Source organism: Aureimonas ureilytica DSM 18598 = NBRC 106430 (assembly GCF_000382705.1).
GTDB lineage: Bacteria > Pseudomonadota > Alphaproteobacteria > Rhizobiales > Rhizobiaceae > Aureimonas > Aureimonas ureilytica.
In genome coordinates this window covers 228,889-284,600 of record NZ_ARQE01000005.1, presented here as the reverse complement: position 1 = coordinate 284,600, position 55,712 = coordinate 228,889, and the positions used below count along the sequence as shown (strand labels likewise).

The following is a 55,712-nucleotide window of genomic DNA, read 5'->3' as shown; positions in this document are numbered from 1 at the left end:
GACCGCGACGAAGCGATCGACGACGGCGACGCGCTGCCGGTCTGGTACGAGATGGAGCAGCTCGGCGCGCAGGCGATCACGGCGCTGCTCCAGCGCGAGCATCCGCAGATCATCGCCTACGCGATCCAGCGCCTCAAGGCCGAGATCGCCGCGCAGGTCGTGGCGAGCCTCGAGGGGCCGCTGCGCAACGACGTGGTGCGCCGCATGCTCTCGGCCAAGCCGCCGAGCGAGCAGATGGCGCGCATGATCGAGCACCGCTTCCGCGAGTCCTTCGTGGCCAGCGGCAACGGCGCCGAGCGCAAGCAGCGCCACGCCACGCTCGCCGAGATCGTCAACCGCATGGAAAAGCGGCAGACCGACGATCTCCTGGAAGCGATCGAGACGAGCGAGCCGGAAGAAGCCAAGGAACTGCGCAAGCTGCTCTTCGCCTTCGAGGACATTCCGGGCCTGCCGAAGAAGTCGCGTCTCCTCCTGTTCGATGCGATCCCGACCGAAACCGTCACGCAGGCCCTGTCCGGCACGGACGAGACGATGCGCGAGGCGGTCCTGGCCGCGCTCGGCGCGCGCGCCCGCCGCATGGTCGAGGCCGAGCTCGGCCGCAACGAGGCCGTGGCGGCGAGTGCCGTTCACGACGCCCGGCGCTCCATCGCGGCCGCCGCCCTTCGCCTGTCGGCCGAAGGACGGCTCGACCTTACCGAAAAGGGCGAATAACGACCGGCGAGGCCGGGCGCGGACCATGAGGGTCCGCGCCCGGCCTCGCTTCATGCGCGATCGGGAGCGGACGGACCATGGCGGACGGTGCGGACAAAGAGTCCCAAACAGAAGAACCGACAGAGAAGAAAATCCGCGACACGGTGGAGAAGGGCAACCTTCCCGTCTCGCGCGAGGCGCCCATCCTCGCCTCGCTTCTCGCCGCCATCTGCGTCGTCGTCTTCCAGGCGCGCAACAATGCCGCGCAACTTTTCAGCGACCTGAAGGTTACCTTCGAGAACCCGACGCAATGGTCGCTCGGAAACGGTTACGATGCCCTGCGCTTTCTCCACGCCACGACGCTCCAGGCGGCGCATTTCATCTTGCCCGCCACCGGCCTCTTCATCGTGGCCGGCGTTCTCGCGTCGCTGCTTCAGAACCCGCCTCAGATCAACCTTGAGCGAATTCGTCCCAAGGCCTCCAATATTTCGCTAACCCAAGGCTGGGGAAGGCTCTTCGGTAAGCGCGGGTTCACCGAGTTCGCTAAGGCCCTCTTCAAGTTCTTCGGCGTAACGATCATCGTCGGATGGATACTTTCCGAGGAATTGCCCCTCTTGGTGACGACGATGTTCTCAGACCCGCTGCAGCTCCCGGAAACCATTCTCGGCCTCTCGATGCGGCTCCTCGCCGCCGTGTCGGTCGCGACGATCCTCCTGGTGGCCGCCGACCTCCTCTTCTCCCGCATCCTGTGGCGGCGCGACCTGCGCATGTCCAAGCAGGAAATCAAGGACGAGATGAAGCAGTCGGAAGGCGACCCGATGGTCAAGGCGCGCCAGCGCCAGATCGCCCGCGAGCGCACCAAGCGCCGCATGATGGCCTCCGTTCCCAAGGCGACCGTGGTGATCGCCAACCCGACCCACTACGCGATCGCACTGCGCTATGTGCGCGAGGAAGGCGGCGCGCCGCTGGTCGTGGCCAAGGGCGTCGATGCCATGGCCTTGAAAATTCGCGAGATTGCCGAGACGCATGACATTCCCGTGGTGGAGGACAAGCTCTTGGCAAGGTCGATGTACGATCATGTGGAAGTCGATCAGATGATTCCCCCGCAGTTCTTCAAGGCGGTCGCGGAAGTCATCTACTATCTCCACGAGCGTTCAGGCACGCGGATGGAAATTGGGGTCGCCTAACGCTCCGCGGCATTGCTTCGTCGCCCGGACCGCCACGTTCTTCTTCCGAGTAAAGGTTCTCCATGGGCGCCCAAGTCATGCTTAACGTTCGCAACAAGCACGCAGCGGATCGGGAACGTCTGGTGGCGAACGGCATCCGGGAGGTCGTGGCGGAGTTGCGGCTGGTGGAGGCGATCGACTATGTCGCGTTTCTGCGCATGGAGGCCTACGGCAACATCGCCGATATCGTGGATTCCTCCACGCAGCTCTTTCTCCAGCCCGGCGCGCTGCGCTTTGCGGACGGGGGCGAAATCCATCTGACCTGGGGCACCCCGCCTGCGATCGATCTCGACATGGAACTGCGCCTGCCCGAGGTCAGCGTGCATTTCCGTCTGAGCCTGTCGGCCACGCGCTCCAACGTCCACATCAACTACATCGCCTTCGCCGAGCCCGATCTCGAGCCGGGCATCAACACCCAGCGGCTTGCCAAGGCGATCGAGGCCGCGCGGCTGCGCGTCGAGCCTCGGGTCTGATCCCCCTTCCTCTTCGGCTTCATCTATCCAGGCCCCGCCCATGGCGGGGCCTTTTCATTTGGCCGGAAGTATTAATCCCTGTTAACCATGGTTAACGCTTGATTAACAAAAGGTTTTTGTTCCGTTAGCCAGTTTCGGACAAGTGGCTTTCCTTAAAACGCGGTTACGAGACCAGTCTCGAGGATCTACCGCGCAATGAGCGATTTATATCTCTTCGGCCTTTCCTCCACCCGCGCCGACTGGCTGTCGCAGCGCCAGGCCGTGGTCGCCGAAAACGTCGCCAACGCCAACACGCCGGGCTACCGCGCCAAGGACGTTTCGGCCTTCTCGACGGTTCTGGAAACCACGAAGCTGGACCTTGCCGCCTCCAGCGCGAACCATCTCGTCGCCTCGGCCGGCCGCGAGTTCGGCGTGGACGCCGCCCGCCAGACGCCCTGGGACGTCACCCATTCGGGCAACTCCGTGAGCCTCGAGCAGGAAATGCTGAAGGCGGGCGAAATCTCGCGCGACTACGCGCTCGACACGTCCATCGCCAAGGCCTTCCACCGCATGTACCTCTCCACGCTGAAGGGCTGACGACCGATGACCGACGCGATCTCCTCCGCCCTTCGCATCGCCGCCAGCGGCCTCGAGGCCCAATCGACGCGCCTGCGCGTCGTGTCCGAAAACGTCGCGAACGCGCGCTCGACCGGCGAAACGCCGGGCTCGGACCCCTATCGCCGCAAGACCGTGACCTTCGCGTCCGAAATCGACCGGATGACGGGCGCCGAGATCGTCCACGTCAAGGAAATCGGCCTCGACCGCGCGCAGTTCAAGTCGGAATACGACCCCGGCAATCCGGCGGCCGACGCCGACGGCTACGTCAAGATGCCCAATGTCAGCCCGCTCGTCGAAATGGCCGACATGCGCGAGGCGAACCGCTCCTACGAGGCCAATCTCCAGGTCATCAAGCAGGCGCGCGAGCTGATCAATCTCACCATCGATCTCATGCGAGGCTGAACGCCATGATTTCCGCCCTCACCAACGCGGCCACACGCGTCGACAGTTTCCGCCTGGACAAGGTCGCCACCGCCGGAGCCGGCGAGACCGCCAGCGCCGGCCAGGGCTTCGCCGCCGCCATGGCCGACATGGCCCGCGAGGCCAACCAGACCATGAAGGGCGCCGAGGCGACCTCCATCCAGGGCGTCAACGGCAAGGCCTCGACCCAGGCCGTCGTGGACGCGGTGATGGGCGCCGAGCGCACCCTTCAGACGGCCATCGCGATCCGCGACAAGGTCGTCTCCGCCTATCTCGAACTTTCCCGCATGTCGATCTAACGAAAGTAAAAGCCCATGCGCGCCCTTGCGATCGCCGCGACCGGCATGAACGCCCAGCAGACCAATGTCGAAGTGATCGCGAACAATATCGCGAACATCAACACGACCGGCTTCAAGCGCGCCCGCGCCGAGTTCACCGACCTTCTCTATCAGGTCGAGCGGGCGCAGGGCATCCCGGCGCGCGGCGGCGAGAACACGATCCCCGAGGGCGTGCAGATCGGCCTCGGCGTGCGCACGGCCGCCGTGCGCACCGTCCACATCCAGGGCGCTTTGGAGCAGACCGGCAACGATCTCGACCTCGCGATCAACGGCCAGGGCTATTTCCAGATCCAGGGCCCGGGCGGCGAGACGCTCTACACGCGCGACGGCGCCTTCAACAAGAGCGCCACCGGCCAGATCGTGACGCTCGACGGCTTCACGGTCGATCCCGGCCTCACCATCCCGCAGAACGCCACGCAGGTCTCGATCAACGAGGCCGGCCAGGTCTATGCCAAGGTGGACGGCGAGGATCAGCTCATCGGCCAGCTCAGCCTCGTCAACTTCGCCAACGAGCCGGGCCTCGCCGCGCAGGGCAACAACCTGTTCCGCGAGACCGCCGCTTCCGGCGCGCCGATCGCCGGCGTGCCGGGCGATCCGGGCTACGGCGTCATCAAGCAGGCCTATCTGGAAAACTCCAACGTGGATCCGGTCAAGGAAATCTCCGAGCTGATCTCGGCGCAGCGCGCCTACGAGATGAACTCCAAGGTCATTCAGGCGGCGGACGAAATGGCCGGCGTCGTGTCGAAGGGTCTTCGCTAAGCCATGGTCGCAGCCTCGCTACTCCGCCGACTTTCCCTCGCGGCTTCGCTGGGCGCGGGGCTCGCCATCACCGTTTCGTCGCCCGTCCGGGCGGCGGACCTCAACCTGCCGGTGCCGACCTCGGTCATCTATCCCGGACAGAGCGTTCTCGACAAAGGCGTCATGCCCATGCGCTTCACCGTGCCGGGCGAGCAGCTCTCGGCCTATGTCGTGGAGGAGGGGATGCTGCGCAACCGGCTCGCCCGGCGCACGCTCCTGCCCAACCAGCCGATCCTCCTGTCCGACCTGAAGTCGCCCGACACGGTGACGGCGGGCGTGCCGACCAAGCTCGTCTACCGCGAAACCGGCCTCCTCATCACAGGCATGGGCACGCCGCTCCAGTCCGCGGGCGCCGGCCAGGCGGTGCGCGTGCGCAACACCGACAGCGGCGTCACCATTTCCGGCGTCGCCATGGAAGACGGCACGATCGAGGTGTCCGCCCAATGAGACACGCCCTCCGCCTCGCGCTTCTCGCCACGATCGCCTCCTTCGGCTTCACCTCCGCCTTCGCCGCCGATTACGGCGGGGCCGGCTACAGCCAGGCCGGGATCGGCGCGCGCGAGAACTTCAACATGGTGCTCCCGCGCGTGCGCCCCTCGGGCGGCGTGCGCATCAAGGACATCACCACGATCAAGGGCGTGCGCGACAACCAGCTCGTCGGCTACGGTCTGGTGATCGGCCTTCAGGGCACGGGCGACAGCTTGCGCAACTCGCCCTTCACCGAGCAGTCGCTCCAGTCCATGCTGGATCGCATGGGCGTCAACGTGCGCTCGGCCAATCCGCGCACGCGCAACGTGGCGGCCGTCGTCGTCACGGCCGACCTGCCGGCCTTCTCGGGCATCGGCTCGCGCATCGACATCAACGTCTCCTCGCTCGGCGACGCCTCCTCGCTGATGGGCGGCACGCTCGTCATGACACCGCTTTACGGCCCCGACGGCGAGATCTACGCGGTCGGCCAGGGCGCGCTCGCCGTCAGCGGCTTCTCCTCGGAAGGCACCAACGAGAGCCTGACGCAGGGCACGCCGACCACCGGCCGCATCGCCGGCGGCGCCCTCATCGAGCGCGAAGTGCCGCGCGCCAATGTCGACACGCCGACCATCACGATGGAACTGCGCAATCCCGACTACCGCACGGCGATCCGGGTGGTGGACGCGATCAACGCCTTTGCGGTCGGCGCCTATGGCAAGCCGGTGGCGCGCGAGCAGGACTTCCGCAACATCACGCTGACGCGCCCGACCAAGCTCTCCTCCACCCGCTTCATCGCCGATCTCGGCGATCTCCAGATCGCGCCCGACCAGGCCGCGCGCGTGGTGATCGACGAGCGCACCGGAACCGTGGTGATCGGACAGGACGTGAAGATCTCGACCGTCGCGGTGACGCATGGCAGCCTGACGGTGCGCATCACCGACACGCCCAACGTCTCGCAGCCCGCGCCCTTCTCCAACGGCCAGACCGTCGTGACGAAGGACACGAATGTCAGCGCCGAGCAGGGCGGCGGCAATCTCGCCATCGTCCAGGGCGCCAATCTCGACGCCGTGGTGCGCGGGCTCAATCGCCTCGGCCTCAAGCCGACCGGCATCATCGCCATTCTCCAGGCCATCAAGACCTCGGGCGCCCTCCAGGCCGACCTCGTGGTTCAGTGAGACCCGCCATGACCCTTTCGCCGATCTCCCGCCGCTCCTCGCTGTCCACCGCGCTTCTCGCCGGCGCCGTGCTCCTGGCCGGCCTCTCGGGGGTCCGAGCCGAATCCGCCAAGGAACCGGCCGCGCCGCCCCCGACCACCAACAAGCTGCGCGTCATCGGCTCCGACGGCACGGAGCAGTCGGTTCCCGTGCAGGCGACGACCGACGTCCAGCGCTACTGCTCCAACATCGCCGATCCCGCGCTCGACGCGCGCAACGCGCTGCAGCTCGCCAAGGTCAAGGAAGCGGAGGACCAGCTTTCGGCCCGCATCCAGGAACTCGACGCCAAGCGCAAGGAAGTCGAGACCTGGCTTTCGGAGCGCAAGGCCTTCATCGAATCGACCTCCGAGACGATGATCAACATCTATTCGGGCATGAAGGCGGACGCCGCCGCCGGTCAGCTCGCCGGCATGGAGCGCCCGGTCGCCGCCTCGCTTCTCACCCGGCTGAAGCCGCGTCAGGCGAGCGCGATCCTCGCCGAGATGCCCGCGCCGGTGGCCGCCGAGCTCGCCAACATCATCACCGAGAAGACCGACCGCGCGGCCCAGGCCAGCGCCGCGGGCGCGCCCGCCGCCGACGAAGGACAGAAGTCGTGAGAATCCTCGCCTGCCTTCTCGCCACCGGCGTTCTCGCCGGCTGCACCACGACCCGCGAAGACCTGATGAAGGAGCCCGTGCTGACCCCGGTCGGCACCGGCCTGCACCAGTTCCCGCCCGTGGTTCAGCCCCAGGCCGCCTATTCGCCCGAGCCGCCGCGCCACGTGAACTCGCTCTGGACCGGCCGCAACGCCGATTTCTTCCGCGACACGCGCGCGCTCAACGTCGGCGACATCGTCACGGTCAAGATCAAGATCGACGACAAGGCGACGCTCGACAACAACACCAAGCGCTCGCGCGATTCGGGTGTCAGCGTCGGCGCCGATCTCAAGGGATCGTTCGGCTCCTGGGGGCTGCCGACCGTCGGCACGACCCTCGGCCTGAAGAACGGCACCAAGGCCACCGGCAAGGGCACCGTGGACCGCAAGGAAGAGATCAACGTCTCCGTCGCCGCCGTGGTGACGCAGGTCCTGCCCAACGGCAATCTCTACATTGCCGGCCAGCAGGAAGTGCGCGTCAATTTCGAGGTTCGCGTTCTGTCGATCGCCGGCATCATCCGCCCGGGCGACATCTTGCCCAACAACACGATCTCCTACGAGAAGATCGCCGAAGCGCGCATCTCCTACGGCGGCCGGGGTCGCCTGTCGGAAGTGCAGCAGCCGGGCTGGGGCCAGCAGATCCTCGACAACGCGCTTCCCTACTGAGGCGCGCCGAGGCGGCCGCCCAGGCCTCCCACCTCCTTACCTTCGCATCCCAGCGGGCCGGCACTTGCCGGCCCGTTTTTGCGTTTCGATCCTCCGCAAGGCTCGGGCCAGCACGATTTCTTAACACTTCCTTGCCGGCCACGATCCGCGCGCCCGTCGACAGCGTCGGGCCTCGTGTGGCTGCCGCGAGAGGGAAGGCCCCTCGAGCGGCCCTGCGGCAGGAATTTTGAGAAGTCCTTCCCCCGGAGCGGCCGATGACCGACCTGACCCCCGAAGCGCTCGCCATTCTCGCGGGCGGCGACCAGCAAGCCAAAAAGGGCGGGCGGATGCAGACGATCGCCGTTGTGGCGGGTCTGACGCTCCTGGCGGCCGGCGGCGGCGCCGCGCTCGGCTTTCTTCTGAAACCCGCGCCCGCGCCGGCGCCCGCCGCCGAAACCCCTGCCGCTGCCCCGCACGCCGAGGCGAAGGGCGCGGAGGGTCATTCCGGCAAGGCCGAGACCGGCGCCGAAGGCTCGCTCGCCAACAAGGAAAGCGCCGGCGAGCCGGTGAAGGAATCCTTCGTCGAGATCCCCGCGATCCTCACCGATCTCTCCGCGCCCGTCGGCGCGCAGCTTCGCCTCGAAATGGGCCTCGTCCTGCGCCCGGGCGACGAGAAGGTGGACGAGGCGGTTCTCACGACGCAGATCCAGGCCGATACGCTGGTCTTCCTGCGCACGCTGGAACTCGCGCAGATCGAGGGCTCGCGCGGCCTTCTGCACCTGAAGGAAGACCTTCTGGAGCGCGCCCGCCTTCGCTCGCCCGCCGTGGTCGACGTCGCCGTCCGTTCGCTGGTGGTGAAGTGAGACCGGCGCTTCCCGCGGCGGCGCTTCTGGCGGCGCTGCTTCTGGCCGTGCCCGCTCACGCGCAGGACGCGGTGGCCAACGCCGCCAATGATCTCGCCTCGCTGATTCCGGCCGGCGACGGCGCGGTCTCGGGCCGCATCGTCCAGCTCTTCGGCATCGTCACGGTCCTCTCGGTGGCGCCGGGCCTTCTCGTCATGGTGACGGCCTTCACCCGCGTCGTGATCGCGCTCTCGATCCTGCGGTCCGGTCTCGGTCTCCAGACGACGCCCGCCAATCTCATCATCATCTCGCTGTCGCTCTTCATCACCTTCTTCGTGATGATGCCGACTTTCGACCAGAGCTGGCGCGACGGGCTTCAGCCCCTCATGAAGGGCGAGATCACCGAACAGGAAGCGCTGCCGCGAATCGCCGAGCCCTTCCGCGAATTCATGCTGGATCAGGTGCGCAGCCAGGATCTGGCGCTGTTTTCCGATTTCAGCCAGTCCGCCAACCGCGACCGCCTGCCGGAAGTGCAGCAGGGCGCGGGCGAGGGGCAGGAGGTCGATTTCCGCGTCCTCGTTCCCGCCTTCATGATCTCCGAGCTGCGCCGGGGCTTCGAGATCGGCTTCCTGATCGTCCTGCCGTTCCTCGTGATCGACCTGATCGTCGCCACCCTCACCATGTCCATGGGCATGATGATGCTTCCGCCGACCGTGATTTCCCTGCCGTTCAAGATCCTGTTCTTCGTGTTGATCGACGGCTGGAACATGCTGACGGGGAGCCTGGTGCGCTCGTTCATGTAGCGAAGCTGTACTGAAACTGATTTCACGCGAGACGTGCAAAACTTTGGCCGTTCCGGCTCTCCGTTTTACCGAGTTTTAAAACTCGCCCCCTAGTTTCGAGCCCATAGAAGGTTGATCGCCCAGTTACCCCAAGGGGCCGCGATCATAGGCATGATGCCGGACTTCTATGCCGGCTCGATCCGGTCTGTCCCAACGATTTGATTTATCGGGACATCCTCATGACCTCCGTGAACACGAACGCCGCAGCTCTTACCGCTCTGCGCACGCTTCAGAACACCAACAGCCAGCTGGAATCCGTCCAGAGCCGCATCTCGACGGGCCTGAAGATCGGCGAAGCCAAGGACAACGCGGCTTACTGGTCGATCGCCACGACGCTGAAGTCGGACAACAAGTCCCTTTCGACCGTCAAGGACGCTCTCAGCCTCGGCTCCGCCACCGTCGACACGGCTTACCAGGGCCTCAACAAGGCCAAGGACGTTCTCGACGAGATCAAGTCCAAGCTGACCGCCGCCACGCAGGACGGCGTCGACCGCTCCAAGATCCAGTCGGAAATCACCGAGCTTCAGAAGCAGCTGACCTCGATCGCTTCGTCCTCGACCTTCTCGGGCGAGAACTGGCTTTCGGTCGACTCCTCGGTCGCCTCCTACAACGCGACGAAGTCGGTCGTCTCGTCCTTCTCGCGCGACGCTTCGGGCGCGGTTTCGATCGGCTCGATCGACGTCAACATCACGAACGTCAAGCTGTTCGACAAGAGCGGTTCGGCCGATGGTATCCTGGACGGCAAGTCCACGCTGAAGAAGGCGGACGGCACCACCCTGATGGCCGGCGGCCTTCCGGGCGGCACCCCCCCGGTCACGACGGCGCTGAGCTTCGGCAACACGCCGGCTCTGGCGAGTGCCGGCGGTTCCGCTGGCGTCGCTTCGATCAACCTCGGCACGCTCGACATGACCGGCGTGACGCAGGGCGACAAGCTCAGCTTCACGCTCAACGTCAACGGAACGTCCAACCTCGTCCGGCTGGACACGACGGGCCTCACCGCCGCGAACTTCGCTTCGAAGCTTCAGGGCGCTGTCAACCTCGCCCTCACGGGCTCGGCTTCGACCGCCGCCCCCGCGACCGTGAAGGTCGGCGGAAACGTGGCCGGCACGTCGGGCGCCGTGACCATCGAAACCAGCGCGGTTGGCACCTCGGCCACGATTTCGGCCAGCGCCGTGACGCGGACGGACGGCGACGGCGTGACCACGAGCGTCGGCGGCCTGCTGACGGGCGGCTCGCTGCCGGCTCCGAAGTTCGGCACGGAATACGAGGCTTCCGCCTCGATGCAGGGCACGACCGCTACCGCGTTCGCGACCCCGGCCGCTTCCGGCAGCCCGACGGTTGTGGCTGTCACTCTTGGCACCTATGCGAACAACGCGGTGACCATCACCGATGCTACCGACAAGGTTGAGTTCAGCCTGAACTTCAACGGCGTGCCGAAGACGATCACCGCCGACGGTTTCAGCGCCGGTACCCTGGCGAAGGCTGACCTCATCCTAAAGCTCCAGGATAAGATCGACCAGCAGTTCGCCGGCACCTTCTCGCAGACGAATGGACGTGCCTACCAGGCCGGCGACATCGTCGTGTCCAATACCTCCGGTGACACCATCGACATCAAGACCAAGGCTGGGATCGTCGGCTCGCAGGAGTCGCTGCAGCTCGGCACGGTCACCAAGACCAATGGCTTCGCGGCTTCTGGCGGCAACGCCATCGCGGCCAGCTCGACGAGCGTCGTGAAGGGTACGGGTACGGGTGCGGGTATCGTCGCGGGCGATACGTTCTCGATGGATGTGCAGTACGGCTCGACCGTGAAGCGGATCACCCACACGTTCCAGACGGTCGACTTCCTCGCAGGTGGTCTCGTTGCCAACTGGGCGACCAAGGGCCAGCCGACGGCAACCGAGTTCGCGGCCTTCCTCCAGGCGAAGATCGACGCCAACACGACCGGCTTCGGCCTCTCCCAGTTCAACGGGACCGGCGCGACCTATAATCAGGGCGACATCAAGGTCGTCACGGACGGTGCGGGCCACTTCAGCGTCGAGACCAAGAAGAAGGGTGCCGACATGGCTGTCGGTATCAGCAACGTCCAGGCCACCATCAACGGAACGGCTTCTGTTGCCGGTACCGCGAGCGCTACCAGCCGCTTGGGCTTCGCCGAGAACTCGACGTCCAATTACTACGCCTCTGGCGTGAAGACGGCCAGCACCACGGGTGGTGTGGTCGGTTACGGTAGTGCGACGGCTCCGACGCAGTCCATCGGCACCTTCGACAACACCGGTATCAAGAACAACGACCGCATCTCGCTGACGATCAACAACGGCGGGACGCAGAAGACGATCACGATCTCGACCGACGGCATGACGGGCGATACCTCGACCGCCGGTAAGCTGGCCGATGCCGCAATCTTCAAGACCCGCGTGCAGTCCGCCCTGAACGACAGCGTGACAGGCTTCGGCGGCGCGGTGTTGTTCGATGTCGACACCGGCAGCTCCCCGACCTACGCCATGACGCTGAAGACCGTCGCCACGGGCTCCCAGGCCTATCTGGCGATCTCGAACGTTCAGGCGCAGGACGGCAGCGGTACCGACACGGCGTTCGCCGGCCTCACCGCCGGTGCCGTCAGCGGCACGGGAACGCCCTCGTCCACAACGTCCACCGCGGTTCTCACGAGCACGGCGAACTTCGCCGGCCCGCAGACGATCGGTGCGAACGATGTCATCTCGTTCAACGTCGTCGTGGACAACGTGTCCAAGGCGGTCACGATCGACCGGGCTCGCGTCGATGCGGCTCTGCCGGGTCAGAACGGCGTGATCGGCAGCGTGACGGACTACGCGGCAGTGCTGACCAGCGCCTTCACGGCGGCCGGCGTCCAGGCTTCGGTATCGACGACGGGACCGAGCGGTGCTCTGGTCATCACCCGCACCGCAGCTCCGGCTTCCGGCTCGCTGCTGGTGACCGGCCTGACCGCTGCGAACGGTGGCAACACGATGTCGGTCGACAAGATCGACGTCTCGGACGCCGCGCTGACCACGGCCGGCGTGACCAGTGCCAACCGCAAGGACGTCTTCGCGGCCTACATCTCGCTGGTCAACGACGCGATCAACAAGGTCACGACGGCTGCCGCTTCGCTGGGTTCGGTCGCCTCGCGCATCGACATGCAGAAGAACTTCGTGAACACGCTGATGGACACGATCGAGAAGGGCGTCGGCAACCTCGTGGACGCCGACATGACCGAAGAGTCGACCAAGCTGCAGGCTCTGCAGGTCAAGTCGCAGCTCGGCGTTCAGTCGCTCTCGATCGCCAACCAGTCCGCTCAGAGCGTCCTCTCGCTCTTCCGCGGCTGATCCAGCGATCGAAGACGGATCGGCGGGAAACCCCCGCCGGTTCACGCCTACTTCAAAGGCACCCCTCGCACCTTGCGGTCCGGGGGGTGTTTTCGTTTCGCAACAGCAACGGCGCGAATTGGGGTCGTTGCTGGAGGGGAGGGGCCAGGGTGGCCCTGAACCTTGCCGGTTGGTTAAACCGATCACGTCCGCACAAGCTTGCGCGCCCAAAGATGCCTCATCACTCCCCGCATCCGCAGGCGAACGTATATGGCGATGGTCGCTCGGGCAGAGGCCCAGAAACTCCTCTCGAACCTTCAGGCGCTCGGCGGCCGAAAGCTCGGCGCGCTGGCCATGGTCGGCGTCGTGGCGATCGCCCTCGTGAGCCTGGCGGCCTGGACGCTGTCGAAGCCGACGATGGAGGTCCTGTATTCGGGCCTCGACCGGCAGGACGTGGCGCGCATCGGCACCGCGCTCCAGGAAGCCGGCATTCCCTTCGACGTGAACGCCACCGGCGACACGGTCTCCACCAATTTCTCGCAGACCGCGACGGCACGCATGCTGCTCGCCGAAAAGAGCCTGCCGCGCTCCGACAAGGCCGGCTACGAGCTCTTCGACACGATGGGCTCGATGGGCCTCACCACCTTCATGCAGGAGGTGACCAAGGTCCGCGCGCTGGAGGGCGAGCTCGCCCGCACCATCCAGACGCTGAAGGACGTGCGCGCCGCCCGCGTCCACATCGTCCTGCCCGAGCAGGGCTCGTTCCGCCGCGAACAGCAGCCCCCGTCCGCCAGCGTCGTGATCCGCACCGACAATGTCGAGGATTTCGCCAACGCGCAGGCCATCCGCCATCTTGTCGCGTCCGCCATTCCCGGCATGAAGGTCGATCAGGTGACGGTGCTCAACACCGACGGCCGCCTCCTGGCCTCGGGCGACGATTCCTCGACCGCCGGCTCCTCCAAGCAGCTCGGCATGGAATCGGTCGTCTCCTCCTCGATCGAGGACTCGATCCGCCGCACGCTCGCGCCCTATCTCGGCGTCGGCAACTTCCAGTCCTCGGTCATCGCCCGGCTCGACACCGACCGCAAGCAGACCAACGCCCGCATCTTCGACCCCGAGGGCCGCGTCGAGCGCTCCACCCGCACGGTGCGCGAAACCGGACAGTCGAACGACACGGCCGGCAACAATCCCGCCACCGCCGGCCAGAACGTGCCGCAGGCGCAGCCGCAGGCCAACGCGCCCGGCAACAGCTCGTCGGAAGCCAAGGACCGGCGCGAGGAACTGACGAACTACGAGATCAACGAGACCACGACGCAGACCGTTTCCGACGGCTACAACGTCAAGAAGCTCTCGGTCGCCGTGGTGGTCAACCGCGCCCGCCTCGCCGCGACGCTCGGCGAGAACCCGACGCCCGAGCAGATCGACGCCGCGCTGGCCGAGGTCCGCAAGCTCGTCGCCTCCGCCTCCGGCATCTCCGACGCGCGCGGCGACCAGCTGGAAGTGACGGCGGTGGACTTCGTCTCCAACGGCCGCGATCTCGAGCCCGTGCCCGCGCCGAGCTACGCCGAGATGCTGCTCAAGCAGTCCGGCACGGTGGTCAACGCCCTCACCATCCTCGTGGTCGCGGTTCTCGTGATCTGGTTCGGCCTCAAGCCCGCCATTCGCGCCATCGCCGGCCCGTCCGCCTCCAACGACAATGCCGCGCTCGGCTCGGACGACACGATCGAGCTGCACAATCCCTCCCTCGACGTTCCTGAAATCATGGGAATTCCCGGCGCCATGAGCTTCTCCGAAGACCTCGCCGCCTCGCTCGGCTATGGCGACCCCAACAGCTCCGACGACCTCCTCGACGAACTGACCCGCAACCGCGCCAACTCGCCCAAGGTCCGCCTGGAGAAGCTCGTCGAGTTCGACGAAGCCCAAGCGGCGGCCATCCTGAAGCAGTGGATCCACGAGAAAGAAGCGGCCTAATCCATGATCCCTCTCTCGCAACTCCTGGCCGACCAGTCCGGCGACGAATTCGTCCCCTTCCGCGCTCCGGTGCGCCGCCCGGCCGCCGCCGCCCTGCAGCCCAAGGCCGTGACCCGGCCGCTCGAAAACGCCCTGCCGCGCATCGCGAGCCCGGCGCCTGCCAGAGCCCCGCAGGCGCCCGCCAAGGCTGCGGGCGTCGCCGGCCGCCCGCAGGCGCCGCTGCGCCCTGTCACCGAGCCGCGCGTTCCCCTGCGCGAGCTGGAAGCCGAGCGCGAGGCCTGGGCGGCCGAGCGCGAAGCGCTGCTCGAGGAGCGCGAGGCCGCGCTCGAGGACGCGCGCCGCCAGGCCGCCGAGGAAACCGAAACGCTGCGCCAGGATTTGGAGCGCGTGTCGGCCGGGCGCATCGAGGAGCTTCGCCGGCAGCTCGCCGCCGAACAGGCCTCGACGCTGGCGGACACGCGCCGGAGCTGGGTCGAGAACGAGGGCGACCGGCTGGCCGACCTCGTGATCCTGCAGATGGCCGTGTTCGAGGACGCGCTGAAGTCGACGCTGACCTCGCTCCTGCGCCCGCTCGTTCTCGACGCGCGCAAGCGCCAGACGGTCGATGAACTCGCCGGCGCGGTGAAGACGATCGCCTTCGACGGCGCCTCCGTGAAGATCGCCGCGTCCGGCCCGAGCGACCTTCTCCAGGCTCTGGAAACCAAGCTCGGCGATCATGCCCGTCATGTGTCCTTCGACGCCAACGAGGCTGAAACGGACGTGCGCATCGACGCCAATCAGACCGTGATCGAGACCCGGCTCGCCGCCTGGCTGAAGGCGGTGGAAGAGGCATTGTCGTGAGCACGACCGATCCCGGCCACCACCACCAGAGCATCATCATCGTTCGCCGCGGCGGCGGACACGAGGACGGCCATCACGGCGGCGCCTGGAAGATCGCCTTCGCCGACTTCATGACGGCGATGATGGCCTTCTTCCTCGTGATGTGGCTGACCTCCGTATCCGACCAGTCGACCAAGAAGCAGATCGCGCAGTATTTCAACCCGATCGAACTGAACAGCGACGTTCCGCCGACGGACGGCCTGACCAAGACCGACAACGCGCCGAAAGCCCCGCCGGAAGCGGCGACCGGCCCCAATTCCCAACCCGGCCAGCCGGGCGGCAAGCCCGTCGGCGGCAGCGCCGAGGGCGGCGAGGATCAGGCGCTGTTCCGCGACCCTTATGCCGTTCTCGCCGAGATCGTCGCCGAAGGCGGCCCGGCGGTGGAGAAGGGAACGGCCAAGGGCAAGCCGGACGGCAGCGGGCTGCCCGGCCTGAACGGCGGCGACGCCTATCGCGATCCGTTCGATCCGAGCTCCTGGCAGCTTCAGCCGAACATGGTGGCGAGCGCCTCCGATCTCTCCGACAAGCCCTTGAGCGAGAATCTGCCCCCGGCTTCGGCCGACGAGTTCAAGACGGTGGCGAGCACCAACACGCCGCCGCCGAGCACCAAGCCGCAGACCGCGCAGGACATCGACGCCGCCAAGCTGCAGAAGGAGATCGCCGCCAGCGCTCCCGACGCGGCGGCCGCCGCCGACGTCGCGGTGAAGGCGGGCAGCCCGGGCTCGGGAACGGTGACGATCTCGCTCGCCGATACGCTCGACACCGGCATGTTCCAGATCGGCTCCGCCCGGCCCACCGCCGACGCGATCCGCCTGATGGAAAAGATCGCCGCGATCCTGAAGGACCGGCCTGGCGAAATCGTCATTCGCGGCCACACGGACGCGCGCCCCTATGCGGGCAAGAGCGGCGAGCTCGACAACTGGCGCCTGTCCACCGACCGTGCGCACATGGCCTATTACATGCTCATGCGCGGCGGGCTCGACGACAAGCGCGTCGAGGCGATCGAGGGCGTGGCCGACCGCCAGCCCAGCAATCCGTCCGATCCCGAAGCGGCCAGCAACCGTCGCATCGAAATCCTTCTGAAAGAGCCAAAGGCGTGAAGACAGTGTTCGGAGTGGCCTTGTGCGCCCTGATCCTCGGGACCGGAGCCCTCCGGGCCGAGGGCGGGGGACACGGCGAAGCGGCCGCTTCGGGCGGTCATGGAGTTGCGGCTTCGGCCGCGGCCGCGACGGACGCCGCCTCGCCCGCCGAGGGAGGGGAGGGCGCCGAGCATTGGGCGACGACCCGGGCGCCCATGCCCTTCGACGTCATGCGCTCGGTGCAGTTCCTGCAGGATCAGGTGGCGCGCGGCAACGGCCGGGCGATCCGGGTGCAGGCGCTGCTCCTGCGCCGCTTCGGACGCACCTTCCTCGAGGCCGATCCGGCGGTCTGGCGCGACCCGCGCAATTTCCGCTCCGTCGTTCTCTTCGCCCTCAGCGGCGGCACGCCCGACGTGCTCGAGCGTCTGATGCGCGAGAAGCTTCTCGACGAAACGCAGATGCCGCTCCTGGAAGGGACGCTGGCCTATGTGAACAACAATCTCGACAAGGCGCGCAAGAAGTTCGCCGAAGTTCACTTCGAGGGCATGGAGCCGGTTCTGGCGGCGCAGCTTCATCTGGTGATGGGGCAGATCGATCAGATCGACCATCCCGAAAAGGCCATTCCCCATCTCGACCAGGCGCGCTTGCTGGCGCCCGGCACGCTGATCGAGGAAGCGTCGCTGCGTCTCGGCGCCATGCTGGTGGACGCGTCCGGCGACCATGCGCGCGCCGACCAGCTGGCCCGCCGCTATTTCGACCGCTTCGCCGACAGCACCTATGCCGGCAATTTCGAGGCCCGCTTCACCGCCATGGTGACCAGCCGGGCGAGCGAGCAGGCCGATGAGGCGCTGGCCGATATGTCCGACGTGATCGCCAGCCTGCCGGATGCGCGTCGTCAGACGCTTTATCTCGCGGCCGCGCGCCGCTCGCTCGTGGAAGGCAATCTGCACTTCGCCAAGGCGGCCGCCGACGCCGCGCTCGCGCTGCCCGGACTTGCGCCCGCCGATCAGGATCGCGCCGAGCTCTATGCGACCGCGTCCTCGCTCGGCTCCCTGAAGCCGGCGGAGGCGCGCGCGACGCTCGATGCGATCGACCGCGCCCAGCTCCATCCCGAAGACGGCAAGCTTCTGGACGCGGCCTATGCCGTGCTCGACTCGATCGACGCGACGCTCGCGCAGATGCCGCCCGGGGCCGCCGCGCCCGCCGGCGCTGGCGAAGCCGCCCCCGCCATCCTGGCGCAGGCCGAAGCCGCGCTCGCCCAATCCTCCCAAGTCCTGAAGCCCTGAGCCCTCATGAAGATCGACCTATCTCCGCCGAAGACCGACCGCGAGCCGGCGATCAAATCGGCGCCGCAGGACAATGGCGCGCGCCGCGACCAGGGGCGCGCCTTCGATGCGGCCATCCGCGACGCCAAGCCGCCGCAACGCGACGCCGCCTCCGGGCAGGACGCGGCCAAGCCTGACGCTGCGGCCGGGCCGCAGAAAACGCCCGCGAAGTCCCCCGAGCCGAAGGCCGAGACCGGCGGCGCCTCGGCCAGCGTGGCGGCGAATGCGAGCGAGGACACTTCGACTGTTTCGGCCGATGAAACGGCGGCCGACGAGACAAAGACGGACGAGACGGCCACCGACGGCAAGGACGCGCGCTCGCTCCAGTCGCTTCTCGGCCTCCTGACGCAGGCAGCGGCCGCGAGCGCCAAAGACAAGGCCCCGTCGAAGGACGAGGACGCCCATGTCGCGCGCACGCTGGTGCCGGACGACAAGGCGGCTCAGATCGACCCGGACGCGGCCGAGGAATTGTCCGGCGGCAAGGCCGTGCGTCTCGACGTTCTGAAGATGGAAACGCATTTCGAGCCGCATCAGGACGGCATGGTTCTGGTGCGCGCGGACGCCGAGACCGAGAAGGCGGCGGCCGAGGCCGCAGCCACGAAGCAGGCCAAGGGTGCGGGCAAGGGGGCGGCCGACGAGACGGCGTCGCTCCTGGCCGGGCTCGCGGACAAGAAAAGCGCCCAGATCGCGGCAAAGGACGCCTCCGACACGTCTCGCGCCGGCGAGGCGAAGGACGCGAAGGACGCGAAAGATACGACGACCGCCGGCTCGGATGGCGAGGCGGAACTGCCGGTTCGTTTCGACGAAGCCCTGGCGCGCTTGTCGGGCCGCGGCCGCACGAGCGGCGGCAGCGGCGGCGATGCGGCGGGAGGGCGCGGAGATCGGCGCGAGGCGGCGGCCGACGCTGCGGCCCGCTCCGCCGATGCGTCCACCACCAAGACGAAGGACGTCGCGGCCAATCCCGCGCTCGCGGGGGCCGGCGGCCTCGGTCTTGCCACCCAGATCGCCGACCGGATGCTGGAAGTGCTCGGCGAGCCGGCGGCGCGCCCGGCGCCCAGCGCCGGCACCGACAGCCAGGAGCATCTTCGCATGCGCGCGGGCGGCGCCGCGTTGAAGACGCTCACCATTCAGCTCAAGCCCGAGCATCTGGGCACGCTCGACGTTTCCATGCGCCTGTCGGAAGGACGCCTCACCGTGGAACTCGCGGCGAGCCGCGCCGACACGGCGGTTCTCCTGTCGGAGGATCGCGGCGCCCTGCGGCAGCTCCTGGAGCGCGCCGGATTCTCGGTGGACGATGCGGCGATCACCGTGGTCGCCAAGGACATCCAGCCCAATGCCACACGCGCGGCCGACGGCTCGGCGGGGACGGGGGGCGGTGACGGTTCGGGCGGCGGAACCTCCTCGGGCCAGACCTTCCGCGAGGGCTCGGAGAGCCGGGGCGGGGAGGGCGGCCGGAGCCCCCGCCGCGAGGAGGGGGGCGCTCCGGCCGGGCGCGACGAGACCCCGGCGCGGGCCCGTTCCTCCACCTATCTCTGATCCGGGATCGGCGTTCACATCGAAGGCGGGAAAGGGCGACCTTTCCCGCCTTTTGCGTTGCAAAAAATAGCGTTCCGAGCCCCTTGATATGGTTAACGCATTGAAAACGCGTTGACTTATTTGCAACGCCTTCAGGGGGCGTTAACCCTATAGTGATTTTTGGGGATAGGCCGATTCGGGGTGCGGGGGTAACTTTTCCCTAACGAAACGCAAGACACTCGGCAGGGCCAGATGATTGTAGTTGTTGATAACCGCGAGCTCGTCACCAACGGCTACAAGTCGCTCTTCTCGCAGGAAGGCGTCTCCTCGGCCGGCTTCGGCGTGGACGAATTCCGGGATTGGGTCGAGTCGGCTTCGGAAACCGACATCTCGGCGGTGGAAGCCTTCCTGCTCGGCGACTTCCCCGAGCGCGGCACCTTCACCCGTCTCGTCCGCAGCCGCTCCACCGCGCCGATGATCGCGCTGGCCGAGACCAAGGCCCTCAACTCGACGCTCGATCTCTTCGCTGCCGGCATCGACGACGTCGTCGCCAAGCCGGTCCATGTCAAGGAAATCCTCGCCCGCGTCGGCGCCATCCGTCGCCGCGACGTGGCGGTCGATCGCAGCCGCACCTCGGTGGACGAGATCTGCGTCTTCACCGATGGCCGCGACGCCGAAGTCGGCGGCGAGCCCCTCGTCCTGCCGCGCCGCGAGCGCCGCATCCTCGAATACCTCGTTGCCAACAAGGGCCGCCGCGTGTCGAAGCAGCAGCTCTTCAGCGCGATCTACGGCATCTTCGACGAGAACGTCGAAGAGAACGTCATCGAAAGCCACATCTCCAAGCTGCGCAAGAAGCTCAAGATGCGCCTTGGCTACGACCCGGTCTCCTCCAAGCGCTATCTCGGCTACGGCATCGGCGTTTGATTTCAAACAAATTAACGTAAAATGAAAACCCGGCCCTTGCGCCGGGTTTATTTATGTTTATTGATAGAACGTTAATTTCTATTCAGGGTTAACAGTTCGTAGTGCAGTTTGACGCAAGCCTTGCTCGGTAGTTTGACGGCAATTCCCCGCCTCGTCATCAAGGAGCAGGCATGAGCATCGGCGGACTAATGCGCACGAGCGTTTCGGGCATGGGCGCGCAGGCAAACCGCCTCAGCGCCGTCTCGGATAACATCGCGAACTCCAGCACAACCGGATACAAGAAGCAGGAAACCGAGTTTTCCTCGCTCGTTCTGGCCTCCAGCCCCGGTCAGTACAATTCCGGTATGGTCGAGGCGGAAACGCGCACGCTGGTCAGCGAGCAGGGCGGCGTCAGCTATACGACGAACAAGGGCAGCACCAAGGCCGTCGATCTGGCGATCCAGGGACCCGGCTTCTTCGTCGTCAGCGACAACCAGGGCAACAAGGTTCTGACGCGAGCCGGCGCCTTCCGCAACGACGGTCAGGGCAATCTGCGCAACGCCGCCGGCTACATCCTCCAGGGCTATCCGCTCCCCGGGAACGGCGCTGGCGTCCTCAACGGTTATGCCGGCCTGCAGAACGTCACGATCGACGACCGCAAGATGATCACCACGCCGACGACGGCGGGAACGCTGTCGGTCACGCTCAACAAGGGCGCGGACAAGGTTCCGAGCCTCGTGCCCGGCACGGGTACGGCTGCTGAGGCTGCGGCGGCTGTCCAGGCGAATGCCTTCGGCATCAGCACGGCTCCGGCCACGGCCACTGAGCTGACCTTCACCGTTAGCATCGACGGGACGGACACGGACATTACAATCCCAAAGCCGGCTGCCGGATTTGAGACGGTGACGGCGAAGGATGTCGTTAAGGCCATCAATGACGTCGTTGCCGGTGTCGCCTTCGTCGGGACGAGTGGGCAGATCGTTCTGAAGTCCACAACAACTCCGGCCGCGACCGCCGACGAAAGCTCGGTGAAGCTGAGTGGCGTGAAGTTCACCGACGGGACGGACCCAGTCACGGGCGGTTCCATCAAGGGCCTCGACGCCATCGCCTTGACAGAAGGCAAGCTGGCCGTAGACGCGCAATTTGCAGGGACGCTGCCGAGCGAGAACAAGATCGACGCCTCCTACACGTCGATGAAGTCGATCGTGGCCTACGACACGACAGGCAAGGAAGTCACGTTCGACGTCTACATGACGAAGACGGGCGACAACGCCTGGGAATATGCGATCTACAACCGTGCCGACGCTTCGACCGGCAAGACCGCGCCGTTCCCCTACGCCAATCCGCCCGTCACCACGATGCCGGTGACCTTCAACGCCACGGGCGCGCTGCTCTCTCCCGCGGATGGGGCGATCAACTTCCAGGTGCCGGGTGGCGAGCTGATGAAGCTCGACATCACCGGGACCCAGCAGGTCAATGGATCCTTCCAGGTTCGCGACTCGAAGGTCAACGGCAACCCGCCCCAGCTCGTGCAGGAAGTGTCGATCGCCACCGACGGCACGATCTATGCGAACTTCGCGTCCGGCACCCGCATCGCGCTTTTCAAGATCCCGATGGCGCAGGTCCAGAGCCCGGACAACATGCAGCAGATCAGCGGCAACGCCTTCAAGCCGAGCCTGGAATCGGGAACCGTTCTGCTCGGTTTCGGCGGCGAAAGCGGTCTGGGCCAGATCCAGCACGGTGCCCTGGAAAACTCCACGGTCGACATCGCCAACGAACTGACCACGATGATCGAGTCCCAGCGCTCCTACACGGCCAATTCCAAGGTCTTCCAGACCGGTTCGGAAATCCTGGACGTCCTTGTCAATCTGAAGCGCTAAGCCGGGGTGCGCCCCTCCAGGGCGCGCTCTGATTTAAGGCACGGCCGCCAGATGGGCGGCCGGCCTCCGAAAATCACCTCCATCGCGGACGCCCTCCATGACCCTCTCGTCTGCCCTCAACACGGCGACGTCGTCGCTACAGTCTGCCCAAACGCAGACGGCCCTCGTATCGCGCAACATCGCCAATGCGAATGTCGCCGGCGCGACGCGCAAATACGTCAACGTCTCCACCGGACCCGAAGGCCGCGTCGAGGTGCGCTCGATCGCGCAGTCCGGCAACTCGGCTCTGTTTCGCAACGTTCTGAACGGCACGGCGGACGTTGCCAAGTCGAGCATCGTTGCGGGCGGCCTCGATCGGCTCAACGAGGTGGTGGGCGATACGAACGCGAAAGATTCCGCCGTCGCTCTCGTATCGGCGCTGTCGGACGCCCTGTCAGCCTATCGCGCTTCGCCGGCCAATTACCAGGTGGGCATGAGCGCCATTTCGACGGCGCAGAAGTTGGCGAGTTCGTTGAACTCCGTCAGTGCGACGGTCAACGACATCCGGCGTGACGCCGACGACGAGATGGCACAGGCCGCTCTCGACATGAAGGACATCCTGGGACAGATCGACCAGCTGAACCAGCGGATCGTCGCCGGCACGAACCTCAACGTCGATGTGACGGATGACGTCGACAAGCGCGATCAGGCGATCCAGAAGCTGTCCGGCTATGTCGGGATCAGTGTCCAGATGCGCGGCAACAACGATGTCGTGATCCACACGGACAGCGGCGTGACGCTCTACGACCGGTCGCCGCGCAACATCGAATTCACCCGCACCTATCCGTTGGCGCCGGGCCAGACAGGCGGTGTTTTCCGCATCGACAACGTGCCGGTCACCGGCGACACGGCGACCATGCCGATCACGAGCGGCAAGATCGCGGGTCTCGCCGATCTCCGTGATAAGGTCACGACCAGTTTTCAGAACCAGATCGATACGATCGCGCGGGGCCTCATCACGGCCTTCGCCGAAAGCTACACGGACGCATCCAACGTCACGACCGTGAAGCAGGGGCTGTTCCAGGCCGACGACACGAGCATCGGCGTCGCGGGTCGGCTGAAGCTGGCCTCGTCCGCCCTCGGCGATCCGACATTCCTTCGAGATGGCGGGATCAACGGCTGGCTCTATCGCTCCAATCCCGATCAGGCAGCCACAGGCTTTACGGCGCGCTTGTCGGACTTGTCGAATGCCTTGAACGCCGACCGCTCCTTCAACGTCGCCGATGTGACGCCCTCGGGGACGCTTGCCCGATTTGCGGCTTCGTCCATGAGCTGGCTGCAAGGCATGCGCTCCACGACGGCTGCGACGAACCAGTATCAGCAGACCCTGCTCGACAAGAGCCAGTCGACGCTTTCCAACGAGACCGGCATCGACCTGAACTCGGAGCTGACCCGGCTTCTCGACCTGCAGCGGTCCTTCCAAGCATCCTCGAAAATCATCACCACGGTGGACCAGATGATGGCCGCCCTTCTGCAAGCCGTCTGAGAAGGCCCGATACTATGGCGATTTCCAGCCTGACACTCAGTAACTTCTCGCGGTCGACCATCCAGCGGGTCCAGACGCAACTCGCCGATGCGCAGAAGGAACTCAATACGGGTCGGCACGCGGATGTCGGGATGACCCTTGGTTACGTCACGGGCTCGGCTGTGACCTATCACACGCAGGAATCCAGCCTGAAGAGCATGCTGGAAACCAACAAGCTGACGAACAACCGCTTTTCGCTGATGGCCAACGCGTTGGGCGCAGTGCGCGATGGAGCGGACGACTATTCCAAGGCTCTGCTCAACGGCTCCGCCACGGGAACGGGCGTCTCGGCGCTCATGACCAGCGCTACGCAAGGGTTGCAGCAGATCTTCGGTGCCATCAACACGACCGATGGACGAGCCTATGTCTTCTCCGGCACGCATAGCGACACGGCGCCCGTGAAGAGCGATACGACGGCGCTCACCGACGATATCAAGGCGAAGTTTCTGAGCGCCCTCGGCATCAGCGACGTCTCGCAAGCGACCGCCGATCAGGTGACGGCCTATTTCGGCGACGACGGCTACGCGATTCCTCCGTCGACCACGAAACACAGCTTCAAGAACGATTTCGAGACGTCCTGGCAGACCGTGGCCAGCGCTGCGGGCGGCGTATCGACGGTCAACATCTCCAAGTCCGAAGCGATCGAGACGTCGGTCAGCGCCAATCAGGCTGCCTTCAAGAACTCGGTGGCAGCTTACGCCATGGTCAGCGCGCTGGGCGTCGACAAGATGGGTGACGATGCCCGCAAGCAACTGACCATGGCCGCTCAGAGCAAGTTGAAGGCGGGTCAGGACGGAATCGTGAAGCTGCAAGCCGATATCGGCGTGCGCCAGAACCGCATCACGGCCGCCAACGATATCCTGACCAAGCAGATCGATCTGGTCGGAGATGCCTACGGCCGGCTGGAAGACGTCGACTCGACCGAGGCGAGCCTTCAAGTCAACCAGCTGATGACGCAGCTGAACGTGAGTTTCGCCGTCACCGGCAAGCTGCAGGGTCTCAGCATCCTCAACTATCTCTGACCGCGGTTCCGGCCGCTCGATACCCCGCACAAAAGGGCATGATTGCCCGCCGCTTTGAGGAATGGGAATGTATCAATTCTCCTACGCCGAGGTCACGCAGGACAGTTCGGCCACCGCCCGCGACCAGGAGCGGGAGGCGCTGGACCGCATGGTGGACGCGCTCAAGCGCGCCGATGCCGCCGGGCCGCGCTCGCGCGAGGCGATCGAGGCCATCTATCTGACCCGCAATCTCTGGTCGCTCCTGGTGGAAGACCTGGCCACCCCGGGCAACGCGCTGCCGGACGAACTGCGCGCCAGCCTGATCTCGATCGGCCTTTGGGTCATGCGGGAAGCGGAGGCCATTCGTCTCGGCCAGCGCGACAATTTCTCGGCCATGATCGAAGTCACCAGCATGATCCGCGACGGACTGGGGGAGTAGAGGTGTCGACGCTTCGCATCACGCTTCGCGCCGGCGAGCGCATCTTCGTCAACGGGGCGGTCATGCGCGTCGATCGCAAGACCCATCTGGAATTCCTGAACGACGTGACCTTCCTTCTGGAAAGCCACGTCATGCAGGCCGAAGACGCGACGACGCCCATCCGCCAGCTCTACTTCGTCGTTCAGCTCATGCTGATCGACCCGGCCGCCGCCACGGAGACGCGCAAGATCTTCGATCGCAGCTTCCCCGCGCTGATGGCGGCCTTCTCCTCGCCCGCCGTGCGCTCCGGCCTGCAGGACGCGGCCGAGCTGATCGAGCGGGACCGCGTGTTCGAGGCGCTCAAGCGCGTGCGCTCGCTGATCGCGCTGGAAGACGCGATCCTGGCGGCCGCCGCCGGGACGGACGAGCCGGCCAATCTTTCCGCCATCACCTTGCCGGACCGCGCGCCGGTCGCCATGGGAGCTCGCTGAGCCATGTCCGTTACCGGGGTCACGTCCTCCAACAACGCGGCGGCCACCACCGCGACGAACTCCTCGTCTTCGACCTCTTCGGAGCTGAAGACCGGTCTCGACTACAACGCCTTCCTGCAGCTCCTCGTCTCGCAGATGAAGAACCAGGACCCGTTGAACCCGACCGATCCGACCCAGCAGATGAGCCAGCTCGCCTCGTTCTCCAACGTGGAACAGTCGATCAAGCTGAACCAGAAGCTGGAAGCGATGACGACGCTGACCGCGCTCACCAGCGCCAATCTCCTGATCGGTCGCACCGTGACGAACGGCGACGCCTCGGTCAGCGGCACGGTGAAGTCGATCCAGGTGACGAGCAACGGCACGATCGCCACGCTCACCTCGGGCCAGGACCTGACGCTCGGCAACGGCGTGAAGGTCGAGTAGCCATGAACGAGGCCGATGCCATCGATATCGTCCAGCACGCGATCTGGACCGTCGTTCTCGCCTGCGGCCCGGCGGTCGCCGGCGCCATGCTGGTCGGCATCCTGATCGCGCTGTTCCAGGCGCTGACGCAGATCCAGGAAGTGACGCTGACCTTCGTGCCGAAGATCCTGGCGATCTTCGTCATCATCGCGCTCACCGCCGGATTCACCGGCGCGCAGGTCTATGCCTTCACGCAGGAAAGCTATTCGCGGATCGAGCACGGGTTCTGAGCAAGCCCGACGGATAACCGGAACGCCCGCCCGACCCGTTCGGGCGGGCGTTTTTCGTTGGAGCGCGGCGCTGGGCGCCCGCGCCAGCCCGGCACCAGTCCCCTTTGAAATAAAGCGTTAAGGATTACGCCCGCGGCCAGTCGCGCGGGCCTCACGTCCGCCCGCACCACCGTTTCCCGGGGAATGCGCCGCATGTCGGTCGATACGCTCAAGATCGCGCCCAGCCTGCCCAAGAATTCAAGACGCGACATCGGCTTCGCCGCCGGCATCGTGGCGATGCTGGCGGTGCTGTTCGTTCCCATCCCCGCCTTCGTGATCGACATGGGGCTGGTGATCTCGATCGCCCTGTCGATCCTGATCCTGATGGTGGCGCTCTGGATCGAGAAGCCGCTGGACTTCTCGGCCTTTCCGACCGTCCTGCTCCTGGCCACGATGTTGCGCCTGTCGCTCAACATCGCCACGACCCGCGTCATCCTCAGCCATGGCGACCAGGGCCACAACGCCGCCGGCTACGTGATCGGCGGCTTCTCGCAGTTCGTCATGGGCGGCGATTTCGTCATCGGCATCGTGGTCTTCATCATCCTGATCACGGTCAACTTCCTCGTCATCACCAAGGGCGCGACGCGTATCGCGGAAGTCGGCGCGCGCTTCACGCTCGACGCCATTCCCGGCAAGCAGATGGCGATCGATGCCGATCTCTCGGCCGGCCTCATCGACGAGAAGCAGGCCCAGACCCGCCGCCAGGAGCTGGAAGAGGAAAGCTCCTTCTTCGGCTCGATGGACGGTGCCTCGAAATTCGTGCGCGGCGACGCGATCGCCGGCCTCATCATCACCGCCATCAACATTTTCGGCGGCATCATCATCGGCGTGACCCGCCACGGCATGGACGCGGCCCATGCCGCCGACGTCTTCGTCAAGCTCTCGGTCGGCGACGGTCTCGTCACGCAGATTCCGGCCCTGATCGTTTCGCTCGCCGCCGGCCTTCTCGTCTCGAAGGGCGGAACGCGCGGCGCGGCCGAAAAGGCGATCATGACGCAGCTCGGGCATTACCCGCGCGCGCTGATGGTGGCCGCAGCGCTTCTGGGCCTGCTCGCGCTTCTGCCGGGCCTTCCCTTCCTTCCCTTCGCCATCGCCAGCTTCGGACTCGCGTCGCTCGCTTACGTCATCCCGCGTCGTCGCGCCGAAGTGGTGCAGCGCGAGGAGGCCGAGAAGAAGGCCGTCGAGGAAAAGGCGATCGAGGTCGAACGCCAGTCGGTCAAGGAATCGCTGCGCATCATCGAAGTGGAACTGGTGCTCGGCAAGCAGGTCTCGGCCCATCTGAACTTCGCGCGCGACGAGCTGGCCAATCGCGTCGCCAAGATGCGCCGCCGCTTCGCCTCGCGCTACGGTTTCGTCATTCCCGAGATCAAGCTGTCGGACGATCTGGCGGTGGACCCGCGCTCCTATTCGATCAAGGTCCATGGCACGACGGTCGCGAGCCAGCAGATTCGCCTGGGCGATCTCCTGATCGTGCTCGGCGAGGCGCCCGCGCCCGACATTCCGCACGATCTCACCAAGGAGCCGGCCTTCGGCCTGCGCGCCGCCTGGATTTCCGACACGTTCGCCGCCGCCGCGCGCCGCGCGGGCTTCGAGCCGGTGGACACGCTCTCGATCATCCTGACGCATCTGTCCGAAGTGATCCGCAACAACCTCGCCCATCTTCTGTCCTACAAGGACATGCGCCTGCTGCTCGACCGGCTGGAGCCCGAATACAAGCGTCTGATCGACGAGATCGTGCCCGCCCATATGAGCTATTCGGGCCTGCAGGCGGTGCTGAAGCTGCTCCTGGCCGAGCGCGTCTCGGTGCGCAACCTCACGCTGATCCTCGAAGCCATCGCCGAAATCGCGCCGCATGTGCGTCGCTCCGAGCGCATCGTGGAACATGTGCGCACCCGCATGGCGCAGCAGATCTGCGGCGATCTCCTTCACAACGGGCAGCTCGGCGTCCTGCGCCTCGGCAATCGCTGGGATCTGGCCTTCCATCAGGCGCTCAAGCGCGACGCGAAGGGCGACGTCATCGAGTTCGACATCGACCCGCGCCTCGTGGAGCAGTTCGCGGGGGAGGCCACCAAGGTCATCCGCGAGAAGACCGACCAGGGCGAGAATTTCGTGCTCGTCGCCTCGCCGGACGCGCGCCCCTATGTGCGCATGATGATCGAGCGCATCTTCGTGAACCTGCCGGTGCTCTCGCATCTCGAAATCGCGCGCGGCGTCGACATCAAGGCGCTCGGATCGATCTCGTGAGCGCCGACGCCCAGGCCCTCGTCATCGCGCTCTTCCTGATCTTCTGCCGCATCGGCTCGTGCCTGATGGTGCTGCCGGGCTATTCCAGCGCGCGCATCCCCCAGCACATCCGCCTGTTCGTGGCGATCGCGGTGGCGCTGGCCGTCTCGCCCCGGCTCCTGCCGCAGGTTCTGCCGCTGGTGCAGGGGGCGAGCGACGATCTGCGCATCGCCATGACGGCGGGAGAGATCCTGAACGGCCTCCTGATCGGGCTTCTCGGCCGCGTCTTCATGATCGCGCTGCAGTTCTCCGGGTCCATCGTGGCGAATGCCATCGGCATGGGCCAGTCGCTCGGCGTGCCCCTGGAAGGGCACGAGGCCGACCCGGCGCTCGTTTCGCTGGTGACGCTGACGGCGACCGTGATGATCTTCTCGCTGAACCTCCATGCCGAGATCGTCAACGCACTGGTCGCCTCCTACAAGGCCGTGCCCGTGGAACTCGGCTTCTCGATCCGCTCGGGCCTGGATGCGCTTGTCGACAATCTCGGCCAGACCTTCATGCTGTGCCTGCGCATCGCCAGCCCCTTCGTGGTCTATGCCGTGGTGGTCAATTTCGCGATCGGCCTCGCCAACAAGATGACGCCGCAGATCCCAATCTACTTCATCTCCATGCCCTTCGTTCTGGCGGGCGGTCTTTTCCTTCTGTGGTTCTGCGTCGGCAACTTCCTGTCGATCTTCGCGGACGCCTATCACCGCTGGGTTCTGTTCGGATGAGCGACGGCAAGAGATCGGATCGCCTCGCGCGCGTGCTCGCGGTTCAGGAGCGCAAGCGCCAGCTCGCCGAATGGGCCCTGTCCGACCTTGTGCGCGAGGAAAAGCGGCTGGAGGACACGCGCGTCGAGCTTCTCGACACGCTCGGCGCCCAATCCCTGATGCAGGGCCTGTTTCTCGACGCCAAGGTCTCGGCGCTCAAGCGCAACGAGGTGGCGCTCGCAGCCGTCCTGAAACAGAAGGACGAAGCGCGCGAGCGCGTGCAGGCGGAAAGTCTGGCTGAAAAGCGCGTCGAGCGGGCCGCCAACGCGGCGCTGGTCGAGGATCGCGCCACCGAAGAGGCCGCAGCGCTCGCTCTGACGCTCGACGACTATCTCGTCGGGCGCGCCGCAAGCCTGGAATAAGTGGCGGCACGTAAAAGAAAGAGAACCACGGCCCGCCGTGTCTCGAAGCAGAAGTCGGCTCCCATGATCCTGTCCTCCCTCGCATCGTCCGTATCCGCCTCCGCGATCGAGCGGCCCGCCGCCGCGCCGGCTGCCGCGAACGCGGCCGGGGCGTCGGACTTCGCCGGCCTCGTGTCGGCCCGCCAGGCCGAGGCGGCGGCGGAAGCGGCGCGCGACGAGGCCGCGCGCTTCCATCACCAGACCTCGCGCAGCGGCGAGCTGGAGCTCTTGCAGCGCTTCGAGAGCTTCGTCCTGCGCTCCTTCGTGGAGAGCATGTTGCCCGACAAGAACACGAGCTTCTTCGGCACGGGCACGGCCGGGCAGATCTGGAAATCCATGCTCGCCGAGCGCATCGGCGACGAAATGGCCGCGTCGGGCGGCATCGGCATCGCCGACATGCTCGCCAAGCGCGAGGCGAGCGCGACGCCGGCCGACATGAAATGAGACCGGCCGGCCGGCGCCCGGCAAGGGCACCGGCATGGGCGAGGAACGGGCGGCCCGCCCGCATCAGCAAGAGGTAAGAGCAAGTGGAAGCGGTTCTGTTTCAGGCCATCAATCGGTTGGAAGCCGTCCTGGCAGGTGAGAGCCTCGCGCTGCGTTCGGGCGACAGCACGGGCCTTGGCGACATCAGCAATCGCAAGAACCAGAGCCTTCTCGAGTTGACGCGCATCTCGCGCGGGATCGAGCCGGCGGGCTTCAGCGACGAGATGCGCGAACGTCTGGGAACGCTTCGCGAGCGTCTCGACGACAACAGCCGCCTTCTCCAGATGCATATCGAGGCCACCGCCGAGGTCGCCGACGTGATCACCAAGGCCATGGCCGCCGCCGAATCCGACGGCACCTATGGCGCCCATGTCTCGGGAGCGCGGTCGGCCAGATGATCAAGCTTCTGGGGATCGGCGTCTGGGTGATGGTCGTCACGCTGGGCGCCGGCTACGCCATGGCGAGCTTCAGCGGCGGGGGCGAGGCGCCCGCGCCCAAACAGCCGACCTATTTCGAGGGGCTCGACTACAAGAAGACCACCAGCATTGCCGTTCCCCTGATCTCGGACAACGCGATCCAGGGCTACGTTCTGGCGCGCTTCGTCTACACGATCGACGGGAAGCTGGCTTCGACGCTGGCGGTTCCGCCCGATCCGATCATTCTCGACGAGGCGTTCCGCGCGGTCTACTCGGTGTCGGGCTTCGATTTCCACAATCCCGAGCGCTACGATCTCGCCGCGCTTCTGGGATCGATCAAGGAAACCGTCAACAAGCGCTACGGCCAGAAGGTCGTGGAAGACGTGATGGTGGACCAGTTCGACTTCCTGCCCAAGAGCCAGATGACCCCCCAGACCGGCGGCGGCGACGTCTCCAAGGGCGAAATCGAGCAGATGCGGGCAGGCGGTCGCAAGTCCTGATCCTCGGCTGCCTTTACGCCGCGTAAACCCTGTTTCGCTAGAGTTTTGCCCACATGCGCCCGGCCTTCATGGCCGGCGCCTGCACGTTTGGAGACTGGTGGTGATCTCGACCCTTCTGAACTATCGGCTCTACACGAACAACATGGCCCAGACGCTGGAGCGCCTGTCGAGCCAGGAGCAGGTGAAGCGTGACAAGAGCTATTACGAAGAGAACATCGGCAAGGTCACCTCGGTCGATCAGTTCCTCGGCGACTACAAGCTCTACAGCTACGCGATGAAGGCCTATGGGCTGGAGGATCAGATCTCCGCCAAGGGCATGATCCGCAAGGTGCTGCAGAGCGACCTGACGGATTCCTCGAGCTATGCCAACAAGCTCGCCGACCAGCGCTACCGCGACTTCGCCTCGGCCTTCAGCTTCGGTTCGAGCAAGGCGCCGACGGCCCAGTCGAGCGCGCAGACCGAGCGTCTGACGGAAGCCTATGCCGAGCGGGTCGATACGTCCGCGCCGATCGCGGCCAAGGCGACGAGCTATTACTCCGACCATATCGGCGCGATCACCTCGATCGACGAGTTCGTGGCCGATCGCGGCCTGCTCGATGTCGCGCTTCGCGCCTCGGGCTTTCCGGAGCCGAGCATCATTTCGTCCGACTATGCCAAGCAGGTGCTGACCGGCGACGCGTCCAATGGCGACGCGTCCTGGGCGACGCTGCGCACGCAGTTCTCGGCCGCGACGGGCAGCGGCACGGCGCGCAGCTGGGTCGCCCAAACCGCCAAGATGGCGTCGAACCTCGTCTATACCTACAATGCGCAGACCGGCAACGCGACGAGCCCGCAGGCCAAGCAGGCCGACACCGATTATCTGAACGCCTTCTTTTCCGCCGACAACGCCACCAAGACCGTCTCCGCCTTCACCGGCGACGAGCGGCTTTTGAAATTCGCGCTGACCGCGATGGGCTCGGAGATCGTCTATGCCTCCGGTTCGGCGGCGAGCTATCTTCAGGACCCGTCCTCGATCCCGAGCACGGTGTCCAGCGTCGAGAAAGCGCGCTTCCAGTCGCTCCACGACATGCTGGGCGTCCAGAGCGACGGCACGATGTCACCGCCCTCGGACGGGCTGGACAAGGTGATTTCGGGCTACGAGACCAATTACAAGACCGCCTTCAACAAGTCGGTGAACTTCGACACGACCGAGTTCAGGGCCTCGCTGGCCGACGTCAAGTCCGTGACCGATCTGATGGCGGCCTCGTCGGTGGACGGCAAGCGGCGCACGTTGAACTACGTCTTGAAGGCCGTCGGCATCGACCCGAACACCGTCAGCTTCACCAAGATCCGGGCCGTTCTGACGAGCGATCCGACCGATCCCAACAGCTACGTCTCCAAGCTGAAGGACGAGCGCTACACGCAGCTCGCCGCCGCGTTCAATTTCGACGAGAACGGCAAGCTGCGGCCCGAGCGGCTCATTCAGTCCACTTCCGATCAGACGCGAACCGGAACGCTCTATGCCGCGACCTTTGGCAAGGACCTGAACGAAGCGACGAAGGCGCAGATCAAGGCGGACACCAAGACCTATCTCGCCGCTGTCGGCTCGGCGGTCTCGCTGAACGATCTCCTCGGCGACAAGAAGGCGATCCAGTACGCGCTCACCGCCTATGGCGTGAAGAACAAGGACCTGTCGAAGGACGAGCTGCGCAAGATCCTGACGAGCGATCTCGCCGACCCGAAGAGCTATGCCAACACGCAGACCGACAAGGCCATCGCCAAGTTCGCGGCTGCGTTCAACTTCGAGACGGACGGCAGCGTGCGCGCCACGGACACGGGCGGCCAGCAGGGCGCCGACCGCCTGGCGACCGACAAGCTCTATCTTCTCCAGACGCTGGAAGAGCAGGCGGGCGAGACCAGCGAGGGCACGCGTCTGGCGCTCTACTTCCTGCGCAAGGCGCCCGCTCTCACCAGCGCCTACGGCATTCTGGCCGACAAGGCGCTGTATCAGGTCGTGCGCACCGCGCTCGGCCTGCCGGACGGCATGGTGGCCATGGACACCGACAAGCAGGCCGCGATGATCCAGCGCAAGCTCGACGTGAAGGATTTCACCGACGAGAAGAAGCTCGACAAGTTCGTCTCGCGCTTCGCCGGCATGTACGACGTCGCGAACCAGGATTCCTCGTCCAACCCGGTGGTCCAGCTCTTCGGCGGGGGATCGGGTTCGGGCATTCTCGGCATCTTCTGACGATCCGTCGCGCCCTCGTCCAGGGAACCCGTTCGGCCGGCCAAGCGTCCTCCTGTCAGGAACACGAGGGAGATTGGCCATGAACGACAATGAACCGAACCGCCTGAACGACGCGCAGCTCGATGCGGATGTGAGCGTTCTCGGCGACGATCGCGGCGGCGAGCCCAAGGTCGCGCGCGTCGGCTCGGCGCCCGCCCCCGAGGGCGATGCCGGTCTGCACGAGACGCTGTCGGACGGCACGGCGCGGCCCGAAGGGCAGAGCGGCGAGGACCAGATCACCCGCGAGCGCATCGCCAAGGACGCGCAGCGCGACGTGGTGGATCGCGTCAACAAGAGCTGACGAGGGCGCCGAGCCTTCTTCGCGGCGACCTTCACGACGCCCGGCCCGATCTCGGCCGGGCGCTTTCGTGTCCGAAAATGGCCACGCCGGGGCCGCGCAGAGGCCGTCCGCCACGGGCAGGGGAGCTCCGACCCGCGATCCCCGGCCTTTCGCTTCGCCGAAAAATCGTTAGAAAGCCCCGACGAGGCGAGCATCGGCTCGCCGGATGCCCACGCGCATCCCGATTTTTCGCAGGGTTCGGCCGCCTATGAGCAACGACATCTTCATCCGCGAGGTGAACGAGGAGCTTCGCCAGGAGCGCGTCCGCGCCCTTTGGCTGCGCTACGGCACGATCGCGGTGGCGGTCGCTGTCGTGATCGTGCTCGCCGTCGGCGGCTATGTTCTCTGGCAGCGCCATCAGCGCAGCCTGGAAGCGGCAGCCGGCGATCAGCTTCTGGCCGCCAGCACCTTCATCGAAGAGGGTAAGCCCGCTGAAGCGCGCACGATCCTCGAAGACCTCTCGCGCGGCGGCGTCGGCGCCTATCCCGCGCTCGCGCGCCTGCGTCTGGCCGAACTCGAACTCGGCAACGATCCCGCCAAGGCGGTCGCGGCCTTCGACGCCATCGCTGCCGACACCGGCGTCTCGCAGAGCCTGCGCGACATGGCGAGCCTGCGCGCGGCCTATGCGCTGGTGGATCATGGCTCGCTTGCCGACGTGCGCGCCCGCGCCGAGCGCCTGACCTCGGACGGCGAGGCGCTGCGCTACGGCGCGCGCGAGGCGATCGGCCTTGCCGCCTGGAAGGCGGGGGACGTGGACACCGCGCGCGATCTCTTCACGCAGCTTCAGGAAGATTTCGGCACGCCCGCCGGCATCAAGCGCCGCGCCGGATTGATGGTGGAACTGATCGAGGCCGAGCACGGCGCAAAGCCCGGCACCACCGCATCCGCCACCGCTCCGGCCACGCCGCAGAGCGACGAAGCCGAGACGAGCGAAGCCGCATCCGCGCCCGAGCCGACCGCGCCGGCCGCTCCGGCGCCGGCTCCTGCAGGCGCCGCGCCCGAGGCCGCCGCACCGAGCCCTTCGACGCCCGGCGAGACCGCGCCCTCCGCCACCGCGCCGGCCACGCCCGCGAGCCCGGCCCCCGCCGCACCGGCGGCGACGAGCCCGAGCCCGCCCGCCGCCGAGCCCGCGCCCGCCGCGCCGGCCGCCAACCAGCCCCCGGCCTGACCTTTAGAGGAGCGAGACCCAGCCATGGTGACGATCGCCATCATCGGACGGCCGAATGTCGGCAAGTCCACGCTCTTCAACCGCCTCGTCGGCCGCAAGCTCGCGCTGGTGGACGACCGGCCCGGCGTCACGCGCGACCGGCGCGAGGGCGAGGCGACGCTTCAGGATCTGGAGTTTCGCGTCATCGACACGGCCGGCCTCGAGGAAGCCACCGCCGATTCCCTGGAAGGGCGGATGCGCGCGCAGACCGAGCGCGCCATCGACGACGCCGACCTTTCGCTCTTCGTGGTGGACGCCAAGAGCGGCATGACCCCGCAGGACGAAGTGTTCGGCGAACTGCTGCGCCGCCGCAACAAGCCGGTCGTTCTGGTCGCCAACAAGTCCGAGGCGCGCGGCTCCGAAGGCGGCTTCTACGACGCCTTCGCCCTCGGCCTCGGCGACCCCTGCGCGATCTCGGCCGAGCATGGCGAGGGCATGGCCGATCTGCGCGACGCGATCGTCGAGAAGCTCGGCCTCTCCGCCTTCCGCGAGGAGGGCGAGGACGAGGCCGATGGCGAGGAGACGATCGAGTTCGACGAGGATGGCGAGCCCATCCAGCGCTACGACGCCACCAAGCCGCTGAACATCGCCATCGTCGGACGGCCGAACGCCGGCAAGTCGACCCTGGTGAACCGCTTCCTCGGCGAGGATCGGCTTCTGACCGGGCCGGAAGCGGGCATCACCCGTGATTCGATCTCGGTCGAATGGGAATGGCGCGGCCGCAAGGTGAAGATGTTCGACACGGCTGGCATGCGCCGCCGCGCGCGCGTCGAGGAGAAGCTGGAAAAGCTCTCCGTCGCCGACGCGCTGCGCGCCATGCGCTTTGCCGAAGTCGTGATCATCGTTCTCGACGCCACGGTTCCGTTCGAAAAGCAGGACCTGTCGATCGCCGACCTGATCTCGCGCGAGGGCCGCGCGCCGGTTCTGGCCTTCAACAAATGGGATCTCATCGAGGACCGCCAGGCGCTTCTCGCCGAGCTTCGCGAGAAGACCGACCGGCTCCTGCCGCAGATGCGCGGCGTGAAGGCCGTCACCGTTTCGGGCGAAACGGGCGAGGGGCTCGACCGGCTGATGAAGGCGGTGACCGAGACGCACGAGATCTGGAACAAGCGCGTGTCCACCGCCAAGCTCAACCAGTGGCTCGAGCGCATGGTCGCGCACCATCCGCCTCCGGCCGTCGCCGGGCGCCGCGTGAACATCAAGTACATCACGCAGGTGAAGACGCGCCCGCCGACCTTCATCCTTTCCACCTCGCGGCCCGAGGCGGTCGGCACGGCCTATATGCGCTACCTCATCAACGGGCTGCGCGAGCAGTTCGGCATGACCGGCATTCCGATCCGCATCACCATGCGCAAGTCGGACAATCCCTACGCGCACAAGGCGAAGAAGTTCTGAGGCGAGGCTGGCGGCGCAAGGCGCGCGCCAGCCCCCGTTAACCTTCCACTAAGGTTAATAAGAGATGGTCGGCTTCTCAGGGAACCTTGGGAGCCGACGATGGCCGTTCACGCTCGATCCACGAAGACGAGGCGCTCGCGCGGTTCGCGACCGAGCCGTGCGCCCGCGCGTCTCGTGCGATCGCTGCCGCTGGCTCTGCTCGCGCTTCCCATGTTTCCCTCCATCGCCGTTCTGACGCCCGCGCCGTCGCCGCTCGGCTTCGAAGCCGAGCTCGCGGAAGCGCCGCTGGATCGCGCCGGCCTCGCGCTGGCAGGGACAGGCGAGGAGCCCGCTCTTTACGTGCGCGACCCCAATGCGCGCGTTCCGGCCGTGAGGGGAGGGCGCGTCGGCCCGACGCCGCTCGCGACCGTCCAGCCGAAATTCGCCGCCGGCCGCCTCGTCGATCCGGCGAACCTGTTGCGGGCCGGCATCGCGCTCGGCGACGAGAACCTGCGCACCGCCTTCGCCCCGGAAGCCGCCTCGGGCGACTATCAGGTCGCCGCGAGCTTCGCGCCCAAACCCGGCGAATCGAAGCCGGGCAAGGATCGGTCGAAGGGCGGTGGGGCGTTGATGGCCGTCGCCGCGCTGTCGGGCAAGGGCCTCGAAAGAGAGACCGCCGGCTCGCCGGTCGCCGCCGCCTATGCGGGCGAAGCGCGGCCGGGCCTTTCGACGCTGTTCGACGCGGTGCTCGGCCCGACGCGCGGCTTCGTGCCGCCCAAGGGCGAGAACGATCACGACTGGGTCGCAACGCCGCTTCCCGCCTCCGCCTATACGCCGGAGGAACAGACCTGTCTGGCCAAGGCCGTGTATTTCGAGGCGCGGGGCGAAACCGACCAGGGCCAAGCCGCGGTCGCGCAGGTCGTTCTCAACCGCGTGCGCAATCCGAGCTATCCCAAGACGATCTGCGGCGTCGTCTATCAGAACGCCGACTGGTTCGGCCGCTGCCAGTTCTCGTTCGCCTGCGACGGCATCAAGGACATCATCTGGAATCGCCCGTCTTACGTGAAGGCCGAACGAATCGCCCGCGAGGCGACGAATGGCGAGGTCTGGCTGCCCGAAGTCGGCTCGGCGACCCATTACCACGCCACCTATGTCCATCCGCGATGGGCCAAAACGATGGAAAAGGTCGACAAGATCGGCCTTCACATCTTCTACCGCACCTTCGGCGGGGGCTGGCGTTAGCCGGCCCTTTTCGTTTCGGGGACGACGCTCCTATCTTGAAGAGAGGGCGATGGCCCCTCGCGAACACGCAAACTTGAACCGCCTTTGTTTCGCCATGCCTTGAGCGGACACATCGGCCGCATGGACGGATGACGATGAGCGAACCCGACCCCCGGAGCGATGCCGAACTCGACGCCGACAGCCGGAAACTGCAGGAGCGGATCGACCGGCTGAAAGCCGCCACGGCCGAGCCCGAACTCCCGGCGCAAGGGCAGGGCGGCTACCAAGGAATGGCCCAGGGCCTCAAGATCGCAAGCGAATTCATCGCGGGCATCATGGTGGGCGGGGCCATCGGCTACGGGATCGATCGCCTGTTCGGTGTCTCACCCTTCGGGCTCATCGTTTTCCTCATGCTGGGCTTTGCGGCGGGCGTTCTCAACGTCGTGCGCTCGGCCAGCGGCGAGAAGGAGCCGACCGAACGACGCTAGCGGAGCGATCGTTCGGAAAGCACAGGTGCATTTCGCGGTCAGGGAGTTGCGAAGCGCGGTTCGGGACGCTATGGCAGTGGCGCTCTCGAAGGGCTCCGCATCAAGAGGACCAGACGTTTTGGCGAACGATCCGCTTCACCAGTTCCAGATTTCTCGGCTCGTTCCGATCGAGATCGGCGGCCTTGATCTGTCGTTCACCAACTCGGCCCTGTTCATGGTCGCCACAGTGGCAGTCGCCACGGGCTTCCTGTTCTGGTCGACGCGGGGACGCGGTCTGGTTCCGAACCGCGCGCAGTCGGTGACCGAACTCTCCTACGAGTTCATCGCCAAGATGCTGCGCGACGCGACGGGCTCGCACGGGATGCAGTTCTTCCCGCTCGTGTTCTCGCTCTTCATGTTCATCCTGGTGGCCAACCTCATCGGGATGTTCCCCTACTTCTTCACCCTCACCAGCCATCTGATCGTCACCTTCGCGCTGGCGATGCTGGTGATCGGCACGGTCGTCGTCTACGGCATCCGTCACAACGGCCTTGGGTGGTTCAAGGTCTTCGTTCCCTCGGGCGTTCCGGGCGCCGTTCTGCCCTTCGTGGTGCTGATCGAGGTCATCTCGTTCCTGTCGCGCCCCGTTTCGCTCTCGGTTCGTCTCTTCGCCAACATGCTGGCCGGTCACATCACCCTCAAGGTCTTCGCGGGCTTCGTGGTGTCGATGGGCAGCATGGGCGCGCTCGGTTTCCTTGGCGCCATTCTCCCGCTCCTGATGACCGTGGGCATCACGGCGCTCGAGTTCCTGGTCGCCTTCCTGCAGGCCTACGTCTTCGCGGTCCTGACCTGCATGTACCTCAACGACGCGGTTCACGTTCACCACTGACCGTCGTTTTCCCTTTCGCGGTCGCTTGGCGCCGCGGATCCTACCCCGCACGATCCAACCAAAGGAGTTCCCCATGGACGCGGAAGCTGCACGTTACATCGGCGCTGGTCTCGCTTGCTTCGGCATGGCCGGCACCGCTCTCGCGCTCGGCAACATCTTCTCGAGCTTCCTCACGGGCGCGCTGCGCAACCCGTCGGCGGCCGACGGCCAGTTCGGCCGTCTCGTGTTCGGCTTCGCCGTCACGGAAGCTCTCGGCATCTTCTCGCTCCTGATCGCGCTCCTGCTGCTCTTCGTCTAAGCAGGTCGTTTTAGGGATTGTGCAGCCGGCCGCCCTTGTGAGGGGCGGCCGGACCCGTATCATCGGAGTCCGACATGTTCGTCACCCAGGCTAGCGCCCAGGTTCAATCGCCAGATGCAGGTCCGACCCTGATGGAAACACCCGTTCCTCCGACCGGCGAAGCGATCGCTCTCCAGCCGGGCGATCATCACGAGGAAGCCGGCTTCCCGCCGATGAATCCCGAGTTCTTTGCGTCCCAGATCCTCTGGCTCGCGATCACGTTCGGCGTCTTCTACTACGTCCTCTCCAAGACGATCGTGCCCCGCATCTCCACCGTGTTGGAGAACCGCCGCGAGCGCATCGCCCTCGACCTCCAGGCCGCCGAGCGCATGCGCCAGGACGCCGACGAGGCGCAGGCCGCCTATGAGCAGGAACTCGCCTCCGCTCGCAAGAATTCCGCCCGCATCGCCGGCGAGGCCCGCGACAAGGCTCGCGCCGACGCCGATGCGCAGCGCAAGTCGATCGAAGCCGATCTCGACGCCCGCCTCGAAAGCGCGCAGGCCCGCATCGCCGACGTGAAGGCTCGGGCTCTCGCCGATGTCGGCACGATCGCCGAAGACGCCGCCGAAGCGATCCTCAACGACATCGCCGGTCTCGGCGTGTCGCGCGAGGACGTGTCGCGCGCCGTCCAATCCGTTCGTTCGTAAGAGGGCGTCGTCATGGCTTTCGACAATTCGTTCTGGGCTCTCGTCGGCCTCGTCCTGTTCCTCGCGCTGATCGCCTATCTCAGGGCACCGGCCATGATGGCGAAGGCGCTCGACAAGCGCGCCACGCAGATCCGCAACGAGCTGGACGAAGCGCGCGAGCTGAAGGAAGAGGCCAAGCAGCAGCTGGCCGAATATCAGCGCCGCCGCCGCGAGGCCGAGGCCGAGGCGCAGGAAATCCTCGCCATCGCCCAGCGCGAGGCCGATGGAATCGTGACCGACGCCCGCGTCAAGAGCGAGGAATATGTCGCTCGCCGCACCGAGGTCGCCGAGCAGAAGATCAAGCAGGCCGAGATCGAGGCCGTGTCCGAAGTGCGCGCCCGCGCCGTGGACATCGCGATCGACGCCGCGACCCGCGTCATGGCCGAGCGCAATGTCGGCGCCGATCCGCGCATGACCGACCAGTCGATCGCGGAAGTCCGCCGCCGTCTCAACTGACCGAAGTCGATACGATCTGATCAAAAGGCCGGCTGCGAAGCCGGCCTTTTTCGTTTGCGGTGTCTGGAAGGGCGCGAAGGCGTCGCGCACCTGTGCGGCACTAACCTTCGCCGTTCAGCGCCTGCGCGAGCGCCTTGACCGGGCCGAAGCTGCGGCGGTGATGCGGGCCGATGCCGTGCAGCGCCAGGGCCGCGCGATGGGCTTCGGTCGGATAGCCCATGTGTCGGCCGAAGCCGTAGCACGGATCGTCCCGGCAGAGAGCGGTCATGATCCGGTCGCGCGTCACCTTGGCGATCACGGAGGCCGCCGCGATCGAAAGCGACAGGGCGTCGCCGCCGATCACCGCCGAAGCCGAGCAGGCAAGGCCGGGGGGCACGTCCCGTCCGTCGATGAGGGCGTGGTCCGCCGCGCGCGGTAGCGCGGCAAGGGCCCGGCGCATGGCCAGAAACGTCGCCTGGCGGATGTTGAAGCGATCGATCTCCGCCGCGCTGGCGCAGCCGATGCCGATCTCGGCATCGGTCAGGAGGTCCTCGAACAGACGCTCGCGGTCGGCAGCGGTCAGCTTCTTGGAATCATCGAGCCCATCCGGAATGCGATCCGGCCGAAGGATCACGGCCGCGGCGACGACCGGGCCGGCGAGAGGCCCACGCCCGGCCTCGTCGATGCCGGCGATACGAAGCCGCCCATCGGGAGCGAGGAGCAATTCGCGGGAGAAGTCCGGGCCGGAGCGCGCGGAACGGGGGCGGGAAAGGGTGGGAGAATCGGAGGAACGGCGAGCCATGGTGCGGCGAGACTCGCGCATTCTCCGATTCTCCTCAAGGCTCGCGCGCCGGATGCGGGCAGCGCGCGAGAGATCCGGCGCGTGGGGTCGAACGCCGGAAGCGGGCGGCCGACCGGGCGAGCCGGTCGGCCGAAAGGTCAAAGCAGCGAGAGCTGGACGCCAGCGCCCTTGGGCGCACGGAACAGGTCGGTGCGAAGCTTGGTGCGCTCCAGATTGAGGTCGAAGCGGCGGGCCGCCATCTCGAAGCGGTGCTTGATCTGCATCGCATAGGGGCCACGGCCGGACATGCGCTTGCCCCATTCGGCGTCGTAATCCTTGCCGCCCCGCATGGAGCGCAGAAGCGACAGGACATGCCGATAACGATCGGGATAGTGCTGCAGCAGCCAGTCCTTGAAGAGCGGCGCGACCTCCAGCGGCAGACGCAGCAGCACGTAGCCGACCTCGCGCGCGCCGGCCTCGGCCGCCGCTTCCAGAAGCCGCTCAATCTCCTGGTCCGTCAGGCCCGGAATGATCGGCGCGGTCATCACCATGGTCGGCACGCCGGCCTTGGTCAGCTCGCGCACCGCTTCCAGACGCTTGGCGGGCGTCGCGGCGCGCGGCTCCATCGTGCGAGCGAGCCGGCGGTCGAGCGTCGTGACCGACAGCGCGACCTTGGCGAGACCCTTGGCGGCCATGCGCGAGAGAATGTCGAGATCGCGCAGCACCAGCGCCGATTTCGTGACGATGCCGACCGGATGGTTGGCGGCCTCCAGCACTTCCAGCATCTGGCGCATGATGCGCCGCTCGCGCTCGATCGGCTGGTAGGGATCGGTGTTGGTGCCGATGGCGATGGCCTTCGGCTCGTAGCCGGGCCGCGCGATCTCCTCCTCCAGAAGCTCCGCCGCGTTGGGCTTGGCAAAGAGCTTGGTCTCGAAATCGAGCCCGGGCGAGAGCCCGACGAAACTATGGGTCGGCCGCGCGAAACAATAGATGCAGCCGTGCTCGCAGCCGCGATAGGGGTTCACCGAGCGGTCGAAGGAGATGTCCGGCGAATTGTTCCGCGTGATGACGGTGCGGGCCATCTCGGTCTGCACCTCGGTCCGAAAGCTCGGCAGCTCGTCCATCGTCGCCCAGCCATCGTCGAAGACGGAGCGCGCGAAGGGCTCGAACCGGCCGCTCGGGTTGAGGCCGGCGCCCCGGCCGCGCCGGCGCTCGAAACCGACGCGAAGGCCGGATTGGGCGACGACATGCTGGGCCATATCGAGACCGTCCCGGCCGGACATGGCGAGGCGATCGGCAGTGCGGATCTCTTGCATGGGACAACCTTCCGTTCGGTTGCGCGCGTTGTGACCATAGTCCTATTCATCGAATGAGAACATTTCAAGAACAAAGTGAAGAATCCTCGTCGCCTTCTGGTCAGCGCCGTGCCGCTCGGCTAAGCGCAGATCATGCTGAGCGTTCTCGTTTTCGATGCGGAGGAGCCCTTCGCCCTGAGCGTCACCCTGTCCTCCCTCGTAGGTGGCGTGGTGGAGGGCGTCCTGCGCGAGGTCGTGGTGGTCGCGCCGGGCGGCGAGGGCGTCTCGAAGGTCGCCGACCATGCCGGCTGCGCGATGCAGACGCTGGAGGATCTGCGGCAGAGCGCTTCGACCCTGAAAGGCGATTGGGTGCTGGTGCTGCGGGCGGGCGACAGGCTGCCGGCCGATTGGCCGGAGCGCGCGGCGCTTCACATCGAGGGCGAGGCGCGCGGCTCCAAGCTGCGGGCCGGGCAGTTCCCGCTTTCGTCGCGGCCCGCCTCCGGCTGGCGTCGCTGGGTGCGTCGCAAGACGAGCGCGCCACTCGTGCCCCGGTCGCATCTCGCCAAGCGGCTGGCGGAAGGGGCACCGCTCGATGTCGTGGCGCGCGGCATCGCCAGCCTGCGCCTGGCGCGGCGCGAGGACTGAGGGACGGGCTTTAGGGGCGGATCGTCAGGCGGCGGAGCCGCCCTTGCGCCGGAGATGCTCGTCCAATCGCGGCATGATCTCGACGAAGTTGCAGGGCTTGTGCCGGTAGTCCAACTGCGCCTTCAGGATGTGATCCCAGGCGTCGCGGCAGGCGCCGGGCGAGCCGGGCAGCACGAAGACGAAGGTCGCGTTCACGACGCCGCCCGTCGCGCGGGACTGGATCGTGGACACGCCGATCGTCTCGAAGGACACGCGGTGGAAGACGGCCGAGAATCCGTCCATGCGCTTGTCGAAGATCGGCTCCAGCGCGTCGGGCGTCACGTCGCGGCCGGTGAAGCCGGTGCCGCCCGTCGTGATCACGACATCGACCGTCGCATCGCGCGACCAACCGAGGACGGTGTCGCGGATGGCGTCGCGATCATCGGGCACGATCGCGCGCGCGGCGAGATGGTGCCCCGCCTCCGTCAGCCGCGCGACGAGCGTGTCGCCGGAGCGATCGTCCGTCGCCGTGCGCGTGTCGGATACGGTAAGAACGGCGATGCCGAGGGGCACGAAGGCGCGTTCGGTTACGGACATGGCCGGACTTCCCGTTCTGCAACGCTGGAGGCCATCGCCCACCAGCGGGGATGGCGCGACTGGAGGCGCGAGACGGCGGCTCGCGCCGCCCCGTCGGTTTCGAAGAGGGCGAAGACCGTTGCCCCCGAGCCGGACATGCGCTGGAACAGGGCGCCTTCGCCCGCCAAAGCGGCCGACACATCCGCGATTTCGGGAACGAGGCCGAGAGCGGGCGCTTCGAGATCGTTTCGCGTCTGGCGCAGATAGGCGATAAGGGCGCCGAGATCACCGAACCCGGCCTCGGGCAAGGGCGGCAGGGCCGGATTGTCACGCCGCTCCAGCGCCGCGAAGGCGGCGGGGGTCGAGACGGGCGCACCGCAATTGACGAGAACAAGGGCGAAGCGCGGCAGGCGCGGGACCGGCGCGGCGATTTCCCCGACGCCCCGCACACGCGCGGCCTGTCCCGACAGGCACATCGGCACGTCCGCGCCGAGCGCCAGGGCTTCGTCCGCCAGCGCGGCGCCGAGCGCGGGCCAGCGCTCGGTGACGAGGCGCAGGAGCGCGGCCGCATCGGCCGATCCACCGCCGATGCCAGAAGCCAGGGGCAGGTTCTTTTCCAGATGAATGCGGAGCGGCGGAAGGGCGAGACCGGAACGCGCCGCGACGCTGCGGGCAAGGTCCAGCGCGCGCAGGACGAGATTGCCCCGGTCGAGCGGCAGGCCGGCGGCGAATGGCCCGTCGATCGTCAGCCGGTCGGCGTCGGCGGCTTCGATCCAAAGCCGGTCGCCATGCTCGGCGAAGACCACGAGGCTGTCGAGATCATGATAGCCATTCTCGCGCCGCCCGGTGACGTGCAGCGCGAGATTGATCTTGGCGGGAGCCAGCGCGACGCTTCGAAGCGTCTGCGCCGGGCGCTCGGACAGGTCCACCTTTTGGCGCCCGGATCAGTTCGGGCGCGTCGTCGTGGCGGCCGGGGCCTCGTTGGCGGCGCGCTGCGCGTCGGCGTTCGGCGCGGCGCCCGTGGCGGGCTTCGAAGCGTCGGCGGTCAGCCCGTCGGCAAGCTTGCGCTTGATCGATTCCACGACGTCCTCGGTCGGCTTGGGCTCGCCCACCAGCGCGCGGTTCCACTGGAAGCGGGCCTCGCGCGTGCGGCCGACGCGCCAATAGGCGTCGCCCAGATGGTCGTTGATCGTCGGATCGGCCGGGGTCAGGAGAATGGCGCGCTCGAGCTGCTCCACCGCGTCCGGGTAGCGCCCGAGGCGGTAATAGGCCCAGCCCAGCGAGTCGATGATGTAGCCGTCGTTCGGCCGCAGATCGACGGCCCTGCGGATCATCTTCAGACCCTCGTCGAGATTGCGGTTCATGTCGACCCAGCTGTAGCCGAGATAGTTCAGGACCTGCGGCTGGTCGGGCGAAAGCTCCAGCGCCTTCTTGAAGTCCGGCTCGGCCTTGTCCCATTCCTTCAGCCGCTCGAAGGCGATGCCGCGCTGGAAATAGATGTTCCAGAGCGTCGGCGAGTCCTTCGGGGCGAGTTCCAGTGCCCGGTCGAGCAGCGCCACGGCTTCGCCATAGGATTTGTCCGCCGACAGGACATCGGCAAACGCGAGATGGGCCTGAAGGTCGTTCGGATAATCCTTCACGGCCTTGCGCAGATGCTCCTTGGCCTCTTCCTTGCGGTCGGCCTGCCAGAGGTCGAGGCCCATCTGGAGCTCGGCCGTGCGGCGATAGGCGGAGTTCTTCGGGATCTGCGCGTAATAGGAGAGGGCGAGATCGATCTGCTGCGTGCGATCGGCGATCCCCGCCATGGCGGTGAGGAGCTTGGGATCGAGCGTCGGCGAAACCGCCTTGGCGAACTGGAAGTAGAGAAGGGCCACGTCCTGCCCGTCGCCCCGGTTGATCGCCTGTCCGAGGATGTAGAGCGTCTCGGCCGCGCCGTCCTGCGCGTTCTCGATCGGCGGGGCGACCTTCTTGCCGCCGTCCACCTCGGCGCGCAGCTGCACCAGCGGGTCGTAACTGGGGGCGAGGTCGAGGCCCTTGTCGATCGCGGCGAGCGCATCGGCCTTGCGACCGGCGCGCGCTTCGAGCCGGCCGAGCGCCTCGGCGGCGCCGAGGAAGGCGTCCACCGAGGTCTGGGCCGAGGGCTGATCGGAGATGACGCTGTTCAGCGCCGTGCGCGCGGCGGGCAGATTGCCGGCGAGCCCGGCGAGGAGCCCGGTCTGATACTGGTTGAACACAGCGAACCAGGACGCGCCGGCCAGCGACTGGACGCGCGCCAGGGCATCCTTCGGGCGGCCCGCGCCGATCTCGGCCCAGGAGGAGAGATGGCCGACGAGCAGCGTGTCGAGATCGCTCGTGTCGTCCAGCTTGAACTGGTTGATCGCCGCGTCGAAGCGGCTGGCGCGCAGGGCATCGAGGCCGAGCGCGATATGGGCGACCTTGCCGACATCCTCGTTGTTGGCGAGCTTGGCGGCGAGCTTCACGCCTTCCGCGAAGCGCCCGTCCGCGAGATAGGCGAACATGGCTTCCTGCTGCAGCGTCTCCGAAGTCGGGTCGAGCGCGAGGGCCTTTTCGTAATATTGGGCGGCGACGTCGGGCTTGCGATCCTCGCGCGCCTGCTTCGCCGCGAGATAGGCGCCCGACAGCGTGTTCACCTCGATCGGCGGCTTGGCGCTGGCGGCGGGGACAGTCTCGCCCGTCTTCGCCTGCGCGCCGGCCGCGCCGATCGCCATCATCGAGGCCGCGAGCGCCGCCCGGAGAGCGATCCGCGAAATGCGCGATGTATCCACGTCGAATTCCTTTGCGAGGGGCAAGAGCGGCCCGGACCGGCGGCGCGGGCGCGGCTCATGAGGCCGCCGCCTCAGACGGATCGCCAAACGCCGCCCGGTTCCCTTGTCAAGCCAGCTTGTTCATTTTGGGGCCGGGCGCAAGAGCACCTGCGAAACGCGGCTCAAGAAATGCGGTCGATCGAGAACTCGACCACCGCCTCCAGCGCGTCGCGCACCGGGCCGGCGGGCATGGCGTCCAGCGCCTGCGCGGCGAGGCGCCCTTCGTCGCGGGCGCGCTGCTTGGTCGCTTCCAGCGCGCCGTGGCGCTCCATGATCTCGCGCGCGCGGCTGAGCGCCGCATCGTCGTTGCGACCCTCTTCCATGGCCTCGCGCCAGAAGCCGCGCTCGGTCTCGTCGCCCGCCGCGTAGGCGAGGATGACGGGAAGCGTGATCTTGCCCTCGCGGAAGTCGTCGCCGACATTCTTGCCGAGATCGCTGGCCGAGCCGCCATAGTCGAGAACGTCGTCCACGAGCTGGAAGGCCATGCCGAGATGCATGCCATAGGCGCGCATGGCGCGGACGGCCTCGTCGCCGGCCTCGGCAATCACCGGCCCCACTTCGGCGGCGGCGGCGAAGAGCTCGGCCGTCTTGGCGCCGATCACGGCGCGATAGTCGGCTTCGGTCGTCGTCATCTTCTTGGCGGCCGACAGCTGCCAAACCTCGCCTTCGGCGATCACGGCCGAGGCGTTGGAAAGGATGGCGAGCGCCCGCATGGAGCCGACCTCGACCATCGTCTTGAAGGCCTGACCGAGCAGGAAGTCGCCGACGAGAACGCTCGCCTGGTTGCCCCAGATGGTGCGCGCCGTCTTGCGGCCCCGGCGAAGGTCGCTCTCGTCCACCACGTCGTCGTGCAGGAGCGTGGCCGTGTGCAGGAACTCGACGCTGGCGGCGAGCTTCACGTGACCCTCGCCCCGATAGCCGAAGAGAAGCGCTGAGGCGATGGTCAGCATCGGGCGCAGGCGCTTGCCGCCGGACGAGATCAGATGCTCGGCGATCTCGGGGATCAACTCGACATTCGACCCCGCCATGGCGAAGATCATGTCGTTCACGCGGCCCATGTCGGCGCGCGTGAGATCGAGGATCGGGTCGATCGAGGCGACTGGCCGCTTCGGTCCCACGGGGCTGGCTAGGCTCACGACATCCTCCATTCGGTTGTCGGGGCAATAGCGGGGCCGGGAGCCAGCGGCAAGAGCGAATGCCGGGACAAACTGCCCATGCGGGCGAAACCGCGTCCGTGCGGGCTTGCGGCGCGAGGGGCTTTCGCGGCAAGTCGGACCCATGATCGAACTCCTGCGCTCCAACGACCCGGTGCTTCTGTCCTTCCTGTCGGCGCTCCTGAAGGACGCGGGCATCGCCCATTTCGTGGCGGACGGCCATATGAGCATTCTCGACGGCTCGATCGGCGCCATCCCGCGCCGGCTCCTCGTGGACGAGGATGGGCTGGAGGAAGCCCGCAGCCTCCTGCGCGACGCGGAACTCGGCCATGAATTCTCCGACCGAAGCTGACGAGGCCGCGCCCGGCGCGTCGCCCACGGGCGAGGTGTCGAAGGACGCATTTCTCGGTGGCGGCTTTCATCTTCTCCAGCCGGCGCGCGGCGGCTTTCGCGCCGGTCACGACGCGCTGCTTCTGGCGGCCTGCGTGCCCCGCGAGGCAAGGGGTGAGGCGCTCGACATGGGGAGCGGGGCGGGGGCCGTGGCCTTCGCGGCGGCGAGCCGCGCGAGCGGCTTGCGCCTCACGCTCGCCGAGCGCAGCCCGGTCATGGCGCAGCTGGCGCGAGACAGCGTGGCGCTCGGCGAAAACGCGGCGCTGGCGGGCCGGCTGCGCGTGACCGAGCTCGATCTTTTGGCGCCCCGTGCGGCGCGCGAGGCGGCGGGCCTGCCAGACAACGGCTTCGACTGGGTTCTGTCCAATCCGCCCTTTCATCCGCCGGGCGGGCGCGTGTCGCCCGACGCGCTGCGCGGCGCGGCGAAATCCCTGGCCTCGCCCGAGATGCTCACGCGCTGGCTGGCGGTAGCCGGCGCGCTCGCGCGCCATGGCGCGTCGCTTGTCCTGATCGTGCGGCCCGACACGCTCGGCTCGGTTCTGGAGGGCGCGGAGGGGCGCTTCGGCGCCTTGACGCTGCGCGCGGTGCATTCCGCGCCGGACGCCCCGGCGCTGCGGCTTCTCGTGTCGGGAATGCGCGGCTCGCGCGCGCCGCTGCGCATCCTGCCGCCGGTGATCCTCGACGCGGACCTGCGGGCGGCGGTGTCGCGGGGCGAGGCCGATCTCTCCCTTTCTTAGAGTACCTAACAATACCTCCGGGCGGAGGATGGTCGAGGGATTTTCGTCAGACGGCGCGGAGCAAGGCGCAGTCGATGCCGGCGGCATCGGCGAGCATTTGCGACAAAGCGGCCGGCGAAAAGAACCGATCAGCCGACCCCGCGAGGTTTTGTTAGGTACTCTTAAGGCCCGGCGCTTGGCGGCGGCGCGTGGCGCTTCCTACATGGAGCCTCACGATTCGCGATCCGAGGTTTGCCCGTGCCCAGCCGCCTGACGAAGCTTCTCCCCAAACGCTTCCGCTCCGAAGGGACGGTGATCCCCGTGGTGCGCCTTCAGGGCGTTATCATGGCCGGCGCGTCCGGGCCGTTCCGCCAGTCGATCTCGCTCGCCTCCGTCGCCCCGCTTCTGGAGCGGGCCTTTTCGATGAAGGACGCGCCGGCCGTCGCCATCTCCATCAATTCGCCGGGCGGCTCGCCGGTGCAGTCGCGCCTCGTGTTCCAGCGCATCCGCGATCTCGCCGAGGAAAAGAAGAAGCATGTCATCATCGCCTGCGAGGATGTCGCGGCATCCGGCGGCTACATGATCGCCTGCGCGGGCGACGAGATCGTGGCCGACCCGTCCACCGTGGTCGGCTCGATCGGCGTCGTGTCCGGCGGCTTCGGCTTCGTGGAGCTGATCCGCAAGATCGGCGTCGAGCGCCGCGTCCACACGGCGGGGCAGAACAAGGCGACGCTGGACCCGTTCCGGCCCGAGCGGCCGGAGGACGTGGAGCACCTGAAGTCGCTCCAGCTCGACGTCCACCAGACCTTCATCGACCTCGTGAAGAGCCGGCGCGGCGCCAAGCTCGCCGATCATCCCGACCTCTTCACCGGTCTGTTCTGGTCGGGCCTGCGCGGCCTCGATCTCGGCCTCGTGGATCGCCTGGGCGATCTGCGCACGGTTCTGCGCGACCATTACGGCGAGACGGTCAAGCTCCAGCTCATCGGCCAGAAGCGCGGCCTGTTCGGCCTGCGCGGCGGGGCCGGGGCGAGCCGGCTCACGGGCGGAGCGACCCTGCAGGATGTCGGCGCGACGCTCGCCTCGGGTCTTGCCGACGCCGCCGAGGAGCGCGCTCTCTGGGCGCGCTACGGGCTCTGAGCCGCCCGCGCCTCGCGCAAGCGCCGCGCCTTGCCTTTGCCGGCTTTCGCGGCGACGATCGGCGGGAGTGAACCATGGCGGATCTGATGCCCATCCTGCTTTTCGGCCTCGTCGGCGCGGCGGCCTATTTCGGATACCAGCAGATGCAGCGCGACGCCGCGCGCGTATCGGAGCGCAACCGCCGCTCCGAAGCCGAGATGCGCACCGGCGCGCAAGGAACGCTGGTGCGCGGCGAGGACGGCGTGTTCCGCCTCGAGCGGGACTGATCGCGCCATCGCGGCGGGAGAGGCTTGACCCTTCCGCCGGCTCCGTGGCAACTCGCGCGCAAAAGGCCGAGTGCCGCCCGTCCGCGCGCTGACGCCGCTGCCAGTCAAGAGGTGCCCCATGTCCGAACTCGCCCCCCACATGCGGCCCGAACGCTCCTTTCAGGGGCTGATCCTCGCGCTTCATCGCTATTGGGCCGATTACGGCTGCGTCGTGCTTCAGCCCTACGACATGGAAGTGGGCGCCGGCACGTTCCACCCTGCGACGACGCTTCGCGCCCTAGGGCCCCGCCCGTGGAACGCCGCCTATGTCCAGCCCTCGCGCCGGCCGAAGGACGGGCGCTACGGCGAGAACCCCAACCGCCTCCAGCACTACTACCAGTATCAGGTCATCCTGAAGCCCAACCCGTCGAACCTCCAGGAGCTTTATCTCGGCTCCCTGAAGGCGATCGGCGTCGACATGGCGCTGCACGACATCCGCTTCGTCGAGGACGACTGGGAAAGCCCGACGCTCGGCGCCTGGGGACTTGGCTGGGAATGCTGGTGCGACGGGATGGAAGTCTCGCAGTTCACCTATTTCCAGCAGGTCTGCGGCATCGAGTGCGCGCCGGTCGCGGGTGAATTGACCTATGGTCTCGAGCGCCTCGCTATGTATGTGCAGAACGTCGACAACGTCTACGACCTGAACTTCAACGGCCGCGAGGGCGCCGAGAAGGTCACCTACGGCGACGTCTTCCTGCAGGCCGAGCAGGAATATTCCCGCTTCAACTTCGAGATCGCCGACACGAAGATGCTCTTGCAGCATTTCGACGACGCCGAGCGCGAATGCGCCGCGATCCTGGCCGCCGGCGCGCCGGACGCGGCCGGCGCCTTCCACCGCTGCGTCCTGCCGGCCTACGATCAGGCCATCAAGGCCAGCCACGCCTTCAACCTTCTGGATGCGCGCGGCGTCATCTCCGTCACCGAGCGCCAGAGCTACATCCTGCGCGTTCGCACCCTCGCCAAGGCCTGCGGCGAAGCCTTCCTGCTCACCGAAGCGGGCGGCGCGGGGTGGAAGGCCGTCGCCTGATCGCGGTCCCGGCGCGAGCCGCCGAGGCGGCTCGCGACCCGAGTACGACGTACTCGTGATGGTCCTTTCGCTCCGGAAGTTGCCATTCCTTCGATCAAACCTTGGACGGCTTTTCCCTCAGCAGGCCCGCCGCCATAAGGCTGAAAGCCCCTACGGCCTTTGGCAGGGCGGACTGCGGCTCGTCGCTGGCAGCAACCCATAGGGCAGCGGTCAAGGCTGCTCCGCTTAGAAGACGTGCAGCAGCCTCGATATCGACAGGTTTCAGCACCTTGCTCGAGACCAGTCCGGCGACCGTCCGCTTGGTCATATCCAGACAGGCGTTCTGGCTCGGCCAGCGAGACGGGTCACCAAGGAAGGCGGGACCGTCCAGCAGAACGATCCGACGAACCTCTGGATCGAGAGCCATGCCGATATAGGCTGCGCCCTCGGCAATCAGGGCATCCCAGTCGTTTGACGCGCCGGCCGCCGCCTCTCGAGCCCGTTCCGCCATCTCGCCGTCCACTTGCGCAACCACGGCGGCAAGCAGTCCCTTCTTGTCGCCGAAGCTGTGATAGAGGGCTCCTCGCGTCAGCCCGACATCGGCCGTCAGGTCGTCCATCGACGCGTCCGCGAACCCTTTCTTGGCAAAGGCCCGGCGGGCTGCGCTGATAAGTTTGGCGCGGTTTTCCTCCATAGCGTCCGCCCTTCTCTTCGGTGCCAAAACGCCCCCTCTTTCCCATACGCTGCGTATGCCATTGACATACGGAGCGTATGAATTACCTTCGCATACGCGCCGTATATCATTTTGTTCGGCATTCCTGAAGCTTCTTCGTGTCTCACCGAACGATCGGGATCGACGCGACATTTCCAATAAGGCTCTCGCTATGACCAAACGTGACGCTGTGTTTCCCGCCGACCGTCACGCCCTCTACGAGGCGCATGGCTACTCTGCTGCGATCCGCTCCAGCGATCTTCTGTTTGTGTCCGGTCAGGTGGGAAGCCGTTCGGATGGGACGCCCGAACCCGACTTCGGCGAGCAGGTTCGCCTTGCCTTTTCAAATCTCGAGCGGACGCTGGAAGCTGCGGGATGCACCTTCGACGATATCGTCGACGTGACGACATTCCATACCGATCCAGAAAAGCAGTTCCCGACGATTATGGAGGTGAAAAGCAAAGCGTTCCCGCAGACACCCTACCCGAACTGGACCGCGATCGGCGTCAACTGGCTCGCCGGGTTCGACTTCGAGATCAAGGTCATCGCCCGCATCCCGACCGGCACGAGTGTGCCTTCGAACTGAAAAGCCAACTCAGTCCGGAAACGGCGGCTTTTCGACTAACACGGCTGAAACCGGACTGTCGGTAAACCACCCAACTCCGCCCTTACTCCCCAAGTTTCCTCGCCCTCCGGCCCATCATCCCGGCCGCGATCGGTGGTGCGAGCGCTTTGCGCGTGTCGCCGTCCGGGCCCTTGGCACTCACCCGCCCAGCCCCCATGTCCCGGCTTCGTTGCCCAAGACCGAAAGGACGGACATGAAAAGCGCAGCCCACGAGACGTTCGGCGATCCCGCCGAGGTTCTGCACCTTGCGGACAGCCCGCTGCCGGAGCCCGGGCCGGGCGAGGTGCGCGTGCGCACGATCCTGTCGCCGATCCACAATCACGACCTTTGGACCGTGCGCGGTTCCTATGGCTACAAGCCCGAGCTTCCCGCGATCGGCGGCTCGGAAGCCGTCGGCACGATCGAGGCGGTGGGCGAGGGGGTCGACGGCGCGATGGTCGGCCGGCGCGTGGCGGTCGCCGGCGTCCACGGCACCTGGGCCGAGGCGTTCCTCGCGAAAGCCGGCGGCGTCATGCCCGTGCCGGACGAGATGGCCGACGAGGCCGCCGCGCAGCTCATCGCCATGCCCTTCAGCGCCATCACGCTTCTGGAAATGCTGGACGTGAAGGCGGGCGACTGGGTCGTCCAGAACGCCGCCAACGGCGCGGTCGGGCGCACGCTCGCGGCCCTTGCGCAGGCGCGCGGCGTCCATGTCGTCAATCTCGTGCGCCGCGAGGAGGGCGTCGCCGAAATGGAGGCGGCGGGCATCGCCCACACCATCTCCACGGCCGGCGACGGCTGGAAGGACAAGGTGCGCGCGCTGACGGGCGGCGCGCCGATCAAGGCGGGCGTCGATTCCGTCGGCGGCCAGTCGAGCGCCGACCTCGCCGATCTCCTTGCCGAGAACGGGCTCTTCGTCTGCTTCGGTTCGATGACCGGCGAGCCGATGATCATTCCGTCCGGCGCGGTGATCTTCAAACAGCTGGTGGTGAAGGGCTTCTGGGGCGCGAAGGTCATGCCCGCGACCTCGCCGGAGGACCGCAAGCGCCTGATGGGCGAACTCGTCTCGCGCGTTCTCAAGGGCGAGCTAAAGCTTCAGGCCGACGAGATCGTGCCGCTGGCCGACATCGCCCGCGCCGTGAAGGCCTCGCTCGCGCCCGGCAAGGTGGGCAAGGTTCTCCTGAAGCCCTGATGCCGAAAGGGCGGGCCACGAGGACCCGCCCTTTTTCAAATGGCGTCCGAGCTTCGCGTCGCGAAGGTCGGGCGGGCGCGGCGCCCGCCCGTTCGGCCTAGCCGAGCTTGGCGAGAAGCTCGTCCGTCGGCCAGCCGTCCGGCGCCATGCCGTGCTTGCGTTGCTCGCTCGCCACCGCGGCGCGGGTGTTGGCGCCCAGAATCCCGTCCACCTTGCCGACATCGTAGCCGAGCGAGACGAGGCGCTGCTGCAGCTGCTTCATCTTCTCGCCGTCGAGGCCGGGCTGCGGATTGCCGACCGCGACCTCCGGGTCGCCCGCGAGCCGCGTGCCGAAATAGGCGGCTGTCAGCGAATAGGTCAGCGAGTTGTTCCACTGGAGATAGATGTCGAAATTCGGAAAGGCGAGGAAGGCCGGGCCGCCCTTGCCCTGCGGCAGGATGATCGAGGCCATCATGCCGTCGCGCTCGAGCGGCGAGCCGTCCGACTTGGTGACGCCGAGCTTGGCGAATTCGGAGCGCGGCTCCTTGTTCACCAGCGCGGCGCGGTCGTAGGGGAAGTCGGCGGGCATGCGGATGGCTTCGAGCCAGGGCTCGCCCTTGCGCCAGCCCATGGACTGGATGAACTTGCCGGTGGTCATCAGGACGTCGGGCACGTCGGTCAGAAGGTTGATCTGGCCGTTGCCGTCCTGGTCCGTGCCGAAGGCGATGTAGTCTTCCGGCAGGATCTGGGTCTGGCCGAGCTCGCCGGCCCAGGCGCCCTTCATCTGGTCGGGCGTCAGGTAGCCGCGATCCACCAGCTCGATCGCGCCGATGAGATGGGGGCGGAAGATTTCCGGGCGGCGGCAGTCATGGGCGAGCGTCGCCAGCGCCGACAGCGTGTCGAAATCGCCGAGCACCGCGCCGTAATCGGTCTCGAGGCCCCAGAAGCTCGCGATCACCGGGCCGGGCACGCCGGTCTTGGCCTCCACGTCGCGGAAGGTCGAGGCGTATTTCTGGATGTTGGCCTTGCCGCGCGCCAGCCGATCCTTGTTGACCATGCGGCCCTGGAAGCGCAGCCATTCCTGCTGGAACACGGCCTGACCCCGGTCGCGCGCCAGAACCTTCTCGTCCTGGCGGACATGGGCGAGCGCCCGGTCGACGCCGGCCTGCGACAGACCCTTGGCCAGCGCCTCGGCCCGCACGCCCTGGAGAAAGGCGTTCCAGTCCCCGCCGCATTGCGCGCCCTGCGCGGCGGCCGTGCCGACGCCGGCCAGCGCGAGGATCGAGGCGAGAGCCAGGGGTTTGAGCGAGAAGGTCATGAGAGGTCCGTTTCGAGACAATGGGATCGCCCGGCCTAACAGATAAACTGCGGCGCTTTGAAGAAGCGGGTTCAGGAGGCGGGCCGATGCGCCTTCAGCCAGAGGTCCCAATCGGCCCGCGTGCCGGAAAAGGCGTTGCGGTCGACGCCGCCCTTGACGCCCGGCACGGTGCCCGTGGCCGTCCACTGCCAGAAGCGCCAGTCGCGGCCCGGATAGTTCTCGCTCGGATGGTCCTTCACGCCGCGCAGCCAGAACTGGTGCTTGGGAAAGGTGCCGACGAGCCGGTCGCGGTGAATGTCGATCGGAGCGTAGATGATGGGCCGCACGCCGTAATAACGCTCCAGCGCGTTCAGGAAGGCGCTCATCTCGCGCACCATCTCCTCGCGTGGCGGGCGGCGGGTGCAGGTCGGCGAATCGGGCGTCCACTCCACGTCCAGCACCGGGGGGAGGGCTTCCGGGTCGCGCGGCACGTTCTCGATGAACCAGCGCGCCTGCTCGATGCCCGGCCGGCACCAGTAGAAGAAATGATAGGCGCCGCGCGGCACGCCGGCGGCCTTGGCATATTTCCAGTTGCGCGCGAAGGCGTCGTCGACCCGGTCCCCGCCCTCGGTGGACTTGATATAGGCGAAGGCGACCCCTCCGGCGCGCGCCGCGTTCCAATCGACATCGCCCTGGTACTTCGACACGTCGATGCCGTGAACGGGATAGTGCTCGGGTTTGGAGCCCGAAATGCCGGTCAGCCCCAGTTCGCCCGCGTCGAGCGACACGGAACGGCAG

Annotated in this window: 59 protein-coding genes and 1 pseudogene (2 of these 60 only partly in view); 51 read left to right on the top strand and 9 right to left on the bottom strand. The window is 66.8% G+C overall.

Annotation, left to right across the window (positions count from 1 at the left end):
* The 43 genes and pseudogenes from B146_RS0113415 to B146_RS0113205 all read left to right on the top strand — a co-directional run.
* Positions 1-711 carry the 3' portion of a FliG C-terminal domain-containing protein gene (locus tag B146_RS0113415; protein WP_019996965.1) on the top strand. The gene continues 312 nt to the left of window position 1, outside the view, so the window shows 711 of its 1,023 coding nt (coding positions 313-1,023); its start codon lies off the left edge, out of view; its stop codon occupies positions 709-711.
* A gap of 77 nt (positions 712-788) precedes the next feature.
* Positions 789-1,877, top strand: a complete 1,089-nt coding sequence (flhB, locus tag B146_RS0113410) for a flagellar biosynthesis protein FlhB (protein ID WP_019996964.1) — start codon at positions 789-791, stop codon at positions 1,875-1,877.
* Between the two features lie 62 nt (positions 1,878-1,939).
* Positions 1,940-2,389, top strand: coding sequence for a hypothetical protein (locus B146_RS0113405; RefSeq protein ID WP_019996963.1), 450 nt, complete (start codon positions 1,940-1,942; stop codon positions 2,387-2,389).
* Between the two features lie 195 nt (positions 2,390-2,584).
* Positions 2,585-2,965 (top strand): flagellar basal body rod protein FlgB, encoded by a 381-nt coding sequence (gene flgB, locus B146_RS0113400; protein WP_019996962.1) that lies wholly within the window; start codon positions 2,585-2,587, stop codon positions 2,963-2,965.
* 6 nt (positions 2,966-2,971) lie between these two features.
* Positions 2,972-3,388: a flagellar basal body rod protein FlgC gene (flgC, locus tag B146_RS0113395; protein ID WP_019996961.1), complete on the top strand. Its 417-nt coding sequence runs from the start codon at positions 2,972-2,974 to the stop codon at positions 3,386-3,388.
* 5 nt (positions 3,389-3,393) lie between these two features.
* A complete protein-coding gene (locus B146_RS0113390) occupies positions 3,394-3,705 on the top strand; it encodes a flagellar hook-basal body complex protein FliE (RefSeq protein WP_019996960.1) in 312 nt (103 codons plus the stop codon).
* Between the two features lie 15 nt (positions 3,706-3,720).
* Positions 3,721-4,503 (top strand): flagellar basal-body rod protein FlgG, encoded by a 783-nt coding sequence (gene flgG / locus B146_RS0113385; RefSeq protein ID WP_019996959.1) that lies wholly within the window; start codon positions 3,721-3,723, stop codon positions 4,501-4,503.
* A gap of 3 nt (positions 4,504-4,506) precedes the next feature.
* Entirely contained in the window at positions 4,507-4,989 is a 483-nt protein-coding gene (gene flgA, locus B146_RS0113380; protein ID WP_019996958.1) for a flagellar basal body P-ring formation chaperone FlgA, read from the top strand.
* A complete protein-coding gene (flgI, locus tag B146_RS0113375) occupies positions 4,986-6,185 on the top strand; it encodes a flagellar basal body P-ring protein FlgI (protein ID WP_019996957.1) in 1,200 nt (399 codons plus the stop codon). Before flgA ends, flgI begins: the two co-directional genes overlap by 4 nt.
* Positions 6,186-6,193: 8 nt before the next feature.
* Positions 6,194-6,820, top strand: coding sequence for a MotE family protein (locus B146_RS26055; protein WP_019996956.1), 627 nt, complete (start codon positions 6,194-6,196; stop codon positions 6,818-6,820).
* Positions 6,817-7,524, top strand: coding sequence for a flagellar basal body L-ring protein FlgH (flgH, locus tag B146_RS0113365; protein WP_019996955.1), 708 nt, complete (start codon positions 6,817-6,819; stop codon positions 7,522-7,524). Before B146_RS26055 ends, flgH begins: the two co-directional genes overlap by 4 nt.
* A 254-nt stretch (positions 7,525-7,778) precedes the next feature.
* Entirely contained in the window at positions 7,779-8,366 is a 588-nt protein-coding gene (locus B146_RS27815; RefSeq protein WP_019996954.1) for a flagellar basal body-associated FliL family protein, read from the top strand.
* On the top strand, positions 8,363-9,148 hold the full coding sequence (gene fliP, locus B146_RS0113355) for a flagellar type III secretion system pore protein FliP (RefSeq protein ID WP_019996953.1): 786 nt from the start codon (positions 8,363-8,365) through the stop codon (positions 9,146-9,148). The genes B146_RS27815 and fliP overlap by 4 nt, the downstream gene beginning before the upstream one ends.
* 218 nt (positions 9,149-9,366) lie before the next feature.
* Positions 9,367-12,528 (top strand): flagellin N-terminal helical domain-containing protein, encoded by a 3,162-nt coding sequence (locus B146_RS30175; RefSeq protein ID WP_322786369.1) that lies wholly within the window; start codon positions 9,367-9,369, stop codon positions 12,526-12,528.
* A gap of 249 nt (positions 12,529-12,777) precedes the next feature.
* Positions 12,778-14,478 (top strand): flagellar basal-body MS-ring/collar protein FliF, encoded by a 1,701-nt coding sequence (fliF, locus tag B146_RS0113345; protein WP_019996951.1) that lies wholly within the window; start codon positions 12,778-12,780, stop codon positions 14,476-14,478.
* A gap of 3 nt (positions 14,479-14,481) precedes the next feature.
* Complete coding sequence (locus B146_RS0113340) at positions 14,482-15,318, top strand: hypothetical protein (protein WP_019996950.1); 837 nt, start codon at positions 14,482-14,484, stop codon at positions 15,316-15,318.
* The gene (locus B146_RS0113335; protein ID WP_019996949.1) at positions 15,315-16,457 is read left to right on the top strand and encodes a flagellar motor protein MotB; all 1,143 of its coding nucleotides are present in this window, start codon (positions 15,315-15,317) and stop codon (positions 16,455-16,457) included. The genes B146_RS0113340 and B146_RS0113335 overlap by 4 nt, the downstream gene beginning before the upstream one ends.
* The gene (locus B146_RS27810) at positions 16,454-17,722 is read left to right on the top strand and encodes a hypothetical protein (RefSeq protein ID WP_019996948.1); all 1,269 of its coding nucleotides are present in this window, start codon (positions 16,454-16,456) and stop codon (positions 17,720-17,722) included. The genes B146_RS0113335 and B146_RS27810 overlap by 4 nt, the downstream gene beginning before the upstream one ends.
* Positions 17,723-17,728: 6 nt before the next feature.
* Complete coding sequence (locus B146_RS0113325; protein WP_019996947.1) at positions 17,729-19,297, top strand: flagellar hook-length control protein FliK; 1,569 nt, start codon at positions 17,729-17,731, stop codon at positions 19,295-19,297.
* Positions 19,298-19,528: 231 nt separating this feature from the next.
* Positions 19,529-20,200, top strand: a complete 672-nt coding sequence (locus B146_RS0113320; protein WP_019996946.1) for a response regulator transcription factor — start codon at positions 19,529-19,531, stop codon at positions 20,198-20,200.
* 170 nt (positions 20,201-20,370) lie between these two features.
* A complete protein-coding gene (locus B146_RS27805) occupies positions 20,371-22,059 on the top strand; it encodes a flagellar hook protein FlgE (protein ID WP_081630986.1) in 1,689 nt (562 codons plus the stop codon).
* A 97-nt stretch (positions 22,060-22,156) separates the two neighbouring features.
* Positions 22,157-23,584: a flagellar hook-associated protein FlgK gene (flgK, locus tag B146_RS0113310; RefSeq protein WP_019996944.1), complete on the top strand. Its 1,428-nt coding sequence runs from the start codon at positions 22,157-22,159 to the stop codon at positions 23,582-23,584.
* Positions 23,585-23,598: 14 nt separating this feature from the next.
* Positions 23,599-24,645, top strand: a complete 1,047-nt coding sequence (locus B146_RS0113305) for a flagellar hook-associated family protein (protein WP_019996943.1) — start codon at positions 23,599-23,601, stop codon at positions 24,643-24,645.
* A 67-nt stretch (positions 24,646-24,712) separates the two neighbouring features.
* Positions 24,713-25,063 carry a flagellar biosynthesis regulator FlaF gene (gene flaF / locus B146_RS0113300; RefSeq protein WP_019996942.1) on the top strand — a complete coding sequence of 117 codons (351 nt, stop codon included), beginning with the start codon at positions 24,713-24,715 and terminating at the stop codon, positions 25,061-25,063.
* Positions 25,064-25,065: 2 nt separating this feature from the next.
* A complete protein-coding gene (gene flbT / locus B146_RS0113295) occupies positions 25,066-25,533 on the top strand; it encodes a flagellar biosynthesis repressor FlbT (protein WP_019996941.1) in 468 nt (155 codons plus the stop codon).
* 3 nt (positions 25,534-25,536) lie between these two features.
* Positions 25,537-25,956, top strand: coding sequence for a flagellar hook assembly protein FlgD (gene flgD, locus B146_RS0113290; RefSeq protein ID WP_019996940.1), 420 nt, complete (start codon positions 25,537-25,539; stop codon positions 25,954-25,956).
* A 2-nt stretch (positions 25,957-25,958) separates the two neighbouring features.
* Positions 25,959-26,225 carry a flagellar biosynthesis protein FliQ gene (gene fliQ / locus B146_RS0113285; RefSeq protein WP_019996939.1) on the top strand — a complete coding sequence of 89 codons (267 nt, stop codon included), beginning with the start codon at positions 25,959-25,961 and terminating at the stop codon, positions 26,223-26,225.
* Between the two features lie 192 nt (positions 26,226-26,417).
* The gene (flhA, locus tag B146_RS0113280) at positions 26,418-28,508 is read left to right on the top strand and encodes a flagellar biosynthesis protein FlhA (RefSeq protein ID WP_019996938.1); all 2,091 of its coding nucleotides are present in this window, start codon (positions 26,418-26,420) and stop codon (positions 28,506-28,508) included.
* Complete coding sequence (locus B146_RS0113275) at positions 28,505-29,260, top strand: flagellar biosynthetic protein FliR (RefSeq protein ID WP_019996937.1); 756 nt, start codon at positions 28,505-28,507, stop codon at positions 29,258-29,260. Before flhA ends, B146_RS0113275 begins: the two co-directional genes overlap by 4 nt.
* Entirely contained in the window at positions 29,257-29,661 is a 405-nt protein-coding gene (locus B146_RS0113270) for a hypothetical protein (protein WP_019996936.1), read from the top strand. Before B146_RS0113275 ends, B146_RS0113270 begins: the two co-directional genes overlap by 4 nt.
* A gap of 63 nt (positions 29,662-29,724) precedes the next feature.
* Complete coding sequence (locus B146_RS29565; RefSeq protein WP_019996935.1) at positions 29,725-30,144, top strand: rod-binding protein; 420 nt, start codon at positions 29,725-29,727, stop codon at positions 30,142-30,144.
* Positions 30,145-30,227: 83 nt separating this feature from the next.
* Complete coding sequence (locus B146_RS26025; protein WP_019996934.1) at positions 30,228-30,581, top strand: flagellar protein FlgN; 354 nt, start codon at positions 30,228-30,230, stop codon at positions 30,579-30,581.
* The gene (locus tag B146_RS0113255; protein WP_019996933.1) at positions 30,578-31,099 is read left to right on the top strand and encodes a hypothetical protein; all 522 of its coding nucleotides are present in this window, start codon (positions 30,578-30,580) and stop codon (positions 31,097-31,099) included. Before B146_RS26025 ends, B146_RS0113255 begins: the two co-directional genes overlap by 4 nt.
* A 97-nt stretch (positions 31,100-31,196) precedes the next feature.
* Positions 31,197-33,326, top strand: coding sequence for a DUF1217 domain-containing protein (locus tag B146_RS0113250; protein WP_156421755.1), 2,130 nt, complete (start codon positions 31,197-31,199; stop codon positions 33,324-33,326).
* A gap of 79 nt (positions 33,327-33,405) precedes the next feature.
* On the top strand, positions 33,406-33,666 hold the full coding sequence (locus tag B146_RS0113245; protein ID WP_019996931.1) for a hypothetical protein: 261 nt from the start codon (positions 33,406-33,408) through the stop codon (positions 33,664-33,666).
* Positions 33,667-33,913: 247 nt separating this feature from the next.
* Positions 33,914-34,873: a tetratricopeptide repeat protein gene (locus B146_RS30090; RefSeq protein ID WP_274532746.1), complete on the top strand. Its 960-nt coding sequence runs from the start codon at positions 33,914-33,916 to the stop codon at positions 34,871-34,873.
* Between the two features lie 24 nt (positions 34,874-34,897).
* Positions 34,898-36,307, top strand: a complete 1,410-nt coding sequence (der, locus tag B146_RS0113235; RefSeq protein WP_019996929.1) for a ribosome biogenesis GTPase Der — start codon at positions 34,898-34,900, stop codon at positions 36,305-36,307.
* A gap of 744 nt (positions 36,308-37,051) precedes the next feature.
* Positions 37,052-37,528 (top strand): annotated as a pseudogene (locus tag B146_RS30270) (cell wall hydrolase); the annotation flags it as partial.
* 134 nt (positions 37,529-37,662) lie between these two features.
* Positions 37,663-37,995 carry an AtpZ/AtpI family protein gene (locus B146_RS0113225; protein ID WP_244498216.1) on the top strand — a complete coding sequence of 111 codons (333 nt, stop codon included), beginning with the start codon at positions 37,663-37,665 and terminating at the stop codon, positions 37,993-37,995.
* 118 nt (positions 37,996-38,113) lie between these two features.
* Positions 38,114-38,863, top strand: coding sequence for a F0F1 ATP synthase subunit A (locus tag B146_RS0113220; protein WP_019996926.1), 750 nt, complete (start codon positions 38,114-38,116; stop codon positions 38,861-38,863).
* A 73-nt stretch (positions 38,864-38,936) separates the two neighbouring features.
* Positions 38,937-39,161, top strand: coding sequence for a F0F1 ATP synthase subunit C (locus B146_RS0113215; protein ID WP_019996925.1), 225 nt, complete (start codon positions 38,937-38,939; stop codon positions 39,159-39,161).
* A gap of 74 nt (positions 39,162-39,235) precedes the next feature.
* Positions 39,236-39,847, top strand: coding sequence for a F0F1 ATP synthase subunit B (locus B146_RS0113210; RefSeq protein WP_026358586.1), 612 nt, complete (start codon positions 39,236-39,238; stop codon positions 39,845-39,847).
* 12 nt (positions 39,848-39,859) lie between these two features.
* Positions 39,860-40,342, top strand: a complete 483-nt coding sequence (locus tag B146_RS0113205; RefSeq protein WP_019996923.1) for a F0F1 ATP synthase subunit B family protein — start codon at positions 39,860-39,862, stop codon at positions 40,340-40,342.
* A gap of 100 nt (positions 40,343-40,442) precedes the next feature.
* On the opposite strand, the gene B146_RS0113200 is transcribed toward B146_RS0113205, so the two are convergent.
* Positions 40,443-41,144: a ribonuclease HII gene (locus B146_RS0113200; RefSeq protein ID WP_019996922.1), complete on the bottom strand. Its 702-nt coding sequence runs from the start codon at positions 41,142-41,144 to the stop codon at positions 40,443-40,445.
* Positions 41,145-41,260: 116 nt separating this feature from the next.
* The gene (locus B146_RS0113195; RefSeq protein ID WP_019996921.1) at positions 41,261-42,418 is read right to left on the bottom strand and encodes a PA0069 family radical SAM protein; all 1,158 of its coding nucleotides are present in this window, start codon (positions 42,416-42,418) and stop codon (positions 41,261-41,263) included.
* A 132-nt stretch (positions 42,419-42,550) separates the two neighbouring features.
* Between B146_RS0113195 and B146_RS27790 the strand changes: the two genes are divergently transcribed.
* On the top strand, positions 42,551-43,042 hold the full coding sequence (locus B146_RS27790) for a hypothetical protein (protein WP_019996920.1): 492 nt from the start codon (positions 42,551-42,553) through the stop codon (positions 43,040-43,042).
* Between the two features lie 24 nt (positions 43,043-43,066).
* On the opposite strand, the gene moaB is transcribed toward B146_RS27790, so the two are convergent.
* The 4 genes from moaB to B146_RS0113170 form a co-directional block, all read right to left on the bottom strand.
* Positions 43,067-43,618 (bottom strand): molybdenum cofactor biosynthesis protein B, encoded by a 552-nt coding sequence (gene moaB, locus B146_RS0113185; protein ID WP_019996919.1) that lies wholly within the window; start codon positions 43,616-43,618, stop codon positions 43,067-43,069.
* Positions 43,609-44,526, bottom strand: coding sequence for a 4-(cytidine 5'-diphospho)-2-C-methyl-D-erythritol kinase (locus B146_RS0113180; RefSeq protein WP_019996918.1), 918 nt, complete (start codon positions 44,524-44,526; stop codon positions 43,609-43,611). Before B146_RS0113180 ends, moaB begins: the two co-directional genes overlap by 10 nt.
* Positions 44,527-44,541: 15 nt before the next feature.
* Positions 44,542-46,383 (bottom strand): tetratricopeptide repeat protein, encoded by a 1,842-nt coding sequence (locus tag B146_RS26005; protein WP_019996917.1) that lies wholly within the window; start codon positions 46,381-46,383, stop codon positions 44,542-44,544.
* A gap of 161 nt (positions 46,384-46,544) precedes the next feature.
* A complete protein-coding gene (locus B146_RS0113170) occupies positions 46,545-47,570 on the bottom strand; it encodes a polyprenyl synthetase family protein (protein ID WP_019996916.1) in 1,026 nt (341 codons plus the stop codon).
* Positions 47,571-47,700: 130 nt separating this feature from the next.
* Here B146_RS0113170 and B146_RS0113165 point away from each other — a divergent pair, with 130 nt between their 5' ends.
* The 5 genes from B146_RS0113165 to B146_RS0113145 all read left to right on the top strand — a co-directional run bounded on the left by B146_RS0113165 (position 47,701) and on the right by B146_RS0113145 (position 51,151).
* Positions 47,701-47,928, top strand: coding sequence for a putative signal transducing protein (locus tag B146_RS0113165; RefSeq protein ID WP_019996915.1), 228 nt, complete (start codon positions 47,701-47,703; stop codon positions 47,926-47,928).
* Positions 47,906-48,703, top strand: coding sequence for a tRNA1(Val) (adenine(37)-N6)-methyltransferase (locus tag B146_RS0113160; RefSeq protein ID WP_019996914.1), 798 nt, complete (start codon positions 47,906-47,908; stop codon positions 48,701-48,703). The genes B146_RS0113165 and B146_RS0113160 overlap by 23 nt, the downstream gene beginning before the upstream one ends.
* Before the next feature lie 237 nt (positions 48,704-48,940).
* A complete protein-coding gene (locus tag B146_RS0113155; RefSeq protein ID WP_019996913.1) occupies positions 48,941-49,819 on the top strand; it encodes a S49 family peptidase in 879 nt (292 codons plus the stop codon).
* 74 nt (positions 49,820-49,893) lie between these two features.
* Positions 49,894-50,085 (top strand): hypothetical protein, encoded by a 192-nt coding sequence (locus B146_RS0113150; protein WP_019996912.1) that lies wholly within the window; start codon positions 49,894-49,896, stop codon positions 50,083-50,085.
* A gap of 118 nt (positions 50,086-50,203) precedes the next feature.
* Complete coding sequence (locus B146_RS0113145) at positions 50,204-51,151, top strand: glycine--tRNA ligase subunit alpha (RefSeq protein ID WP_019996911.1); 948 nt, start codon at positions 50,204-50,206, stop codon at positions 51,149-51,151.
* A gap of 94 nt (positions 51,152-51,245) precedes the next feature.
* On the opposite strand, the gene B146_RS0113140 is transcribed toward B146_RS0113145, so the two are convergent.
* Entirely contained in the window at positions 51,246-51,824 is a 579-nt protein-coding gene (locus tag B146_RS0113140) for a TetR/AcrR family transcriptional regulator (protein WP_019996910.1), read from the bottom strand.
* A gap of 190 nt (positions 51,825-52,014) precedes the next feature.
* Here B146_RS0113140 and B146_RS0113135 point away from each other — a divergent pair, with 190 nt between their 5' ends.
* Complete coding sequence (locus B146_RS0113135) at positions 52,015-52,428, top strand: RidA family protein (RefSeq protein WP_026358582.1); 414 nt, start codon at positions 52,015-52,017, stop codon at positions 52,426-52,428.
* A gap of 232 nt (positions 52,429-52,660) precedes the next feature.
* Positions 52,661-53,638 (top strand): zinc-binding dehydrogenase, encoded by a 978-nt coding sequence (locus tag B146_RS0113125; protein ID WP_019996907.1) that lies wholly within the window; start codon positions 52,661-52,663, stop codon positions 53,636-53,638.
* A 97-nt stretch (positions 53,639-53,735) separates the two neighbouring features.
* Here the strand turns inward: B146_RS0113125 and B146_RS0113120 are convergent, their stop codons facing one another.
* A complete protein-coding gene (locus tag B146_RS0113120; protein WP_019996906.1) occupies positions 53,736-54,935 on the bottom strand; it encodes a lytic murein transglycosylase in 1,200 nt (399 codons plus the stop codon).
* Between the two features lie 71 nt (positions 54,936-55,006).
* Positions 55,007-55,712, bottom strand: partial view of a glycoside hydrolase family 25 protein gene (locus B146_RS0113115; RefSeq protein ID WP_019996905.1) — the 3' portion only. 92 nt of this gene lie beyond the right edge of the window; 706 of the gene's 798 nt are visible here — the last part of the coding sequence; its start codon lies off the right edge, out of view; the stop codon is at positions 55,007-55,009.

Coding starts and splice junctions, on each gene's coding strand:
- B146_RS0113200 (WP_019996922.1), bottom strand. CDS start 41,144: ATGCGCGAGTCTCGCCGCACCATGGCTCGCCGTTCCTCCGATTCTCCC.
- B146_RS30090 (WP_274532746.1), top strand. CDS start 33,914: ATGAGCAACGACATCTTCATCCGCGAGGTGAACGAGGAGCTTCGCCAG.
- flgB (WP_019996962.1), top strand. CDS start 2,585: ATGAGCGATTTATATCTCTTCGGCCTTTCCTCCACCCGCGCCGACTGG.
- B146_RS0113205 (WP_019996923.1), top strand. CDS start 39,860: ATGGCTTTCGACAATTCGTTCTGGGCTCTCGTCGGCCTCGTCCTGTTC.
- B146_RS0113405 (WP_019996963.1), top strand. CDS start 1,940: ATGGGCGCCCAAGTCATGCTTAACGTTCGCAACAAGCACGCAGCGGAT.
- B146_RS0113165 (WP_019996915.1), top strand. CDS start 47,701: ATGATCGAACTCCTGCGCTCCAACGACCCGGTGCTTCTGTCCTTCCTG.
- moaB (WP_019996919.1), bottom strand. CDS start 43,618: ATGTCCGTAACCGAACGCGCCTTCGTGCCCCTCGGCATCGCCGTTCTT.
- flgG (WP_019996959.1), top strand. CDS start 3,721: ATGCGCGCCCTTGCGATCGCCGCGACCGGCATGAACGCCCAGCAGACC.
- flgK (WP_019996944.1), top strand. CDS start 22,157: ATGACCCTCTCGTCTGCCCTCAACACGGCGACGTCGTCGCTACAGTCT.
- B146_RS0113170 (WP_019996916.1), bottom strand. CDS start 47,570: ATGGAGGATGTCGTGAGCCTAGCCAGCCCCGTGGGACCGAAGCGGCCA.
- flaF (WP_019996942.1), top strand. CDS start 24,713: ATGTATCAATTCTCCTACGCCGAGGTCACGCAGGACAGTTCGGCCACC.
- B146_RS0113390 (WP_019996960.1), top strand. CDS start 3,394: ATGATTTCCGCCCTCACCAACGCGGCCACACGCGTCGACAGTTTCCGC.
- fliQ (WP_019996939.1), top strand. CDS start 25,959: ATGAACGAGGCCGATGCCATCGATATCGTCCAGCACGCGATCTGGACC.
- B146_RS0113215 (WP_019996925.1), top strand. CDS start 38,937: ATGGACGCGGAAGCTGCACGTTACATCGGCGCTGGTCTCGCTTGCTTC.
- der (WP_019996929.1), top strand. CDS start 34,898: ATGGTGACGATCGCCATCATCGGACGGCCGAATGTCGGCAAGTCCACG.
- fliF (WP_019996951.1), top strand. CDS start 12,778: ATGGCGATGGTCGCTCGGGCAGAGGCCCAGAAACTCCTCTCGAACCTT.
- flgD (WP_019996940.1), top strand. CDS start 25,537: ATGTCCGTTACCGGGGTCACGTCCTCCAACAACGCGGCGGCCACCACC.
- B146_RS29565 (WP_019996935.1), top strand. CDS start 29,725: ATGATCCTGTCCTCCCTCGCATCGTCCGTATCCGCCTCCGCGATCGAG.
- flgI (WP_019996957.1), top strand. CDS start 4,986: ATGAGACACGCCCTCCGCCTCGCGCTTCTCGCCACGATCGCCTCCTTC.
- B146_RS27805 (WP_081630986.1), top strand. CDS start 20,371: ATGAGCATCGGCGGACTAATGCGCACGAGCGTTTCGGGCATGGGCGCG.
- B146_RS0113145 (WP_019996911.1), top strand. CDS start 50,204: ATGTCCGAACTCGCCCCCCACATGCGGCCCGAACGCTCCTTTCAGGGG.
- B146_RS0113255 (WP_019996933.1), top strand. CDS start 30,578: ATGATCAAGCTTCTGGGGATCGGCGTCTGGGTGATGGTCGTCACGCTG.
- B146_RS26055 (WP_019996956.1), top strand. CDS start 6,194: ATGACCCTTTCGCCGATCTCCCGCCGCTCCTCGCTGTCCACCGCGCTT.
- B146_RS0113305 (WP_019996943.1), top strand. CDS start 23,599: ATGGCGATTTCCAGCCTGACACTCAGTAACTTCTCGCGGTCGACCATC.
- B146_RS0113340 (WP_019996950.1), top strand. CDS start 14,482: ATGATCCCTCTCTCGCAACTCCTGGCCGACCAGTCCGGCGACGAATTC.
- B146_RS0113135 (WP_026358582.1), top strand. CDS start 52,015: ATGACCAAACGTGACGCTGTGTTTCCCGCCGACCGTCACGCCCTCTAC.
- B146_RS0113150 (WP_019996912.1), top strand. CDS start 49,894: ATGGCGGATCTGATGCCCATCCTGCTTTTCGGCCTCGTCGGCGCGGCG.
- B146_RS0113195 (WP_019996921.1), bottom strand. CDS start 42,418: ATGCAAGAGATCCGCACTGCCGATCGCCTCGCCATGTCCGGCCGGGAC.
- B146_RS0113225 (WP_244498216.1), top strand. CDS start 37,663: ATGAGCGAACCCGACCCCCGGAGCGATGCCGAACTCGACGCCGACAGC.
- B146_RS27815 (WP_019996954.1), top strand. CDS start 7,779: ATGACCGACCTGACCCCCGAAGCGCTCGCCATTCTCGCGGGCGGCGAC.
- flhA (WP_019996938.1), top strand. CDS start 26,418: ATGTCGGTCGATACGCTCAAGATCGCGCCCAGCCTGCCCAAGAATTCA.
- B146_RS0113210 (WP_026358586.1), top strand. CDS start 39,236: ATGTTCGTCACCCAGGCTAGCGCCCAGGTTCAATCGCCAGATGCAGGT.
- flgA (WP_019996958.1), top strand. CDS start 4,507: ATGGTCGCAGCCTCGCTACTCCGCCGACTTTCCCTCGCGGCTTCGCTG.
- B146_RS0113120 (WP_019996906.1), bottom strand. CDS start 54,935: ATGACCTTCTCGCTCAAACCCCTGGCTCTCGCCTCGATCCTCGCGCTG.
- flgC (WP_019996961.1), top strand. CDS start 2,972: ATGACCGACGCGATCTCCTCCGCCCTTCGCATCGCCGCCAGCGGCCTC.
- B146_RS0113125 (WP_019996907.1), top strand. CDS start 52,661: ATGAAAAGCGCAGCCCACGAGACGTTCGGCGATCCCGCCGAGGTTCTG.
- B146_RS0113160 (WP_019996914.1), top strand. CDS start 47,906: ATGAATTCTCCGACCGAAGCTGACGAGGCCGCGCCCGGCGCGTCGCCC.
- B146_RS0113325 (WP_019996947.1), top strand. CDS start 17,729: ATGAAGATCGACCTATCTCCGCCGAAGACCGACCGCGAGCCGGCGATC.
- B146_RS30175 (WP_322786369.1), top strand. CDS start 9,367: ATGACCTCCGTGAACACGAACGCCGCAGCTCTTACCGCTCTGCGCACG.
- B146_RS0113320 (WP_019996946.1), top strand. CDS start 19,529: ATGATTGTAGTTGTTGATAACCGCGAGCTCGTCACCAACGGCTACAAG.
- B146_RS0113245 (WP_019996931.1), top strand. CDS start 33,406: ATGAACGACAATGAACCGAACCGCCTGAACGACGCGCAGCTCGATGCG.
- B146_RS0113270 (WP_019996936.1), top strand. CDS start 29,257: ATGAGCGACGGCAAGAGATCGGATCGCCTCGCGCGCGTGCTCGCGGTT.
- B146_RS27790 (WP_019996920.1), top strand. CDS start 42,551: ATGCTGAGCGTTCTCGTTTTCGATGCGGAGGAGCCCTTCGCCCTGAGC.
- flhB (WP_019996964.1), top strand. CDS start 789: ATGGCGGACGGTGCGGACAAAGAGTCCCAAACAGAAGAACCGACAGAG.
- B146_RS0113140 (WP_019996910.1), bottom strand. CDS start 51,824: ATGGAGGAAAACCGCGCCAAACTTATCAGCGCAGCCCGCCGGGCCTTT.